The 54,741-nt window shown below is 73.2% G+C and carries 53 protein-coding genes, 1 pseudogene and 1 riboswitch (2 of these 55 cut by a window edge); of the genes and pseudogenes, 28 read left to right on the top strand and 26 right to left on the bottom strand.

Features of this window, described 5'->3' with window-relative positions:
- Window positions 1–1,479: the beginning of an amino acid adenylation domain-containing protein gene (locus ACFYXE_RS11005; RefSeq protein ID WP_389311149.1), read on the bottom strand. 22,149 nt of this gene lie to the left of the window's left edge; the window shows 1,479 of its 23,628 coding nt (coding positions 1–1,479); the start codon lies at window positions 1,477–1,479; its stop codon lies off the left edge, out of view.
- A 980-nt stretch (window positions 1,480–2,459) separates the two neighbouring features.
- Here ACFYXE_RS11005 and ACFYXE_RS11000 point away from each other — a divergent pair.
- From ACFYXE_RS11000 to ACFYXE_RS10975, 6 genes are all read left to right on the top strand, one after another.
- Complete coding sequence (locus ACFYXE_RS11000) at window positions 2,460–3,353, top strand: 3-hydroxyacyl-CoA dehydrogenase family protein (protein WP_389311147.1); 894 nt, start codon at window positions 2,460–2,462, stop codon at window positions 3,351–3,353.
- Entirely contained in the window at window positions 3,353–4,021 is a 669-nt protein-coding gene (locus tag ACFYXE_RS10995) for an O-methyltransferase (RefSeq protein WP_389311145.1), read from the top strand. Before ACFYXE_RS11000 ends, ACFYXE_RS10995 begins: the two co-directional genes overlap by 1 nt.
- Before the next feature lie 14 nt (window positions 4,022–4,035).
- The gene (locus ACFYXE_RS10990; protein ID WP_361165199.1) at window positions 4,036–4,317 is read left to right on the top strand and encodes an acyl carrier protein; all 282 of its coding nucleotides are present in this window, start codon (window positions 4,036–4,038) and stop codon (window positions 4,315–4,317) included.
- A complete protein-coding gene (locus ACFYXE_RS10985) occupies window positions 4,310–5,410 on the top strand; it encodes an acyl-CoA dehydrogenase family protein (protein ID WP_389311143.1) in 1,101 nt (366 codons plus the stop codon). Before ACFYXE_RS10990 ends, ACFYXE_RS10985 begins: the two co-directional genes overlap by 8 nt.
- On the top strand, window positions 5,407–6,384 hold the full coding sequence (locus tag ACFYXE_RS10980) for a 3-oxoacyl-[acyl-carrier-protein] synthase III C-terminal domain-containing protein (RefSeq protein WP_389311141.1): 978 nt from the start codon (window positions 5,407–5,409) through the stop codon (window positions 6,382–6,384). The genes ACFYXE_RS10985 and ACFYXE_RS10980 overlap by 4 nt, the downstream gene beginning before the upstream one ends.
- 68 nt (window positions 6,385–6,452) lie before the next feature.
- The gene (locus ACFYXE_RS10975) at window positions 6,453–7,553 is read left to right on the top strand and encodes an HAD-IIIC family phosphatase (RefSeq protein ID WP_389311139.1); all 1,101 of its coding nucleotides are present in this window, start codon (window positions 6,453–6,455) and stop codon (window positions 7,551–7,553) included.
- A gap of 49 nt (window positions 7,554–7,602) precedes the next feature.
- Here ACFYXE_RS10975 and ACFYXE_RS10970 read toward each other — a convergent pair whose 3' ends face one another.
- Window positions 7,603–9,054 carry an MFS transporter gene (locus ACFYXE_RS10970; protein ID WP_389311137.1) on the bottom strand — a complete coding sequence of 484 codons (1,452 nt, stop codon included), beginning with the start codon at window positions 9,052–9,054 and terminating at the stop codon, window positions 7,603–7,605.
- Window positions 9,051–9,998 carry a nucleoside hydrolase gene (locus tag ACFYXE_RS10965; protein WP_361165214.1) on the bottom strand — a complete coding sequence of 316 codons (948 nt, stop codon included), beginning with the start codon at window positions 9,996–9,998 and terminating at the stop codon, window positions 9,051–9,053. The genes ACFYXE_RS10970 and ACFYXE_RS10965 overlap by 4 nt, the downstream gene beginning before the upstream one ends.
- Window positions 9,999–10,264: 266 nt before the next feature.
- Here ACFYXE_RS10965 and ACFYXE_RS10960 point away from each other — a divergent pair, with 266 nt between their 5' ends.
- Window positions 10,265–11,320: a LacI family DNA-binding transcriptional regulator gene (locus tag ACFYXE_RS10960; RefSeq protein ID WP_389311135.1), complete on the top strand. Its 1,056-nt coding sequence runs from the start codon at window positions 10,265–10,267 to the stop codon at window positions 11,318–11,320.
- 379 nt (window positions 11,321–11,699) lie between these two features.
- Here the strand turns inward: ACFYXE_RS10960 and ACFYXE_RS10955 are convergent.
- A pseudogene (locus ACFYXE_RS10955) lies at window positions 11,700–12,689 on the bottom strand (M64 family metallopeptidase); the annotation flags it as partial.
- A 296-nt stretch (window positions 12,690–12,985) separates the two neighbouring features.
- Between ACFYXE_RS10955 and ACFYXE_RS10950 the strand changes: the two are divergent.
- Window positions 12,986–14,362, top strand: a complete 1,377-nt coding sequence (locus ACFYXE_RS10950; protein ID WP_389311442.1) for a helix-turn-helix domain-containing protein — start codon at window positions 12,986–12,988, stop codon at window positions 14,360–14,362.
- A 141-nt stretch (window positions 14,363–14,503) separates the two neighbouring features.
- Window positions 14,504–15,475, top strand: coding sequence for a type II CAAX prenyl endopeptidase Rce1 family protein (locus ACFYXE_RS10945; protein ID WP_389311133.1), 972 nt, complete (start codon window positions 14,504–14,506; stop codon window positions 15,473–15,475).
- Here the strand turns inward: ACFYXE_RS10945 and ACFYXE_RS10940 are convergent.
- Entirely contained in the window at window positions 15,447–16,481 is a 1,035-nt protein-coding gene (locus ACFYXE_RS10940) for a helix-turn-helix domain-containing protein (RefSeq protein ID WP_389311131.1), read from the bottom strand. The two genes, ACFYXE_RS10945 and ACFYXE_RS10940, sit on opposite strands and share 29 nt — an antisense overlap.
- Window positions 16,482–16,598: 117 nt before the next feature.
- On the opposite strand from ACFYXE_RS10940, the gene ACFYXE_RS10935 reads away from it, so the two are divergent.
- Together ACFYXE_RS10935 and ACFYXE_RS10930 are read left to right on the top strand one after the other, a co-directional pair.
- Entirely contained in the window at window positions 16,599–17,495 is an 897-nt protein-coding gene (locus ACFYXE_RS10935) for an alpha/beta hydrolase (RefSeq protein ID WP_389311129.1), read from the top strand.
- A 159-nt stretch (window positions 17,496–17,654) separates the two neighbouring features.
- On the top strand, window positions 17,655–19,040 hold the full coding sequence (locus ACFYXE_RS10930) for a 2-oxoadipate dioxygenase/decarboxylase family protein (protein WP_389311126.1): 1,386 nt from the start codon (window positions 17,655–17,657) through the stop codon (window positions 19,038–19,040).
- A gap of 34 nt (window positions 19,041–19,074) precedes the next feature.
- On the opposite strand, the gene ACFYXE_RS10925 is transcribed toward ACFYXE_RS10930, so the two are convergent.
- The 4 genes from ACFYXE_RS10925 to ACFYXE_RS10910 form a co-directional block, all read right to left on the bottom strand.
- The gene (locus tag ACFYXE_RS10925; protein WP_389311124.1) at window positions 19,075–20,799 is read right to left on the bottom strand and encodes an acyl-CoA dehydrogenase family protein; all 1,725 of its coding nucleotides are present in this window, start codon (window positions 20,797–20,799) and stop codon (window positions 19,075–19,077) included.
- Window positions 20,800–20,884: 85 nt separating this feature from the next.
- On the bottom strand, window positions 20,885–21,448 hold the full coding sequence (locus tag ACFYXE_RS10920) for a PadR family transcriptional regulator (protein ID WP_389311122.1): 564 nt from the start codon (window positions 21,446–21,448) through the stop codon (window positions 20,885–20,887).
- 74 nt (window positions 21,449–21,522) lie between these two features.
- Window positions 21,523–22,494, bottom strand: coding sequence for an SMP-30/gluconolactonase/LRE family protein (locus tag ACFYXE_RS10915; RefSeq protein WP_389311120.1), 972 nt, complete (start codon window positions 22,492–22,494; stop codon window positions 21,523–21,525).
- A gap of 111 nt (window positions 22,495–22,605) precedes the next feature.
- Window positions 22,606–23,076 (bottom strand): peroxiredoxin, encoded by a 471-nt coding sequence (locus ACFYXE_RS10910; RefSeq protein WP_389311118.1) that lies wholly within the window; start codon window positions 23,074–23,076, stop codon window positions 22,606–22,608.
- Window positions 23,077–23,282: 206 nt separating this feature from the next.
- On the opposite strand from ACFYXE_RS10910, the gene ACFYXE_RS10905 reads away from it, so the two are divergent.
- Complete coding sequence (locus ACFYXE_RS10905; protein ID WP_389311116.1) at window positions 23,283–25,559, top strand: FUSC family protein; 2,277 nt, start codon at window positions 23,283–23,285, stop codon at window positions 25,557–25,559.
- A gap of 56 nt (window positions 25,560–25,615) precedes the next feature.
- Here the strand turns inward: ACFYXE_RS10905 and ACFYXE_RS10900 are convergent, their stop codons facing one another.
- From ACFYXE_RS10900 to ACFYXE_RS10890, 3 genes are all read right to left on the bottom strand, one after another.
- A complete protein-coding gene (locus ACFYXE_RS10900; protein ID WP_389311114.1) occupies window positions 25,616–26,128 on the bottom strand; it encodes a hypothetical protein in 513 nt (170 codons plus the stop codon).
- An 86-nt stretch (window positions 26,129–26,214) separates the two neighbouring features.
- A complete protein-coding gene (locus tag ACFYXE_RS10895; protein WP_389311112.1) occupies window positions 26,215–27,225 on the bottom strand; it encodes a CU044_5270 family protein in 1,011 nt (336 codons plus the stop codon).
- Complete coding sequence (locus ACFYXE_RS10890; protein ID WP_389311110.1) at window positions 27,215–27,787, bottom strand: RNA polymerase sigma factor; 573 nt, start codon at window positions 27,785–27,787, stop codon at window positions 27,215–27,217. The genes ACFYXE_RS10895 and ACFYXE_RS10890 overlap by 11 nt, the downstream gene beginning before the upstream one ends.
- Before the next feature lie 124 nt (window positions 27,788–27,911).
- On the opposite strand from ACFYXE_RS10890, the gene ctaD reads away from it, so the two are divergent.
- Together ctaD and ACFYXE_RS10880 are read left to right on the top strand one after the other, a co-directional pair.
- Complete coding sequence (gene ctaD / locus ACFYXE_RS10885) at window positions 27,912–29,585, top strand: cytochrome c oxidase subunit I (RefSeq protein WP_389311440.1); 1,674 nt, start codon at window positions 27,912–27,914, stop codon at window positions 29,583–29,585.
- A 5-nt stretch (window positions 29,586–29,590) separates the two neighbouring features.
- Window positions 29,591–29,971 (top strand): hypothetical protein, encoded by a 381-nt coding sequence (locus tag ACFYXE_RS10880; RefSeq protein ID WP_389311108.1) that lies wholly within the window; start codon window positions 29,591–29,593, stop codon window positions 29,969–29,971.
- 4 nt (window positions 29,972–29,975) lie between these two features.
- Here the strand turns inward: ACFYXE_RS10880 and ACFYXE_RS10875 are convergent, their stop codons facing one another.
- Genes ACFYXE_RS10875 through ACFYXE_RS10865 form a run of 3 tightly spaced genes read right to left on the bottom strand, consistent with a single transcriptional unit; the run spans window position 29,976 to window position 31,766 of the window.
- Entirely contained in the window at window positions 29,976–30,398 is a 423-nt protein-coding gene (locus tag ACFYXE_RS10875; protein WP_389311106.1) for an NUDIX domain-containing protein, read from the bottom strand.
- Window positions 30,399–30,411: 13 nt separating this feature from the next.
- Window positions 30,412–31,329, bottom strand: coding sequence for an NAD(P)H-binding protein (locus tag ACFYXE_RS10870; RefSeq protein ID WP_389311104.1), 918 nt, complete (start codon window positions 31,327–31,329; stop codon window positions 30,412–30,414).
- Complete coding sequence (locus ACFYXE_RS10865) at window positions 31,326–31,766, bottom strand: nuclear transport factor 2 family protein (protein WP_389311102.1); 441 nt, start codon at window positions 31,764–31,766, stop codon at window positions 31,326–31,328. The genes ACFYXE_RS10870 and ACFYXE_RS10865 overlap by 4 nt, the downstream gene beginning before the upstream one ends.
- A 113-nt stretch (window positions 31,767–31,879) precedes the next feature.
- Here ACFYXE_RS10865 and ACFYXE_RS10860 point away from each other — a divergent pair, with 113 nt between their 5' ends.
- A complete protein-coding gene (locus ACFYXE_RS10860) occupies window positions 31,880–32,467 on the top strand; it encodes a TetR/AcrR family transcriptional regulator (protein ID WP_389311100.1) in 588 nt (195 codons plus the stop codon).
- A gap of 119 nt (window positions 32,468–32,586) precedes the next feature.
- On the top strand, window positions 32,587–33,618 hold the full coding sequence (locus ACFYXE_RS10855) for a medium chain dehydrogenase/reductase family protein (protein ID WP_389311098.1): 1,032 nt from the start codon (window positions 32,587–32,589) through the stop codon (window positions 33,616–33,618).
- 20 nt (window positions 33,619–33,638) lie between these two features.
- On the opposite strand, the gene ACFYXE_RS10850 is transcribed toward ACFYXE_RS10855, so the two are convergent.
- From ACFYXE_RS10850 to ACFYXE_RS10840, 3 genes are all read right to left on the bottom strand, one after another.
- Window positions 33,639–34,229: an anaerobic ribonucleoside-triphosphate reductase activating protein gene (locus tag ACFYXE_RS10850; RefSeq protein ID WP_389311096.1), complete on the bottom strand. Its 591-nt coding sequence runs from the start codon at window positions 34,227–34,229 to the stop codon at window positions 33,639–33,641.
- The gene (locus ACFYXE_RS10845) at window positions 34,226–36,016 is read right to left on the bottom strand and encodes a ribonucleoside triphosphate reductase (RefSeq protein ID WP_389311094.1); all 1,791 of its coding nucleotides are present in this window, start codon (window positions 36,014–36,016) and stop codon (window positions 34,226–34,228) included. Before ACFYXE_RS10845 ends, ACFYXE_RS10850 begins: the two co-directional genes overlap by 4 nt.
- Before the next feature lie 48 nt (window positions 36,017–36,064).
- A riboswitch (cobalamin riboswitch) is annotated at window positions 36,065–36,211 on the bottom strand.
- Between the two features lie 126 nt (window positions 36,212–36,337).
- Window positions 36,338–37,255, bottom strand: a complete 918-nt coding sequence (locus tag ACFYXE_RS10840) for a glutaminase (protein ID WP_361167515.1) — start codon at window positions 37,253–37,255, stop codon at window positions 36,338–36,340.
- A gap of 180 nt (window positions 37,256–37,435) precedes the next feature.
- Between ACFYXE_RS10840 and ACFYXE_RS10835 the strand changes: the two genes are divergently transcribed.
- Window positions 37,436–38,305, top strand: a complete 870-nt coding sequence (locus ACFYXE_RS10835; RefSeq protein ID WP_389311092.1) for an alpha/beta fold hydrolase — start codon at window positions 37,436–37,438, stop codon at window positions 38,303–38,305.
- A 55-nt stretch (window positions 38,306–38,360) separates the two neighbouring features.
- Here ACFYXE_RS10835 and ACFYXE_RS10830 read toward each other — a convergent pair whose 3' ends face one another.
- A complete protein-coding gene (locus ACFYXE_RS10830) occupies window positions 38,361–40,328 on the bottom strand; it encodes a M13-type metalloendopeptidase (RefSeq protein ID WP_361167521.1) in 1,968 nt (655 codons plus the stop codon).
- Window positions 40,329–40,528: 200 nt separating this feature from the next.
- Here ACFYXE_RS10830 and ACFYXE_RS10825 point away from each other — a divergent pair, with 200 nt between their 5' ends.
- The gene (locus tag ACFYXE_RS10825; RefSeq protein ID WP_389311090.1) at window positions 40,529–41,710 is read left to right on the top strand and encodes a hypothetical protein; all 1,182 of its coding nucleotides are present in this window, start codon (window positions 40,529–40,531) and stop codon (window positions 41,708–41,710) included.
- 192 nt (window positions 41,711–41,902) lie between these two features.
- Complete coding sequence (locus tag ACFYXE_RS10820) at window positions 41,903–42,928, top strand: tetratricopeptide repeat protein (protein WP_389311088.1); 1,026 nt, start codon at window positions 41,903–41,905, stop codon at window positions 42,926–42,928.
- Here the strand turns inward: ACFYXE_RS10820 and ACFYXE_RS10815 are convergent.
- On the bottom strand, window positions 42,918–43,304 hold the full coding sequence (locus ACFYXE_RS10815) for a PPOX class F420-dependent oxidoreductase (RefSeq protein ID WP_361167530.1): 387 nt from the start codon (window positions 43,302–43,304) through the stop codon (window positions 42,918–42,920). The genes ACFYXE_RS10820 and ACFYXE_RS10815 overlap by 11 nt on opposite strands.
- 134 nt (window positions 43,305–43,438) lie before the next feature.
- Between ACFYXE_RS10815 and ACFYXE_RS10810 the strand changes: the two genes are divergently transcribed.
- The 6 genes from ACFYXE_RS10810 (at window position 43,439) to ACFYXE_RS10785 (ending at window position 47,475) form a co-directional block, all read left to right on the top strand.
- Complete coding sequence (locus ACFYXE_RS10810; RefSeq protein WP_389311438.1) at window positions 43,439–44,011, top strand: CGNR zinc finger domain-containing protein; 573 nt, start codon at window positions 43,439–43,441, stop codon at window positions 44,009–44,011.
- Window positions 44,012–44,016: 5 nt separating this feature from the next.
- Entirely contained in the window at window positions 44,017–44,415 is a 399-nt protein-coding gene (locus ACFYXE_RS10805; protein WP_361167533.1) for an SRPBCC domain-containing protein, read from the top strand.
- Window positions 44,416–44,542: 127 nt separating this feature from the next.
- The gene (locus ACFYXE_RS10800; RefSeq protein WP_361167536.1) at window positions 44,543–44,953 is read left to right on the top strand and encodes a YciI family protein; all 411 of its coding nucleotides are present in this window, start codon (window positions 44,543–44,545) and stop codon (window positions 44,951–44,953) included.
- An 8-nt stretch (window positions 44,954–44,961) separates the two neighbouring features.
- Window positions 44,962–46,107: an RNA polymerase sigma factor gene (locus tag ACFYXE_RS10795; protein ID WP_389311436.1), complete on the top strand. Its 1,146-nt coding sequence runs from the start codon at window positions 44,962–44,964 to the stop codon at window positions 46,105–46,107.
- Window positions 46,108–46,210: 103 nt separating this feature from the next.
- Window positions 46,211–46,465: a Rho termination factor N-terminal domain-containing protein gene (locus tag ACFYXE_RS10790; RefSeq protein WP_389311085.1), complete on the top strand. Its 255-nt coding sequence runs from the start codon at window positions 46,211–46,213 to the stop codon at window positions 46,463–46,465.
- Window positions 46,466–46,647: 182 nt separating this feature from the next.
- Window positions 46,648–47,475: a MerR family transcriptional regulator gene (locus ACFYXE_RS10785; RefSeq protein ID WP_389311083.1), complete on the top strand. Its 828-nt coding sequence runs from the start codon at window positions 46,648–46,650 to the stop codon at window positions 47,473–47,475.
- Here the strand turns inward: ACFYXE_RS10785 and ACFYXE_RS10780 are convergent.
- Genes ACFYXE_RS10780 through ACFYXE_RS10770 form a run of 3 tightly spaced genes read right to left on the bottom strand, consistent with a single transcriptional unit; the run spans window position 47,397 to window position 49,359 of the window.
- Complete coding sequence (locus ACFYXE_RS10780; RefSeq protein ID WP_389311434.1) at window positions 47,397–48,080, bottom strand: M15 family metallopeptidase; 684 nt, start codon at window positions 48,078–48,080, stop codon at window positions 47,397–47,399. The genes ACFYXE_RS10785 and ACFYXE_RS10780 overlap by 79 nt on opposite strands.
- A gap of 44 nt (window positions 48,081–48,124) precedes the next feature.
- Complete coding sequence (locus ACFYXE_RS10775; protein ID WP_389311081.1) at window positions 48,125–48,454, bottom strand: DUF952 domain-containing protein; 330 nt, start codon at window positions 48,452–48,454, stop codon at window positions 48,125–48,127.
- Between the two features lie 41 nt (window positions 48,455–48,495).
- Window positions 48,496–49,359, bottom strand: coding sequence for an ABC transporter substrate-binding protein (locus ACFYXE_RS10770; protein ID WP_389311079.1), 864 nt, complete (start codon window positions 49,357–49,359; stop codon window positions 48,496–48,498).
- A gap of 301 nt (window positions 49,360–49,660) precedes the next feature.
- On the opposite strand from ACFYXE_RS10770, the gene ACFYXE_RS10765 reads away from it, so the two are divergent.
- Both ACFYXE_RS10765 and ACFYXE_RS10760 read left to right on the top strand, forming a co-directional pair.
- Window positions 49,661–50,290, top strand: coding sequence for an NADPH-dependent FMN reductase (locus ACFYXE_RS10765; RefSeq protein WP_389311078.1), 630 nt, complete (start codon window positions 49,661–49,663; stop codon window positions 50,288–50,290).
- A gap of 223 nt (window positions 50,291–50,513) precedes the next feature.
- The gene (locus ACFYXE_RS10760) at window positions 50,514–50,810 is read left to right on the top strand and encodes a DUF1330 domain-containing protein (protein ID WP_389311077.1); all 297 of its coding nucleotides are present in this window, start codon (window positions 50,514–50,516) and stop codon (window positions 50,808–50,810) included.
- A 58-nt stretch (window positions 50,811–50,868) separates the two neighbouring features.
- On the opposite strand, the gene ACFYXE_RS10755 is transcribed toward ACFYXE_RS10760, so the two are convergent.
- The 3 genes from ACFYXE_RS10755 to ACFYXE_RS10745 are packed head-to-tail and all read right to left on the bottom strand — an operon-like array spanning window position 50,869 to window position 53,949.
- Window positions 50,869–51,219 (bottom strand): hypothetical protein, encoded by a 351-nt coding sequence (locus ACFYXE_RS10755; RefSeq protein ID WP_389311075.1) that lies wholly within the window; start codon window positions 51,217–51,219, stop codon window positions 50,869–50,871.
- 46 nt (window positions 51,220–51,265) lie between these two features.
- Window positions 51,266–52,210, bottom strand: a complete 945-nt coding sequence (locus ACFYXE_RS10750) for a maleylpyruvate isomerase family mycothiol-dependent enzyme (protein ID WP_389311073.1) — start codon at window positions 52,208–52,210, stop codon at window positions 51,266–51,268.
- Window positions 52,207–53,949: an ABC transporter ATP-binding protein gene (locus tag ACFYXE_RS10745; protein ID WP_389311432.1), complete on the bottom strand. Its 1,743-nt coding sequence runs from the start codon at window positions 53,947–53,949 to the stop codon at window positions 52,207–52,209. The genes ACFYXE_RS10750 and ACFYXE_RS10745 overlap by 4 nt, the downstream gene beginning before the upstream one ends.
- Window positions 53,950–54,409: 460 nt before the next feature.
- Here ACFYXE_RS10745 and ACFYXE_RS10740 point away from each other — a divergent pair, with 460 nt between their 5' ends.
- On the top strand, window positions 54,410–54,741 hold the 5' portion of the coding sequence (locus ACFYXE_RS10740) for an ATP-binding protein (RefSeq protein WP_389311071.1). It continues 1,867 nt past the right edge of the window; the window shows 332 of its 2,199 coding nt (coding positions 1–332); its start codon is at window positions 54,410–54,412; its stop codon lies beyond the right edge, outside the window.

Genomic DNA, 54,741 nt, shown 5'->3' with positions numbered 1-54,741 from the left:
GGACAGCACGAACAACTCGGGGGCGCCCCCGGAGTCCGTGGGCGTGCGCTCGCCCCGGTACTCCTCGACGATCAGATGGGCGTTGGCCCCGCCGCCGCCGAAGGAACTGATGCCTGCCCGGCGCGGCACCTCCCGCTCGGTGCCGTCCTGGTCGCGCAGCACGGTGCGGACCCAGGGTTCGGCCGTCTGCTGGACGTGGAAGGGGGTTCCGGTCAGGTCGATGTCGGGGTTGAGGTCGGCGGAGTGCAGCGACGGCGCGAGCACGCCGTGCTTGAGCTGCATCAGCACCTTGGTGAGTCCCGCGATGCCGGCGGCGGACTCAAGGTGTCCGATGTTGGACTTGAGCGAGCCGATGGCGCACCGGTGGGGGTCCGCGTCGGGCCCGTCCGCCGTGCGGGGGTGGTGGGGGTGGTGGGAGCGAAAGGCCTCGCGCAGCCCGGCGATCTCGATCGGGTCGCCGAGCGGGGTGCCGGTGCCGTGCGCCTCCACGTAGCCGACGGTGCGGGGGTCGATGTCGGCCCTGCGCAGTGCCGCGGAGATCACCTCGGCCTGCGCGGTCGGGTTCGGCACGGTGTATCCGCTGGTCCGGCCGCCCGCGTTGATCGCGGAGCCCTTCAGGACGGCGTAGACGCGGTCGCCGTCGGCCTCGGCGGCGCGCAGCGGCTTCAGCAGGACGGTGCCCACCCCTTCGCCGTCCACGAATCCGTCGGCGCCCGCACCGAAGCTGCGGCAACGGTCGCCCCGCGAAATCATCTGACGGTCCGCCAGCATCCCCAGGTGCAGGGGGTGGAGGATGAGGTTGACCCCGCCGGCGACGGCCGCGGCGCACTCGCCGCGCCGCAGGCTCTCGCAGGCGAGGTGGATGGCGGTGAGGGAGGCCGAGCAGGCGCTGTCGACGGTCAGGCTCGGTCCGCGCAGATCGAGTACGTACGACACGCGGTTGGCGATCGACCAGTGGGCCGAGCGCGCGTGCACGTGCACGCCGGACGCGCTGCTCGCCCCCGCAAGCCACTCGTAGTCGTTGTTCATCACACCGGCGAAGACGCCGACGGCCTGGGTCTCGCCCAGGCCGCGGGGCCGGTACCCGGCATCCTCGACGGCCGCCCAGGCCGACTCCAGGAAGAGCCGCTCCTGCGGGTCCATCTCCTCGGCGTCGGAAGGCGAGATCTGGAAGAGCAGGGGGTCGAACTTGTCCACGTCGTCGAGCCAGCCGCCCCACTTGCTGTAGGCGCGGCCGTCCTTGCCGTCGGGGTGGTAGTGCTCGTCCACCGGCCAGCGCCCGTCGGGGACTTCACCGGTGCAGTTGCGGCCCTCGACGACGTTGCGCCACAGCTCGTCCGGGGTGCGCGCCGCGGGGAAGCGTCCCGCCAGCCCGATGACCGCGATGTCCTCGGCCGCGCGCGGGGGCGTGGTCGCGGGAGCAGCCTGCTGCTGCACGGATGCCAGCAGTTTCACGAGAAGAGCACGCTTGTCGTCCATTGACCTTCGTCTCATCCGGGTGCCTTGCGGCTCGAATTGCGGCCAGCCCACAGCACTGCACCACAAAGCGGCGCAGCGCCCGGTGAACAATTCATCAAATCCAGCTGAAGAGATATCAGCGCAGCATCATGATCCGCGACTTAGAGTCGGTCTACGCGGGTCTCTCTGAGACCGTCTGCCCAGTGCCGGGGAGAATAAAAATACGGGTCCCATTGACTCCGCTTGCGTCACTGTCCGTAAGCATGCTCGGCGTTCGACCCCCCGTCAGGTTCGCTCGTCAAACGGAACCTAACACTTGATATCAAGCAGCGGCAACCGCTTGATCTTTCACCGGTCGACCTTTCCCGGGCCCGCCATCCACGCCACTCCACACCCAATTCGACCACGTGACGCACGTCGCAGCACGTGCGCGTGTCACATGCGGAAAGCTAAATTCCGGTCAGCGCATTCCGGCCGCCCGGGTCTCCGGTGTCCGACCGGGCACCCCGCGAACCTACCCAACTGACCTCATGGCGGCGGTATCCACGCACGGCCAGTAGTGCCCGCTTGTGCCCGTTTCCGACAGCTTGGCCCGCTTTCTCGCAACCCGTGACGTTTCCGCGACTTTCCGGGAGTTCGGATCTCGCGCGTCATTCCCCGCCTCTCCCCATTCATTCCTGGCAGGAGAAAGAAAAGAACAACAGGACCACAAAAGCGCAGGCGGCCCGGCATTTAGCGCGCGGCGCCGGATTGACAGGTTAATGACATGCACACTGCGCCGGGAAAAGTCATGCTACGGTCGTTCGGCATCAGAACGAGGAAGAGTCCTGCGCCGCCGCATTGCGGGCCGTCGCGCTTCGCATTGGCCTGGGCCTGACGACTTCCGGAATGCAGCATTCCGTCGTGATCATGTTTATCGGACCCTTATCTCGGTACGCCGGGCGGAAGCCGGTCCCGGAACCGCTCCCACTATCCCGCTATCCCGAGCGCGCCATTCATTCATGTCCACCGCCAGGTTGGGGAGGTATGCGGTGACAGAGGAAGAACCCACCCCACGGCTGGCCGTTCTCGGCGCCGGCGTCATGGGGGTCAGCATCACGACGCTGGCTCTCGGACGGGGTGTCCCGGTGGTTCTGGTCGAGACCGACCCGGTCAGGCGCGCCGACGCCCCCGCCAGGATCGAACGCGAGCTGCGCACCGCCCAGTTGATGGGCGTCCGGAGCGACAGGCCCCGCGCGGAGCTCGTCACCGGCACGTCCGTGGCCGACTGCGCGGACGCGGACGTCGTCATCGAGGCCGTCACCGAAGACGCCGGACTGAAGGCCGCGGCGCTCACCGAGGTCTCGGGGATCGTCCGCCCGGACACCGCACTGGTCACCAACACCTCCTCCATCCCGGTGGACGAACTCGCCGCGAAACTCCCGCGCCCCGAAAGCCTCCTCGGGGTCCACTTCATGAACCCCACCTACCTGATCGGCACGGTCGAGGTCGTCCGCGGCGCGCGCACCGCGCAGCACGCGGTCGACTCCGTCGGCCGACTGCTGGCGGCGCTCGACCGCCGGGGGGTCTTCGTCGGCGACGGCCCGGGGTTCGTCACCAGCCGCGTCCTGCACCGCATGATCAACGACGCGGCCCGCGTCGTCGAGGAGGGCCGGGCCTCGGCGGAGGACGTCGACCTCCTGATGCAGGAGTGCCTCGGGCACCGCACCGGACCGCTGCGCACCGCCGACCTCATCGGCATCGACAACCTCGTGGACTCGCTGTGGGTGCTGCACCAGCGCACCGGCGACGAGGGCTGCCGCCCCTGCGACCTGCTGCTGCGCAAGGTGCGGGACGGCGAGCACGGGCGCAAGAGCGGACAGGGCTTCTACCCGTATCCGGGACTGGTGCCCTGATGGCAGGTCAGCTCACGGTCGACGACCAACTCCTGTCCTACGTACGCCAGATGTCGCTGCGCGACGACGACGTACTCAGCGACCTGCGCGCCGAGACCGCCGGCATGCCGATGCTGCAGGCCATGCTGGTCCTGCCCGAGGAGGCACAGCTCCTGGCCCTCCTGGTCCGCGTGACCGGCGCCGCAGACGTCCTGGAAGTCGGCACCTTCACCGGCTACAGCAGCCTGTGCATGGCCCGCGCCCTGCCGCCCGACGGCCGCGTCGTCACCTGCGACATCAACGAACGGTGGACCCGCATCGCCGAGCGCTACTGGCGGCGCGCCGGTGTCGCCGACCGGATCGCCCTGCGGACCGGCGACGCCGCCCGGATCCTGGACGAGCTCGCCGAGCAGCGCGGCCCCGGCAGCTTCGACCTGGCGTTCGTCGACGCGGACAAGGCCAACTACCCCCGCTACTACGAGCAGGCGCTGGCGCTGGTGCGGCCCGGCGGACTGCTGGTCCTGGACAACACCCTCTTCTTCGGCAAGGTCGTCGACCCGGCCGCCCAGGACCCGGACACCCTGGCCATCCGCCGGCTCAACGCACTGCTGCGGGACGACGACCGCGTGGACATCTCCATGCTCGCCGTCGCCGACGGCCTCACCCTCGTCCACAAGAAGAAACCCTGAGAGGAAGCGCGGAGATGAGCGACCCCACCACGACCCGTCGGACATCGGCGGAAGAGGTCAGCACCGAGCTGAAGCGGTTCCTGGAGGAGCGCACCAAGACCGAATGGGCCGCGGACACCGACCTGTTCGCCACGGGCGGGGTCTCCTCCCTGTTCGCCATGGAGCTGGTGGTGCACGTCGAGAACACCTTCGGCATCGCCGTCGAGGGCCCCGACCTCAGGATCGACAACTTCCGTACGGTGAACGCGATGACCGAGCTGGTCCTCCGGCTCGCCGGGGCCGGATCCGGTGAGTGACGACCTCCGGGACCTGATCGGCGCGGAGGTCGGCGACCGCGCCGCCGACTGGGACCTGACGGAGACCCTCCCCCCGGAGGTCCTCCGGGGCCTGGGCGCCAAGGGGGCGCTCTGCGCCGAGGTCCCCGCCGCCTACGGGGGCCGCGGCCTGACCGGCCGCCAGAACGGCGAACTCACCGCGTACACGGGAGCGTTGTGCAGCTCCCTGCGCAGCGTCATGACGTCGCAGGGCATGGCGGCGTGGACGATCCAGCGCTTCGGCACCCGGCGCCAGCGCGCCGAGGAGCTCACCCGGCTCACCGAGGGCGGTCTGGCCGCCGTGGCGTTCAGCGAACCGCAGGCGGGCAGCGACCTCTCGGCGATCGGCACCACGATCGTGGACGACGGCGACGACGTCGTCCTGACCGGTCACAAGGTGTGGTCCACCGCCGCCGCCTACGCCGACGTCGTGGTGGTCTTCGGCCGCTACCGGGACGACGCGGCGGCCGTCCTCGTCCCGACCGACGCCCCGGGCGTGACGGTCCGGCCCGTCCCCCGGCCACTGGGCTGCCGCGCGGCCGGACACGCCGACGTACTGCTCGACGGCGTCCGGCTGCCCGCCGGGCGGGTGCTCTCCGGGGCGAGCCAGTCCCTCGCCCTGCTCACCACGATCGCCCTGACCTACGGCCGCCTCTCCGTCGCCTGGGGCTGCGTCGGCATCATCCGCGGCTGCCTGCGGGCCGCCGCCTCCCATGCCCGTACCCGTGAGCAGTTCGGCAAGCCCCTGGCACAGCACCAGCTGATCGCCCGTCACCTCTCGGAGCTGGTGGTCGCCGAACAGACCGCGACCCGGGTCTGCGAGCACGCCGCCGACTGCTGGGACGGCCGCTCGGCCGACCTCTCGCACGCCTCGGTGCTCGCCAAGCACGTCGCCGCCGGACAGGCGGCACACGCCGCGTCGACCGCGGTGCAGGTTCTCGCCTCCGCGGGCTCGGTGGACGGCGAAATGGTGGCCCGTGCCTACCGGGACGCCAAGTTGATGCAGATCATCGAGGGCAGCGACGAGATCTGCCAGCTGATCCTCGCGGAACGCGCGCTGGAAGGTGTGGCATGACGACCGAGACCGCAGGTGTGGGCATAGGCGCGATCCACTGTCTGCTGCCCGACGAACGGATGCCCGTCGCCGACCTGCCGGAGCTGGCCCGGCTGACCGAGGACGAGCTGCGGTTCGCCGAGCAGGCGGGGATCAAGTCCGTCGGCGTCTTCCCGGACACCGAACCCACCGAGCTCGCCGCCCGGGCCTGCGCGGAGCTGCTCGCCGGGCAGAGCGACGTGCCCGACCTGCTCGTGCACATCGGCTCGCGCGCCCCGGACGTACTGATCGGCTCGGACTCCGGAAAGATCGCCCACCTGGCCGGGATCTCCGGCACCTTCCCCTTCACCGTCGACGGTCTGGGCTGCGCCGGGTCCTCGGCCGCCTGGGGGCTGGCCCGCGACCTGCTCCTGGGCGACCCGTCCCGCTCCGCCGTCCTGCTCACCTACGGCAGCCGGCCCACCGCCGCCGACCGGGTGCGCCGCCCCGTCACCGTGGTCGGCGACGGCGCCTTCGCGATGACGCTGGTCCGCGGCGGACGCCCGCTGCTCAAGGCGCACCGCATGGAGGCCGACAGCTCCTTCCACGACCTGTTCAAGGTGGACTACAAGCACCACCCCTGGTCCCAGTGGCGCGAGGAGTGTGCCGACAACGACCGCTACTCCTTCGAGCTCGCCATGCACAGCCGTACGCGGCTCGGCAAGCTCGTGGGCCAGGTCCTCGCGGACGCCGGTCTCGACAAGGCCGACGTGACCGCCACGCTGATGCAGAACGTCACCGCCAGCGCCTTCCACTTCTACCGGACGACGCTGGGGCTGGAGATCCACCCGGTCTGCGCGACGCATCTGGAGGAGCTCGGCCACCTCGGCCCGATGGACGTGGTCCTCAACCTGGACCGCCTGCTGGCCTCCGGGGAGCTGCGGCGCGGACAGCACGTCCTCGTGCTGAGCAACAGCCCCGTGGCGGCCTGGACCGTGACGCTGTGGGAGGTGTGAGCGACGTGCCGCGCCACCGGACCGACGTGCCGCACCCCCGGACCGAGGACCGAGGAAGGAATGAGCCGGTGACGGAAGCCCAGCCGATCGTCAAGTGCCTGGTGTGGGACCTGGACAACACGCTGTGGCGCGGCACGCTGGTGGAGGACGGCGAGGTCGTTCTCCACGAGGGTCTGCGCGAGGTGATCGTGGAACTCGACGCGCGGGGCATCCTGCAGACGGTCGCGAGCCGCAACGACCACGACCACGCCTGGGGGCGGCTGGAGAAGCTCGGCCTCGCCGAGTACTTCGTGCTCCCCCGGATCAACTGGGGCGTCAAGTCCGCGTCGATCCGGTCGATCGCCGACGAGCTGAACTTCGCGCTGACGACGATCGCCTTCATCGACGACCAGCCGGCCGAGCGGGCCGAGGTGGAGTTCCACCACCCCGAGGTCCGCTGCTATCCGGCGGAGGAGGCGCTCGGGCTCCCCGGGCGCGCCGAGTTCACCCCGCCCGTGGTCACCGGGGACGCGCGCCGCAGGCGCCAGATGTACCAGGCCGGCGTCCGCCGGGAGACCGAGCGCACCGGGCACACGGGCACCGACGAGGAGTTCCTGCGCTCCCTCGGTCTGGAGCTGCGCATCGAGCGGGCCGGTGACGAGGCGATCTCCCGGGTCGAGGAGCTGACGCTGCGCACGAGCCAGATGAACGCGACGGGGGTGCACTACTCCGACGCGGCGCTGCGCGGGCTGGTCGCCGACGAGCGGCACGAGGTGCTGGTGGCCTCCCTCACCGACCGGTTCGGGCCGCACGGCGCGATCGGTGTGATCCTCGTGGAGCGGCGCCCGGACACCTGGCACATCAAGCTCCTCGCCACCTCGTGCCGTGTGGTGTCCTTCGGCGTGGGGACGGCGCTGCTGCGGTGGCTCAGCGACGAGTCGGCGCGGGCCGGGGTGGCGCTGACGGCCGGGTTCCGACGCACCGACCGCAATCGCATGATGGAGGTCGCCTACCGGTTCGCGGGCTTCCACGAGCCGTCCGAGGGGGCGGCGCCCCAGGACGCCGACGGGGTGCGGACCCTGGTCCTCGATCCCGTCCCGCAGGAGCCGCCCGGCCATCTGCGGGTCCACGCGCCCCGCCTGTTCGGCCCGCCGGGCGAGCCGGTCCCGTGGGGGAACGCCGCGGGGTGATCCCCTGGTCCGTGCCGCGGCCGGGCCGTGGCACGGACCAGGAGCCGGGTCACTCCGCCGCTTCCGCCTCCACCGGCTTGGGGATGAGGAACGACGTCGCGAAGGCCGCCGCGAGAAGGGCGACGCCGGCGATCATGCCTGCCGTGTAGCCGGCGGGCGACGTCTTGTCGGCCGGTGCCGCCGCGGTCTGCACGGCGTACAGGACGGCGAAGCTGAGCCCGGCGCCGAGGTTGAACGCGCCCGCGTTCAGGCCGGGCAGGAAGCCCGGGTTCTCCTTGGGGGACAGCACGATGCCGAGGCCGTTGAGGACGATGTTGCCCACGCCCGCGTAGGTGACGCCGATGAGGATCGAGGCGGCCAGGAGCAGCAGCCGCGAGTCGGCGTGCAGGGTGAACAGCATCAGGGTCACCGTCACGGCCGAGCCGATGAGCCCCAGGCGCAGGATGCGGCCGTAGCCGTACGTGGCGGCCAGGCGCCCGGCGAGGGGGCCCATGGCCAGGCCCGCGAGGGCGTACGGCGTCAGGGTCCACCAGGCGGACTGCTCGGCGCCCATGCCGAAGCCTGCCTGGGCGTCCTGGGCGAAGGCGGGGATCATGCCGTTCATCACGGCGAACACGCCGGTCATGGTCAGCACGGTGGTGAGCAGCAGCGCCCAGGTGGAACGCTGGCGCAGGTGCCGGGTGGCGACCAGGGGGTGGCTGCTGCGGTCCTCGGTGCGCCAGAACAGGGCGAAGGCGACGGCGGTGACGACGAACAGGCCGCCGACCAGGGGCCAGTTGGCGTTGCCGAGCTTGCCCGCCTCGTTCAGGGCGATCAGGGCCGCGCCCACCGAGACGACCAGCAGGGTGACGCCGGGCCAGTCCATGCGGGTGTCGGTGGTGTCCGCGGCCTTCGACTCGGGGGTGAGGGTGGCGACGAGCAGCGCGGCGATGGCGGCCACGCCGGCCATCGCCCAGAACACCGACTGGAATCCGTAGTGGTCGGCGAGGAAGCCGCCGGCCAGGGAGTCGACGCCCGCGATGCCGCCGTTGACGGCGGTGATGACGCCGAGGAGCGTGCCGTACTTCTTCGGCTCGTGCACCTCGTTGCGGAGCATGATCAGGCAGAGCGGCACGGTGGGGCCCGAGATGCCCTGGATGACACGGCCCGCGAAGAGCATCGGCACGCTCTCGGCGAGCGCGGCCACCACGCAGCCGACGACCATGAGGGCGAGCATGCCCGCGAGCACCTTCCGCCGTCCGACGAGGTCGCCGAGGCGCGGCAGGAAGAGCGAGAACAGCGCGGCCGAGGTGAAGAACGCCGTCTGGGTGAGGCCGATCTCCGCCGAGGTCGCCCCGAGGGAGTCCTCGATGTTCTTCAGGGCGGGGCTGAGCATGCTGGCGTTCAGCTGGAAGGCGAAGCAGGCCGCGAGGAGCGCGGTGACCAGGACGCCGATGCGCACCGGGCGGGAGCCCTTGGCGCCGCCGGGGGCGGCGGCGGGCTCGGTGAAGGAGGCGTTCATGCGCGGACGTCACCGATCCGCTCGAGGGCGTCCACGACGAGGTCCCAGAAGCGCCGGTGGTCCAGGTCGACGGCGACCTGGGTGTGGCAGTCGTCCGGGGCGGGGGCGCGGAAGTCCGTGACGGTCATGCCGAGCGTGAGCGTGCCGGTCAGCTCGATGTCCACGGGGGCCTTGCGGACGGTCATGACGCTCGGGTCGATGACGTAGGCGACGGCGCACGGGTCGTGAACCGGCGGCGCGTCGAAGCCCTGCGCCTCCAGGTACATGGCGCCGAAGAAGTCGAGGAGCTCGTTCACGAAGACGGCGGGCCCGGTGCCGACCTTCGCGATGCGCTCGACGACCTCGGGGGTGGCGAGGGCCTGGTGGGTCAGGTCGAGGCCGACCATGGTGACCGGCCAGCTCTCGTTGAAGACGATATGCGCGGCCTCGGGGTCGATCTTGATGTTGAACTCGGCGACGGGGCTCCAGTTGCCCGTGTGGTAGCCGCCGCCCATCAGGACGACCTCACGGACCCGCTCGACGATGCGGGGCTCCTTGCGCGCGGCCAGGGCGATGTTCGTCAGGCCCGCGGTCGGGACGAGGGTGATCTCGCCGGGCTCGTGCGCCATGACGGTGTCGATGATGAGGTCGACGGCGTGGCGCTCGTCCAGGGCGAGGGTCGGCTCGGGCATCACGGGGCCGTCGATGCCGCTCTCGCCGTGGATGTCCGGGGCGGTCTCCACCTCGCGTACGAGGGGTCGGGGGCAGCCCGCGGCGAACGGGACGCCGGTGATGTTCGCGATGCGGGCCACCGACAGGGCGTTGCGGGTGACCTTCTCCAGCGTCTGGTTGCCCACCACGGTGGTGACGGCTACCAGCTCGACATCCGGGTTTCCGTGCGCCAGGAGCATGGCGATCGCGTCGTCATGTCCGGGGTCGCAGTCCAGGATGATCTTTCGGGGCATCGCGGAACCTCTTTGTTCGGCTGAGCTGACGCTGCGCGGCGACAGCTCGGGAAAACGTTCTCCCAAGACTGTGTGCACCGGCGCGAATTATGTCAATGGTCAACGACACACCACGGCAAACGCGCCCGGAACGGACACCGCTCCTCGGTGGAACAGAGCATGACAAAAAATCCTGTACAGGGAAAATAGCCCCTGAAAATGGAGTCTGGTGATGCCACTGGGCCGCTGATAACGTTTGCCGAAATCCTTCGAAGGGTGGGCGCGGCGTGGCCGACGTAACGCTGAGAGACGTGGCCCGGGCCTCCGGCTGCTCCGTCGCCACGGTCTCGCGGGTGCTGGCCGGCACCCGCCCGGTGGGCGCCGAGACCGCCCGCCGGGTCCGCGAGGCGGCCGACGCGCTCGGGTACCGCCCCAACCACGCGGCCCGGGCTCTGCGCAGCCGCTCCACGGGCACCGTCGGCCTGGTCCTGCCGCAGATCACGAACCCGTTCTACCCCGCGCTCGTACGGGAGTTGACGCACGCCCTGCACGCCGACGGGCGGGCCGTGCTGCTCGCCGACTGCGACGACGACCCGGCGGCCGAGGCCGAGTACATCGCGGACCTGCTCAGCCGGCAGGTCGACGCGCTCCTGGTCGTCCCGGCGCACGAGGTCCGCAGCAGGGAGGCGGTGGCCGCGGCGGCGGCGCGCGTGCCGCTCGTCCTGATGGACCGGGGCTGTGGCTCCGGCGTCGCGGACTCGGTGGCGGTCGACAACGGCGCGGGCATGTCCCTCGTCCTGGAGCACCTGGCCGCCACGGGCCGGCGCCGGATCTGCTTCCTCGGCGCGGCGGGCACGGTGTCGACCGCGGCGGAGCGCCGGGGGGCCTACGAGGCCGGGGCGAGGGCGCTCGATCCCGCGGCGCCGGGCCGGGTGGCCCTCGGCGACTTCTCCGTGGAGTGGGGGCGGGCCGCCGTCGACGAGGTCTGGCCCGCCCGTCCCGACGCCCTCGTCTGCGCCAACGACCTGATCGCCGTCGGCGCCCTGCAGCGCCTCCATCAGCTCGGCGCCGACGTGCCCGGCGAGGTCGCCGTGACCGGCTTCGACGACATCCCGATGGCGGCGCTCTCCGCGCCGGGCGTCACCACGGTCCGCCAGCCGGTGGCCGAGCTCGCGGCGGAGGCGGCCAGGCTGCTCGGGCGGCGCCTGTCCGGCGACGACGGCGGGCCGCGCCGTGCGATACGGCTCGCTCCCGACCTGGTCGTGCGCGAGTCCAGCGCACCGGGCGGCACCGCTGCCGTACCGGCGGGCGACGCGCGCAGCGGCGCGTCGCCCGCCGGGTGAGCCGGTCGGTGCGCGGGTCGGTCAGCGCCGGACCCGCCAGCTGAGCCGGTCGGTGAGCAGGGTGCGCAGCTGCGGGTCGCGGACGGCGTCCGTCGGGTCGGTGGCGCGGACGGTCAGGGTGTGCGTACGCCCGTCGGCCGGGACGCCGAGCGCGCGCGGCGACACGACGCTCTTCCCCCCTGGCCCGCCCGACCTCACGGCCGTCGACGCTCCAGCGCAACCGCACGCCGGCGGCCACCCGGACCCGCACCTCGGCGTCCCGCCGCACCGCGCGGTCCGTGGCCGTCCGAGCCGTCACCACCGACGCGTGCCGGTGGAAGCCCGCGATCATGGCCTCGCGGCCGGGCAGGTTGAACTCACGCCCCAGCGTGCGCATGATCGAATCGGCGGTCGGCCGGTAGAGGCCGCGCGGGTAGTAGCCGCCCCCCTCGTACGCGCCGACGGTGCCGCCGTCGGGCGAGGTCCGGCCGATCCACCGGTACCACTTCTTCTGCTGCGCGGTGAGCTGGTCGGCCGTGAGCTTGCTGGTGTTGCTCTCCCACGGTTCGGCGCCCGTGTAGGTGCCGTACTCGTCGTACCAGTACTCGTCGGCGAGCTTGCCGAGCGAGTGGCCCGTCTCGTGGACGGCGACCTGGTCGGACTGGGCGTTGTCCGAGGAGGCGGTGGCGATGCCGTCGTAGCCGGACGGCGAGGTGATGTCGTTGTAGCCCGCGCCGCCGTACTTGGTGGAGTTCGCGAGGACGATGACGAGGTCGGGGTCGGCGGCCTTCGAGGCGTACGACTCGACCTTGGTGGTGTCCACGCACAACAGGCGCTCGATGCCGTCGCAGAAGAAGGCCGAGCCGAGCGCGGTGTCCTTCGCGGTCCCCTCGGCGGGGTCGTTGGAGACGCCGGACTCCCGTGAGACGGCGTCGACCGCCCAGACGTTGAAGAGATCCTTGTACGAGGCGTACGGCTCGACGGCGGAGATCTTCGCCCACTTGGCGCGCACGTCGGCGTGGAAGTCCTCCTGCTGGGCGGCGGTGTAGCCGTCGCCGATGAAGACGACGTCGAGCTTCGAGCCGGTCGGGCCCGCCGTCACGATCGGGACGACGTCGCCGTCGCCCTTGATCCTGGCGCTCTCGCGGGCGGAGAGCGCCGGGGAGGCGGGGACCTCGGTGTGCCGGGGGTGGCTGCCGGGCCCGTTGAAGTACTCGACGCGCTGGGACGGCCCGGCGGCCGGCTCCGGTCCGGTGGCGCGGGTGGCGCCGGCCGGACCGGTGGCGGCGACCGCCGCCGTGAGGGCGAGTCCGGTGGCGAGGGCGATCCGCAGGGACGTACGTCTGGTACGAGCGTTCGCACGACCGGATATTCGATGCGTGGGGGGCATGGGCGTCCTCCGAAGTCCGCGATATAAATGGCGGGTTAAGCGAGGTTAAGGCGCGGATCAACGTAGGGGTTCCTGGGACTTCAGGCAATGGGTGCGTGCCAAGTTGCCTGTGGGGTGGGCGTGTTCGCGCCGGTATCGGTGCAACAGCCCCCTCGTCGCGGTGGCCTACGGGCCGTCCGCGGGCAGGCGACCCCCGAACGGGAGGGGCAGCGGTGACGCGGAACGGTTCCGAGGGTGTGCGGCACGACGGTGTGCGGCAGGACGGCCGACAGCACGAGACCGGGCGCCGTGCGGACGTGCCGCACGACGACCCGGCCGCGATCGGCCGACGGGTCCTGCGGCTGCGCGGCGAACGCGGACTCACCCAGCGGCAGGTGGCCGAGCCCGCCTACACCCCCGCGTACGTCTCCACGCTGGAGTCCGGCAGGGTCCGCCCCTCCGAGGCCGCGCTGCGGCACCTCGCCACCCGCCTCGGCGTCAGCTACGAGGAACTGGCCACGGGCCGCCCCGCCCACCTGGCCGCCGGGCTCCGCCTGCGGCTGACCGACGCCCGGCGCGCCCTGGCCACCGGCGCCCCCGAGGACGCGGCCGCCCTCTTCCAGGCGCTCCACGAGGAAGCCGCCGAGCACTCCCTCACGGAGGAACGGGCCGAGGCCCTGCTCGGACTCGGCGACTGCCTGCTGGAGTCCGGTGAACTCAGCGGCGCCCGGGACCGGTTCGCCGCCGCCGAGCGCCTGCTCGCCGACCGGCCGCTGCCCCGCCGCGTCCCCGCCATCCGGGGCCGCGCCACCGCCCATCTGCTGACCGGGGAACTGCGCTACGCCTGCTACCTCCTGGAGAGCACCCTCGACGAGCTCACCACCGCCGGCCTGCACGATCCCGAGGCGCTGCTGCTCCTCTACACGGCGTCCATCGCCCCCTACATGGACATGGGCGCGCACGCGCGGGCCGCGCACGCCGCCGAGCTGGCGCTCGCCCTCGCCCCGCGCGTCGAGGACCCGGCGCTGGTCGCGGGCATGCACCGCGGGGTGGCCCGCACGCTCATCGCCGAGGGCCGCATCGCCGAGGCCGACGCGTCACTGGCCAAGGCCCAGGAGCTCTACCGCCAGCTGCACATCCGCACGGAACTCGCGCACTGCCACTGGATGCGCGGCTATGTGCACGCCCAGGACGGCGACCTGGAGCACGCCGAGAGCGAACTGCGCACGGCCCGCGCCATCCTCGCCTCCAAACGGGCCGCGCTGTTCACCGGACAGGTCGAGGTCGAGCTCGCGGACGTGCTGCGCAGACGCGGCAAGGCCGAGGAGGCGGAGGCGCTGCTGCGGCCGCTGCTCACTCCCGACACCCCCGAGGACGAGGGCGCGGGCACCGGCACCCTCGGGGCCGGACGGGGCGCGGTGCACGCGGGCGGCGCGCACCGGCTGCTGGGGCTGATCGCCGAGGACCGGGGCGACACCGAACGCGCCGAGGAGCACTACTGCGCCGCGCTGTCGCTGCTCGAACGGTCCAGCGCCGTCGGCGACCTGGCCGACCTGTGCCGCCTCCTGGGTGATCTGCTGCGCCGTACGGGACGGGTGGAGGCCGCGATGGACGCGTACCGCACCGGGCTCGGCCACCGGGCGGCCCCCGGCACCACCACCCTGGGTCCCGCGCCCGCCACTCCCCCGATGTGAACCGGGCGCGCGCCCGCCGCACCGCTGCATCGAAAGATGTACCGCCATGTCATCCACCGCTACGACTCCCCTGGTCCGCGGGCCGTCGAGGATGGGACCACCCGCCGACGCGGCGGTGCGGACGGCAGCGAGGAGAGACACATGGCCGGCCCCGGGCCCGGGACGCCCGTTCCTTCGCTCACCGGCGCCCTGGCAAGGGCGTTGTGCGGCGGGCTCGTCATGGCGGTGGCGCTCGGCGCCGGTACGACGGCGGGCCCGGTGCTCGCCGATGCCGTGGGCCTGACCGGGTTCGCGGCCCGGCTCGTCCCGGCCGTGCTGGTCAGCGCGGTGGCGGTGCCGCTGGTCGTGCTCGCGCTGCGCCGCCGGGGCGGGACGCCCGGCGACATCGGCCTCGGCGGCTCCACGGGGCGGCTGCGGGCGCTGCTCGTCGGGGTCGCGGTGACGGTGGGCGCCGCGGGGCTCATGCTCGGCGCCGCGACGGCCGCCGGGCTGCTGCGCTGGTCGCGCCCCGACCTGCCCGCACTCACCGGATTCCTGCTGACGAACGGCGTGGTCGCACTCCTCCTGGAGGCGCTGCCCGAGGAGACGACGCTGCGCGGCTACGCATGGACGTCGCTCCGGAGCCGTCTCGGCGGCCCGGCCACCGCGCTGGGCACCACGGCCGTCTTCCTGGTCGTGCCCGGAGCCTCCACGGTCGTCGAGGCCGGGGTCGCGCCGCTCGTCGGTGCGCAGGCCGGACCGGTGGGACTCGCGCCGGGCGGCCGCGACCCGGTGGGCTATTTGATTCTGCTGCTGGTGTTCGGCCTGATGCTCACCGTGGCCCGCACCGCCGTGCGGCACGCGCCCCTGTGGACCGCGATCGGCGCGCACCTGGCGTTCCTCACGGTCAACCGGATCGTGTTCGAGGGGGACGAGCGCGGCGCGGGCTGGTCCGTCGCGCTGTCGTCCCCGGACGTGGAGCTGCTCGTGCCGGTCTATCTGCTGGTCGCCACGGCCGGGTTCGCCGTCTGGCGGCGGGTGGCGGGGCGGCGCGGGGACGGAGGTGCGGCCGTGGGACGGGTTTCCGGTGTTGCGCCCGTGCGGCTCACGCGTCGAGCAGCCGCCAGGCGGTGAGAGCGAGCCGTGCCCGGACCAGGCCGGTGGGCTCTGTCAGGTCGATGGCCAGGCTCCTGCCGAGCTGGTCGATCCTGCGGGCGACGCTGCTGTGGTGCAGGTGGAGCAGGTCGGCGGCCCGGCGCAGGGAGCCGGTGGCGCAGTACGCGTCCAGCGTCTCCAGGTCCGCGGGGTCGGCGGCCACCCGGGCCAGCGCCACCACGTCGGCGTTGCTCCACACGGCGTCCTCGGGGAGCTGCGCGAGCAGCGCCAGCGCCCCCAGGTCGTCGTGGGCGACGACGGGGCGGCGCGCGGTGGCGAAACGGAGAGCGGTACGGGCCTCGCGCCAGGACAGGTCCGGGCTTCCGGCGGCGCCGATGCCCGCCCGCACACCGGCGGGGAACCGCGTCCGGTCGACGGTGGTGGCCAGCAGCACGCCCACCTCGGCGAGCGGGGCGGCCTTCACCGGGCGGGCCGGGCAGATCAGGCCGCCCAGCTTGTCCAGCGGGAGCGCGGAGCGAACGGCGACGACGCGCACCGGCAGGTCCGCCGCGAACCCGAGCAGGCGCAACGCCCGTGCTCTGGCGGCCTCTTCGCTGTCGGAGCTGATGGCGAGTTCGACCAGTGCCGGGTCGGCCATGGTGGTGCGGGCCGGGCCGTAGCGCTCGACGGCCGCCGCGACGGCGAGGGCCCACCGGTCGAGGAGCACCTCGTCGAGCGGGTTGGGCGGGCCGGTGCGCTCCAGCCAGACCGTGCCGATCTCCTCCTCGTCGAGGGTGACCGGCGCCGTGCTCGACGCGGGTGACGGCGGCCCGGTCACGTCCTTGCCCTCGGGCGAGACGCGGATCGCCCGCCCGGTGCCGTGCAGCCGGATTCCGGCCACGCACTCGGCGAGCCCCGCCGAGGACCGGGCGAGCGCCGGCAGGTCCACCCGGCGGCGCATGAGGGTGTCGTAGAACGTGACGACGCGGATGGCGCCCTCGACGTGCGAATCGAGTCCGGACAGCCGTACGGCCAGTGCTTCCATGGCAGGAGGATAGGGCGCGGGGAGGCTCGACGCGCGCGACGGTCGGCGGTCAATGCCGGTGCACGGCGCGACAGTTGGCGGACGACGGACGGCCCGGCGTGGCGGAGGATGGCGGGCATGGATCCCGAACTGGAAGCCTTCCTCCCGCTGCTCCCGCGCCAGGACCTCGACGATCCCGTCGCCGCGCGCGAGCGGTACTCCGCGTACGCCGCGACCAAGCCGGCGCCGGACATCACCGGCATCGAGGTCGAGGACCGCACGGTCCCCGGCGATCCGGCCGTGCCGGTGCGCGTCTACCGTCCGTTGCAGGCACGGGGCGCCGTGGTCTGGCTGCACGGCGGCGGGCACGTCATGGGCGACCTGGACACGGAACACCCGTGGGCCGGCCGGGTCGCGGCCGCCTCCGGCGCGGTGGTGGTGTCGGTGGGGTACCGGCTCGCCCCCGAACACCCCTTTCCGGCCGCTCTGGAGGACGCCTGCGCCACGCTGCGGTGGACGGCCGGGCACGCGGACGAGCTCGGCGTCGATCCGGCGCGGATCGCGGTCGGCGGGCACAGCGCGGGCGGGAATCTCGCGGCGGCCGTCGCCCTGTGGTCCCGTGATCACCAAGGGCCCCCGATCTGCTTCCAGTTGCTCAACGAGGCGGGGCTCGACGACCGGATGGAGACCTGGTCGGCGCGCCACTTCACCGACACGCCCTGGTCGACCCGCGCCACCGTGGCCACGGCGTGGCGGCACTATCTCGGCGACCGGACGGCCACGCCGTACGCGGCCCCCGCCCGCGCCGCCGACCTGTCCGGCTTGCCGCCCGCCTACATCGCCACCGCCGAGTTCGACCCGAACCGCGACGAGGACATCGCCTACGCCCAGCGCTTGTTGCAGTCGGGCGTCTCGGTCGAGCTGCACCAGTGGCCCGGCACCTTCCACGGCTCGCAGTCCATCCTGTCCGCCGAGGTGTCCCAGCGGCAGATCGCCAAGGTCGGCGACGCCTTGCGGCGCGCGCTGGCCGGGTGAACGGATCGCGCCGTCCCCGGCCGGGGCGCGCCCCTCGCATGGACTCCCCCGGCGGGCGTGCCCCACCATGGCGGGCAGACCGCCGCACGGTACGCCCGTCGTGGTCGCCGACGGCGGGGCGGGCGTGCGGGACATCGTCGTGGAGGTGACGTTCCCCCGATGGAACAGTGGCAGTTGCGCGCGGCGTTCGCCGGGCGGCTCTCGCGGATGTACGGGCGTGAGGTCCCCGCGTACACGACGCTGGTGGACGTCTCCCGCGAGGTCAACGAGGACGTGCTCGGCGCGCGGGGCGCCGCCGCGGAGCGGCTCGGCTCGATCGGCCGCGTCACCGCCGAGCGGCACGGCGCGATCCGGGTCGGCACCCCCGGCGAACTGCGGCAGGTGGGCCGGATCTTCGGTGCGCTCGGCATGCGCCCGGTCGGCTTCTACGACCTGCGCGACACGGCGACCTCCGCCCTGCCGGTCGTGTCGACCGCGTTCCGGCCGGTCGACGAGGACGAGCTCGCCCGCAACCCCTTCCGGGTCTTCACCTCCCTGCTCACCGTCTCCGACCCCCGCTTCTTCGACGCGGACCTGCGCGCCCGCCTGACCGCGTTCCTGGCCGGACGTGAGCTGTTCGGGCCGGAGCTGCTCGCGCTGGCCGACCGGGCCGAGGCGGAGCGGGAGCTGCCCGACGCGGAGGCCGAGCGGTTCCTCGGCCTCGCCGTGGCGGCCTTCGAGTTGTCCGCCGAGCCGATCGACAGGGACTGGTACGCGGCCCTGGAGCGGGTCTCCGCCGTCGCCGCCGACATCGGCGGCGTCCGCAGCACCCACCTCAACCACCTCACCCCGCGCGTCCTGGACATCGACGAGCTCTACCGGCGCATGACCGCACGCGGCGTCGAGATGATCGACACCATCCAGGGGCCGCCGCGCTGGACGGGCCCGGACGTCCTGCTGCGCCAGACGTCCTTCCGGGCGCTCGCCGAGCCGCGCGCCCTGCGCGCGCCGGACGGCAGCGTGACCCGCGGCGCCCTGCGGGTGCGCTTCGGCGAGGTCGAGGCCCGCGGGATCGCGCTGACCCGCGAGGGCCGCGCGCTCCACGACCGGCTCCTCGCCCTCGTCGACGAGCGGTCAGCCGGCCGGCCCGCGGACGTGCGCGGCGACGTCGCCCGCGCGGTGTGGAGCGAGCACCTGCCCCCGACCGAGCACGAACTGGCGGCGCGCGGCCTCGGGTTCTTCACCTACCACGCCGTGGCCGACCGTCCCGCCGACGGCAGCCGGCCGCCCGCGGACCTCGACGACCTCCTCGCGGCGGGCTGGCTGCGGGCCGAGCCGATCGTCTACGAGGACTTCCTGCCCCGGTCGGCCGCCGGAATCTTCCAGTCCAACCTCAGCGACACGGGCTCACGGCACGGCGACCGGGAGGGCAGCGCGTACGACGCCGACCGGCTGTCCGCGGTCATGGACCGGGAGGTCGCCGACCCCTTCACCCTGTACGAGCGGCAGCGGGACCGCTCCCTGGACCGCATCCCCCGCGCACTGCGCCCCGAGGGAGTCTCATGACCGGCATTACCCTGCGGGCGGCGATCGGCGCCGCCTAGGGGGCCATCTCGTACGACCCGGCCAGCGCCTCGACGCGCTCCCAGACACGCGCCGAGCGGGCCTCGTCGACGACCGGGCGCCGGACCGCGCCCAGCGCCCAGGTCTGCTGGTCGGCGGTAGCGGAGTCCTTGCCGTGCAGCTCCACGGCGTGCGCGGAGAAGTCCCGTACGAGGACGGCGAAGAGCTCGTCCAGCACGTCCTGCTCCAGGCCGGTCAGGCGGGCCTGCTCCAGGATCAGCTGGCCGTGCACGACCAGCGCGAAGAGCTGGCCGACGGCGAGGAGCAGGTCCAGGTCGCGGCTCTGCTTCTCGTCGGGGGCGGCGGTGGTCACGAACGTGCAGAGGGCGTCGGCCTGTTCGCGGAAGCGGGCGACGTTCGGCACGTCGGCGTAGCCGTCGAAGGCGGTGCGCCAGTCGTGGAAGCGGATGGCGCCCAGGCCCCGCGCCGGGCCCTGCCGGAAGAGGAAGTCGTCGTCGGCCGCGTCGAGCCGGGTCGGCACGGGCGCGTACTCGGCCGGGTTCAGCAGGTGGTTGCCCATGAACTTGAGGATCAGCGCGAGGTTCACGTGGACCGTGCCCTCCAGCTTCGGCAGGCCGCGGATCTCGACGGCCGCCTGCGCGAAGTAGTTGTCCTTCTCGAAGCCCTTGGCGGCGATCACGTCCCACATGAGGTCGATGACCTTCTCGCCCTCGGTGGTCACCTTCATCTTCGTCATGGGGTTGAAGAGGAGGTAGCGGCGGTCGTTGGGGCCCGCGGAGCGGAAGTAGTCGACGGCGCGGTCGCTGAACAGCTTCATGCCGACGAGGCGCACATAGGCGTCGGTCAGCTCGCGGCGCACGTGCGGGAAGGCGGTGACGGGGCGGCCGTAGAGGATGCGGCCCGTGGCGTGGGTGACGGCCTCGTACATCGCGTGCTCGCAGATGCCGATCGAGGCGGTGCAGAGGTTGAACTTGCCGACGTTCACGGTGTTGAGGGCGGCGTCGAAGGCGGCCCGGCCGGTGTGCAGGACGTCGTCGGGGCCCACCGGGTAGTTCTCCAGGCGGAACTCGCTGACGTACTTGGAGGAGTCGACGACGTTCTTGACCAGGTGGTACGCCGCGTGGCGGCTGTCGGCGGCGAAGAAGACGTAGCCGTCGGGGCCCTCGACATCGGTGCGGCGGCCGAAGACGGAGACCAGTCCGGCGGCGTTGCCGTTGCCGATGTAGTACTTGGAGCCGGTGGCGCGGAAGCCGCCGTCGCCGTCCGGCTCCAGGAGCATGTCGGTGGAGTAGATGTCGGCGCCGTGGCTCTTCTCGGACAGGCCGAACGCGAACACCTCGCCCTGGGAGAGGAGTTCGGCGGCGCGCTCGCGGGCGGCGGCGTTGTCGCTCTGCCAGACCGGGCCGAGGCCGAGGATGGTGACCTGCCACGCGTACCAGTAGTCGAGACCGTAGAAGCCGAAGATCTCGTTGAGTGCGGCGATCCGGGCGGTGTCCCAGCGCTTGTCCTCCTCGCCCTCCCCGGCGGCGGAGGCCGGGGTGAGGAAGGTGGCGAACAGGCCCTCCTCGGCGGAGAACGCGAGGAAGTCCGCGAGCCAGGCGCGGGTGCGGTAGTCCTCGATCAGCCGGCGCTTGCCGCGCGCCTCGAACCAGTCGACGGTGGCGCGCAGCAGCCTGCGCGTCTCGGGGTCGAAGTGCGCGGGGTCGTAGGTGTGGGGGTTGAACAGCAGCGGGTCGGCCATGGTCGGTCGCCTTTCCGGCTCGGGAGGTCGAGGGTGGGGTGGTGCGGAGGGGGTTTCGGGCGGCGGGGCGGTGCGGGCCGCCGGGTCAGCTTTCGGCGCGCAGCCGGTGCAGGGTGGCGAGCACGTCGTCGAGCCAGTCGATGGTCATGCGCTCGTACGCGATGCCGCCGCGCAGCACGACGTGCTGGAGTTCGCGGCCGGGATCCGGCGGTCCGGCTGCCGGGGCGGCAGGTCCGGTGAAGTCGCGCCGCTCCCCCGCGAGGTAGTGCGCGAGCCGGTCCGCGTGGGCCGTGCGGTGCCGTTCCACCTCGTCGATCAGCGCGGCCGGGTCGTCGAAGGCCGCGCCGCGGATCTTCACGGCCAGTTCGTGCCGCACGCTCTCGGGCTGGATCGGCTCCTGCAGCCACCGGGTGAGGGCGTCCCTGCCCGGGGCCGTGACGGAGTACTCCCTCTTGTCCGGCCGGTCCTGCTGGGCCACCTCGCGGGCGCCGATCCAGCCGTCGCCCTCCATGCGCTTGAGGACCCGGTAGATCTGCTGGTGGGTGGCGGCCCAGAAGTAGCCGATGGACCGGTCGAACCGCCGGGCCAGCTCGTATCCGGAGCCCGGCTTCTCCAGCAGGGACACGAGGATCGCGTGCTCAAGCGCCATGCGCGAATCCTTCTATGCAACGAGTTGCATAGACAAGCGGGACCGGGCAGGTGAGACACGGCTCACCTGCGGCGTCAGTCCCGCGCCGCGCCCTCGGCCCCTGCAGGCACCTCCTGTATGCGTCCGTCGACGCCCGCCCGGTAGAGCCGGCCCGCCGCGAATCCGCGGTCGCCCCGTCCGTAGGTGACCTGGGTGGAGAGGGGCATCCCCGACGTGACGGCGCACAGCCGCCCGTCCTCCACCCGCCAGATCTGCCCGGCCGCGTGGGTGGCGACCAGCGGCCGCCCCGCCGCGTCGAGGGTGAGGCCGTCGGGCAGGGCGAGGGCGTCCGCCGCGGAGGGTGAGATCCAGCGCACCGGGTGGGCCGGGTCGTCCACCGGGATGCGGTACAGGCCGGGGGCGACGGTCGTCTGGATGACGTAGACCTGCTGGCCGTCCGGGGAGACGGCGACTCCGTTGGGCTGCGCCACCCGGGCCCAGGCGGGGTCGACGTGGCCGCGCGGTGTGACGCGGCCTATGGTCCGGCCACCCAGGGTCGTGGTGTACACCGTTCCGTCGGGGGCGAGGGCGACGCCGTCGATCCCGCCGAGCCCGTCGGCGTAGGTGGTGACCCCGCCGGACTCGGGGTCCACCAGGAGGAGCTTCGACGTCGGGAACAGGTCACCGGTGAGCGAGTGCGCGAGATCGTTGCCGGTGCCGACGAGAAGCCGCCCGTCGGGGCGGACGACGATCCCGCCGTTGGCCCCCACGTCACCGGTGAGGGCGACCGGGGTGCGGCCCGGCGCGTCGATGCGGTAGACGCGGCCGGTGAAGTACGCGGTGGCGAACATCCGGCCCCGCCCGTCGACGGCGATCGACTCGACCCAGTCGGGCAGGTGCGCCACCGTGGACGGCGGCGCCGCGTCGGTGGCCGGGCAGGCCGGGGCCGCGTGCGCCGGAGCCGGGGCGAGCACGCCCGCGGCGGCGGCGAGGACCGCCCCGCAGGCGAGGGCGCGGCCCCTCCCGTGCAGTCCCGCGCGGCCCCTTCGACTCGCCTTCCACCGCATCGGCTCCCCCTCCGTCGCACCGGCCGCCGGCCCCTCGCGGGCCGGGCCGTCGCGCGCAGTATCGGCCCCGGGGGCCCCACACGCCACCCCGCCTCCGCGGGTCCCGGCGGTTCAGCCCTGCGTGAGGCGGCGCACGGCCGCCAGGGCGCGGTCGGCGTGCGCGCTCATGCGCAGCTCGCTGCGGACCACGTCGGCCACGGTGCGGTCCGTACCGATGACGAACGTGACGCGCTTGGTGGGCGCCAGCGTGAAGCCCCGGGTCACCCCGAACCGGCCGCGCACCTCTCCCTCGGGGTCCGAGAGCAGCGGAAAGCCCAGCGTGTGCCGTTCGGTGAACTCCCGCTGCCGCTCGACCTCGTCGCCGCTGATCCCCACCGGCCGCCCGCCCGCCGCGGCGAACTCGGCGGCCAGGTCGCGGAAGTGGCAGGCCTCGGCCGTGCAGCCCGGCGTGAGCGCGGCGGGATAGAAGAACAGCACCACGGGGCCGTCCTGGAGCAGCTCGGAGAGCCGCCGCCCGGTCCCCGTCTCGTCCGGCAGCGTGAAGTCCTCGACGGTGTCACCGACCGCCACGCGCGCCGTCATGCCCGGCTCCTGGGCGACTTGCGGTCCATCGGCGACACGGTGCCTCCTCAAGTGGCGGGGAGCGGGACCCTCCTCGCGGGAGCGAAACCCTACTCGATCTCCGCCTGCCGTCCCCGCTACCGTCCTTGACCTCGCGAAACACCGTCGTGCAATGCTGGGGCCACGCCGGGAGGCACCGAGAGAGCGACGGAGAGATCGGCATCACGATGGCATCGGCACGACGGACAGCGAAGGGCGTCTGGGACCGCTACTCGGCATCCGACCCCGGTCTTCTGCGGCTCATGGCGGGGCTGCGCACGGTCGGGGCGATCCTGCTCGCGCTCGCCGTGCTCGCCCTGGTCGGCACCTCGGTGACCCATCTCGTCGCGGGCGCGATGACCGCGATGGTCGCCACGTTCGCGATCCAGGAGAAGGAGGTCCGCGGACAGGCGATCACGCTCGCGCTCGGTCTGCCGGTGGCCCTGGCCGCGATCTCGCTGGGGGCGCTCCTCAACTCCCGCGTGGTGGCCGGGGACCTCTTCTTCATCCTGCTGATCTTCGGGGCGGTGTACTGCCGCCGGTTCGGCGACCGGGGCACCGCGCTCGGCCTGATCGGCTTCCAGGTCTACTTCGTCTCCCTCTTCGTCAGCGCCTCCGTCTCGTCGTTGCCCACGCTCTTCCTGACGCTGACCGTCGCCTTCGCGTGCAGCGCGGTCGTACGGTTCGCCGTCGTGCCGGAGACACCGGAACGCACGCTGGCGCGACTGCGGGAGGCGTTCCGGGCCCGGCTCGCGCAGTTGATCGCCCACCAGATCGAACTCCTCGACGCGGACACCCCGTCCGGCGAGGGACCGGCGAAGAACCTGGACGACCTGCGGCGCAGCACCGCCCGGCTGCACGAGGCCGCGCTGATGATCCAGGGCCGGCTCGAGGAGGGCACCCGCGACGCGGCCGCGGCGGCGCTGCTGCAGCGCAGGGTCGCCGACGCCGAGATCGCCGCGGAGCGCCTGGGCGTCCTGCTCCTGAACGCCCGCAGCGCGGAGCGTGTCGAGACGCTCACCCTGCACCTGCCGAACGCCCCCACCGCCCTGCCGCGCCGCGCCAGGATCGCGCAGGACACGGGCACGGCACTGCGCCGCGACCTGCGCGCGCTGCATCTGCTCGTGGTGCGCCTGGTGCCCGACGACCGGGGCACGGCCCTCCCGTACGTGCGCAACAGGCTGCTCGGCTATCGCGAGGAGCAGGGGCTTCCGCAGGGTTCGCAGGCGGTCCAGGACTGCTTCCGCGCGATCGGCGAGGCCGCCCGCGCCATCCTCGGACTGCGGCTCGCGACCGACGGGTCGCAGGACGAGGAGTACGACAGCCCGGAAGTGGCGCGTTCCCGCGAGGAGTTCGAGGCGGAGGAGATCTCGATCTCCGGTGAGGTGGCGCAGGCCGAGGAGGACGAGCAGACGGGGCTGCGGCGCCCCACCACCAGGGCGGCCGTGCAGGTCTCGGTGGGTTCGGCGCTGGCCATCGTCGGCGGTGAATTCCTGTCCACGCAGCGGTGGTACTGGGCGGTGCTGACCTGCTGGGTGGTGTTCCTCAACACGGCGTCCACCGGCGAGATCATGGTCAAGGGCTACCGGCGGCTGCTCGGCACGGTGCTCGGCGTCGTGGCGGGGGTGGCGCTGGCCGGCGCCGTCGGGAACCACACGTGGGCGGCGTTCGCCCTCGTCCTGCTCTGCGTGTTCGGGATGTTCTTCACCGCTCCCCTGTCGTACGCGCTGATGTCGTTCTTCGTCACCGCGATGCTGGGGCTGCTCTACACCCTCCTGAACACCTACAGCCTCGACGTCCTCGTGCTGCGGATCGAGGAGACGGCGCTCGGCGCGGCCTGCGGGATCATCGCGGCCCTGGTGGTCCTGCCGGTGCGCACCTCGCACCGGACCGACGAGGAGCTGGGCAACGTCCTCGCCCGGCTGCGGGACGTCGTCTCGGCCGCGGTGGCGCAGTTGTCCGGCGGTCCTGCGGTCGACCTCGTGGACCTGGCGCGCGACCTGGACACCGCCCTGGACGACCTGCGCAGCTCCACCAAGCCGCTGACGCATCCGATCGCGCCGCTGCGGGCCCGGCGGCAGACGGCCCGCTACATCGTGGCGCTCCTGGAGACGTGTGCCTATCACGCCCGTTCGCTGGCGGCGACGGCCGAACTGGTGCCGTCCAGCAAGAGCGTCGCGGCCGACGCGCGGCTCGCGCTCGCCGGGCGGCGGATCACGCACAACATCGATCTGATCGCGGCGCGGGTGCGTGCCGAGGAGCCGGACGGCGTCATCGAGTCCGGGGCGAGCATCGCGGCGATGCTGGACAGCGGCCGCCACGAGGTGCTGCGCACCGGCTCGGTGGCGTTCCGCGTGCTGCGGCATCTGCAGCGGCTCGACGAGGGCATCGTGGGTCTGGCCCGGCCGCTCGGCGTCCCGCTCGCGGTGCCCGAGGAGGGCGGCGCGGAGACGCGCAAGGTCTGAGGCGGGGCCGGGCCCGCGCCGGGCCGCGGGCCCACGGGGCCGTCGCGGTCCCGGCGTCAGCCGGGCGGAGTCCCGGGCTCCCCGCGCAGCTCCCCGACGGCCTCGCGCAGCACCGGCGCGGGAATGTCCGGCAGCATCATCGCGACCGCGAGGACGAGTTTGCCCAGCAGGAACGTGGTGTCCGGTGTGCCGCGCACCAGCTCCTGGACGGCCCGCACGTCCTCGGCCGCGACCGCCTCCAGGAGCCGTGCCGCATCGGGCCCCGCCCCGTCCTCGGTGAGCACGGACCGGTCGCCGAAGTCGGCGCGGCGCACCAGGTGCCGCAGCACCCGGTCCCCCGCCTCGGGCAGATACGCCTTGCGCACGGCCTCGTTGGCGACCCAGCACAGCGCGGAGACGAGGTCGGTGGTCGGCTCGTCGGCGTCGAACTCGGCGACCAGGGCGTCGTACGCGAGTTGGTTCCCGTGCCGGAACGCCAGCAACAGCCGTGCCGCCCGCGCCTTCGCCTCGGCCACCTGTCCCTCGGACTCCTCGGCCCGATCGCCCGATTCCTGCTTGTTTACGCCCATCTGGACCATGTTAACGATCACTGCGCCGTGACCTTCAGGGACCCACGTCCCCCCCGGTGCGGGACGCATGTCCCACGGCGTCGGGGTCACCGCAGCCAGGCGCTGTACGACAGGACGTCCCCGGCCTTCAGCCCGTACGTGCGATCGCTCGTGGTGACCATGTCCTCCAGGCCGATGACGGCTCCGCTCGCGGGGTCGAGGATCAGCATCCGGCGCAGCCCGGTGGTCTCGTACACGTACGCCTGGCCGGTCCGCCCCAGCCGGTCGGTGACCGCGCCCGCGGGGTGCAGGCCGTCGGCGTCGGCGAGGATCCGGGCCAGCGCGGCGCTCTCGCGGGCGCCCGGGGTCCAGTGGCGCTGCAACATCGCGACGGCGTCGAGCAGTTCCCCGGTGCCGGTGAGCGGGGTGCGGTCGCCCGGGTGGCCGAGTTCGGCCAGGTAGGCGCGCAGCGCTCCGGGGGTGTGCGGGGGCCGGGACCGGGGCGGGGCGGTGCCCCAGCTGGGCGGGTAGCTGCGGTCGCTGAGCACCTTGCCGTCGGCGACGGTGCGGGGGCCGTCCGGGCCGTCGGCGATGACCGGTCGGCCGGGGTGGCGCGGGTCGGTGGCCACGACGAGTTCCGTACTGCTGCCGTCCGCGCGCCAGCGCGTGACGCGCTCCTCGGGCAGGGTGACGGGTGGGCTCGCGCCCGGGCCGGACGCCATGGCGAGGCTCCATGTCCGCACATGGGTTCCCTGCCGCAGCCGCGGCGCGCCCCCGGCCGCCGCCGCGGCCGCCGCCCGGTCGGCGATCCGGTCGAGCGGCTGCGGGGTGGAACCCGCCCGCAGGACGAGGGGGCGCGGGGCGGCGGCCGCGGGTGTGCTGGACCCGGCGAGGACGAGCGCGAGCGCGGCCGCCACGGCGAGGGAGACCATCTCGATGCCCCAGACCAGGCGGCGCACTTGGCGCACCGGCCGGCGGCGGGCGGCGGGCGCGTCGGCGAGGAGCAGGTTCAACTGCCGTTCCGCGTGCGCGGGCAGGGCCCGGCCGTGGAACCGGGCGCCGTCACGGGGCACCGGGTCGGCGGCGCGCAGGAGCGCGATGTCGTCGTCATGAGCCATGGCCGTGGTCCTCCAGAACGGTGGCGCGGATCGCTTCAGGGGCGGGCCGTGCGGCCGGGGCGGGCCGCATGCGGTCGATCTCGGCCCTGAGCCTGCGGCGGGCGCGGTGCAGCCGCATCGCCGCCGCCCGGGTGCCGCAGCCGAGCGCGGTCGCCAGCCCCTCGGTGTCCAGTTCCTCCCAGGCCGTCAGGCGCAGCACCTCCTGGTCGGCGGCGGAGAGCCGGCCCAGGGCCTCGTGCACCCAGTCGCCCGGCCGTTCGGCCTCGGGCCCGGACACGACGTCCCTGCGGTGGCGGGTCTCGTCGTTGCCGATCCGTTCGACCAGGCGCCTGCGGCGCCCGTAGCCGCGGACGGCGTTGGCCAGGCAGCGCCGCGCTATCCCGTACAGCCACGGCAGCGGGGTCTCCGGCAGGTCGGCGCGGCGCCGCCAGGCGACGGCGAACACGTCGGCCACCACCTCCTCGGTGTCGTTCGTCGGGCCGCCGAGCCGCCGAGCCACGTAGCGGCTGACCGCCCAGTAGTTCTCGCGATAGGCAGCGGCGAAGGTTTCGTCGTCGCTCACGGTTACGAAGTGTCCGGCACCGCCGCGAACGTCACGGTCGCGGGGTGTGATCCATGTCGCTCCGTCCGCCTGTCACAGGTGCGGCCGGTCCGGACACAGGCGGGACATGGACAGCAACACCGTGATGCCGCCCCCCGTGCGTGCCGCCGACACCGCCCCCGTGCGGTCCGTTCCGCGGCCGCCCCGCCCTGGAAACGCCGTCGTGAAGTGGCTGACCAGCACCGACCACAAGACGATCGGCACGCTGTATCTGGTCACGTCGTTCGCGTTCTTCTGCATCGGCGGCGTCATGGCGCTCCTGATGCGCGCCGAACTCGCCCGGCCCGGCACGCAGATCATGTCGAACGAGCAGTTCAACCAGGCGTTCACGATGCACGGCACGATCATGCTGCTGATGTTCGCGACGCCGCTGTTCGCCGGTTTCGCGAACTGGATCATGCCGCTGCAGATCGGCGCCCCCGATGTCGCCTTCCCGCGACTGAACATGTTCGCCTACTGGCTGTACCTGTTCGGCTCGCTGATCGCGGTGGGCGGCTTCCTCACCCCGCAGGGTGCGGCCGACTTCGGCTGGTTCGCCTACAGCCCGCTGTCCGACGCGGTACGCAGCCCCGGTGCGGGCGCCGACCTGTGGATCATGGGTCTGGCGCTCTCCGGCTTCGGCACGATCCTCGGCTCGGTCAATTTCATCACCACGATCGTCTGCATGCGCGCTCCGGGCATGACGATGTTCCGCATGCCGATCTTCGTCTGGAACGTCCTGCTCACCGGTGTGCTGGTGCTGCTGGCCTTCCCGGTGCTGGCCGCCGCGCTGTTCGCCCTGGAGGCGGACCGGCAGTTCGGCGCGCAGATCTTCGACGCGGGCAACGGCGGCGCGCTGTTGTGGCAGCACCTCTTCTGGTTCTTCGGCCATCCGGAGGTGTACATCATCGCGTTGCCGTTCTTCGGCATCATCTCCGAGGTCATCCCGGTCTTCTCCCGCAAGCCGATGTTCGGCTACATGGGTCTGGTGGGCGCGACCATCGCCATCGCCGGCCTCTCCGTCACCGTCTGGGCCCACCACATGTACGTCACGGGCGGCGTGCTCCTGCCGTTCTTCTCGTTCATGACGTTCCTCATCGCCGTGCCGACGGGCGTGAAGTTCTTCAACTGGATCGGCACGATGTGGCGCGGCTCCCTCAGCTTCGAGACCCCGATGCTGTGGGCGGTCGGCTTCCTGATCACCTTCACCTTCGGTGGTCTGACGGGCGTCATCCTGGCCTCGCCGCCGATGGACTTCCACGTCTCCGACACGTACTTCGTGGTCGCGCACTTCCACTACGTCATCTTCGGCACCGTGGTCTTCGCGATGTTCGCCGGATTCCACTTCTGGTGGCCGAAGTTCACCGGCACGATGCTGGACGAACGCCTCGGCAAGATCACCTTCTGGACGCTGTTCATCGGCTTCCACGGCACCTTCCTCGTCCAGCACTGGCTGGGCACGAACGGCATGCTCCGCCGCGTGCCGGACTATCTGGCCGTGGAGGGCTTCACGACCCTCAACACCGTCTCGACGATCTTCTCCTTCCTGCTCGGCCTGTCGCTGCTGCCGTTCTTCTACAACGTCTGGAAGACCGCCAAATACGGCAAGAAGGTCGAGACCGACGACCCGTGGGGCTACGGCCGCTCGCTGGAGTGGGCGACGTCCTGCCCGCCGCCGCGGCACAACTTCCACGCCCTGCCGCGCATCCGCTCCGAGTCCCCGGCGTTCGACCTGCACCACCCCGAGGTCGCGGCGGCCGAGCGGCGGGCCCTGCGGTGACGGCGATGGACGACCGCACCCTGCGCACGGCCCGGCGCACGGGAGCCCTGGGCACCGGGAGCGCCGTCGACGGCGCCTTCATCAACGACATCGAGGGGCACCTCCTCGTCGAGGCGGCCCGCGCCGAAGGCCGCACCGCGGCACGGCACTTCGCCCACCGGATGCCCTGGCTCACCGACACCCAGCGCGCGGAGGTGGAGCGGCTCTACGCCGAGGAGCACCTGTCCCTGACCCGGCACAGCTGGCAGCACATCGCCCGGCGAAGCCGCGAGCTGCGCGGCGAGTACGAGGAGACCTACCGCGCCCTGCGCCGACGCCTCCTGAGCACCGCGCTGTGCGGCATCGCCCTGGCGGTGGTGGTCGTGGCGACGGGCTGGGCGCCGTAGGGCGCTACCCGAGCGCTCCGCTCCGGCGCAGCATCGGGATCAGGTGGTCCCGTACGGCGGGGGCGAGGCGCAGGCCGGGTTCGTCGCCGGACGTCCAGCGCAGGTCGGCGAGTTCGGCCGCGGGTTCGGGGCGGCCCGCGATACGGGCCTCGAAGACCGTCAACCGCATGGGGATGCGCTCGATGGCCGCCTCGGCCTCGATCTCCGCCAGGAAGCGCGGTTCGAGGGGTTCTACGCCGAGCTCCTCGTCCAGCTCCCTGACCAGCGCCTCCAGCAGCGACTCGCCCGCGTCGGGTTTGCCGCCGGGGACGTAGAACACATCGGGGGCCGCCTTCTTGCTGACGACCAGGAGGCGGCCCGCCCGGACGATCGCGGCGGCCACCACGACGAGGGGCGTCGAGGACTCCGGCACACTCACTGACTGCATGCACACGATTCTGTCAGCCGTCCGTGGCGTCGCGATCAGCCGCCCCGTCAGCCCCGGGGCGGCGATCCCCCGCGTGCGCGGCGACGAACTCGGCGAACGAGCGCGGCGCCCGGCCCGTCACCCGCTCCACCGCCGGACTCGTCCGGTCCTCCGCACCCGCCGCGATCGCCTCGTCCATCCCGGCGAGCATCTCGGCGTACTCCACCGGCATCCCGGTGGCCGTCAGCCGGTCCCGCAGCACCGTCCGGGAGACGGCCCGGTGCCTGACCGGGCGGCCCGTGGCGCCGGAGAGCAGCGCGGCGGCGTCCGCGTAGCTCAACGCCTGTGGCCCGGTGACGAGATGGGCCGCGTTGTGGGCCCGCCCGTCCGTCAGGGCCCGCACGCCGACCTCCGCGATGTCGTCGGCGTCGACGAAGGCGATCCTGCCGTCGCCCGTGGCGGACACGATCTCGCCGCTCGCACGGATGCTCTCGGCGTGCGGATGGCGGCCGGTGAAGTTCTGCATGAACCAGGACGGCCGCAGCACCGCCCAGGCAGGGAACCGTTCGCGCAGCGCCCGGTACGCCTCCCCCAGCCCGCCGTCCGCCTCCGTGACGGCCGACGCGCCGAGCAGCACCACGCGTTCAACGCCGGCGCGGCGCGCCCGGTCCAGGAAGGGCAGCACGTGCGCCGCGGGGTCGGGGTCGGCGACGGCCGGGACGAGATAGACACCGCTGACGCCGTCGAGGGCCGGGGCGTGGGTCGCGGTGTCGGCCCAGTCGAAGCGCACCGCCGCCCCGTGCGGCGCGTCACCGCCCGGTCGCCGGCTCGCGACCCGGACCCGGTGGCCCCGTGCGGCCAGCCGGGCCGCGACCCGTCGGCCGGTGGTGCCGGTGCCCCCGGTCACCAGGATCGTGCCGTCCCCGGCCGGGCGCGCCTCGCCGCCGCTCATCGCGGGCTCCCCGCGAACGGCGCGTCGGTGCCGCCCGCGATCTCCAGGGCGGTCAGCGGGTTCCAGTAGTCGCGGTAGTGGGTGATCAGACCGTTCTTGACGGTGACGACCACGACGTACGTCATCTCGAAGGGCCTGCCGGTGCTCACGGACCGCCCCTCGGAGCGCATTTCGACGATGACGACATCGGGGTCGCGGGTGTGGTGGATCTCGACGTGGGGGATGTCCTCCAGGTCCATGTGGTCGGGGAACGCGGTCATGTAGGCGCGCACCGCCTCCTTGCCGTCGAGGCGGCGCGGGGCGCCGGGCGGGGCGAAGGGGAACTCGAAGACGCCGTCCTCGGCGACCAGCTCGACCCAGCCGTCGAAGTCCTTCGCCAGGAGGAGTTCGATGCCGTGCCGGAAGACGTCCTCGGGTCCGGTTCCCCGCGTGGTCACGTGCGTCATGGTGATGCCTTCTCACAGGTCGGCGTGCGGTCCGCGGTACGATGCGGACCAGCGGTCCGGATCGACTATACGGACCGACGGTCCGTTTTTCTAGTGGAGGCACCGTGACACCACCCCCGCGCAAGGAGCGGGCCGACGCCCAGCGCAATCGCGAGGCCGTGCTGGCCGCCGCGGACCGGCTGTTCGCCGAGCGCGGCGCCCCCGACCGGGTCTCCATGGACGACATCGCGACCGCCGCCGGGGTGGGCAAGGGCACCCTCTTCCGGCGCTTCGGCGACCGCGTCGGACTCGTCAAGGCGCTCGTCGAGCAGCGCACGGAGCGCCTGCGGGCCGACGTCGTCGCGGGCCCGCCGCCCCTGGGCCCCGGGGCCCCCGCCGAGGAGCGCGCCCTCGCCCTGCTGGACGCCCTGCTCCGCCTCAAGCTGGACACCCGCCCGCTCATGCTCGCCCTGGAGAGCGCGGGCAGCGGCAGCCCGTACCAGAACGACACCTACACGCTCTGGCACACGGAGCTCACCGCCCTGCTCGTCGAGGCCCGCGGCGAGAGGGACGCCGATTTCCTCGCCCACGCCCTGCTGGCCGCCATCCGCAGCGACCTGATCGAGCACCTGAGCGCACTCGACACCCCGCCGCGGCTCATCCACGACGGAGTGGCGGCCCTGGCGAGGGCGACGCTCGCCCGCCCGGCCTGACCCGGAGCCGCCGACGTTAGACCCTCTTACGAAACTTATTGACGCTCGCACGCCCTGGTGTTAGAACTTATAACGAACACGAAAGCCACTCACCAGCGCGCAGCGCGATGGAGGTCATCATGAACGCCGAAGCACTCGTCGAGGTCGTCCTGCCGGGCACCGTGGAGCCCGAGGGCCTGCAGATCCGGCACGGAGCCGTGCCCGCCCCGGGGCCGGGCCAGGTGCTGGTCCGGATGGAGGCGACCGGGGTGTCCTTCGCCGAGCAGCAGATGCGGCGCGGCCGGTACTACGACCAGCCGCCCTTCCCCTTCGTGCCGGGCTACGACCTCGTCGGCACGGTGCTCGCGACCGGTGACGGCGTCGGGCGGGACCTCGCGGGCGCCCGGGTGGCCGCCCTGCTCAAGGTGGGCGGCTGGGCCAGCCACGTCCTGGTCGACGCGGCCGACGTGGTGGAGGTCCCGCCCGGCATCGGGGCCGCCGAGGCGGAGACGCTCGTCGTCAACGGCATCACCGCCTGGCAGATGCTGCACCGCAAGGCGCGGGTCCGGGCAGGTCAGACCGTCGTGGTGCACGGCGCCAACGGCGGGGTCGGCTCGGTCCTCGTCCAGCTCGCCCACGCCGCCGGCGTGCGGGTGATCGGCACGGCCTCGGCGCGTCACCACGACGCGCTGCGCGAGCGAGGCGTCACGCCGGTCGACTACCGGGGCGACGACGTCGCGGCGCGCATCCGCGCACTCGCCCCCGCCGGGGTCGCCGCCGTCTTCGACCACATCGGCGGCCGGGGCATCGTCGACTCCTGGCGGCTCCTCGCGCCGGGCGGCACGCTCGTCTCGTACGGCAGCGCATCGACCCGCGACGACGAGGGCTCCAAGCAGTGGCCGGTGCTCAAGCTGCTCGGCCGCGTCTGGCTGTGGAACGCGCTGCCCAACCGCCGCCGCGCCTACTTCTTCAACGTCTGGGCGGGCCGGGCCCTGGCCAAGGACCGCTTCCGGGCCCGGCTGCGCGCCGACCTCACCGAGGTCTTCGCCGCCGCCCGCCGCGGTGACGTGACCGCGCAGATCGCCGCCCGGCTGCCGCTGGACCGGGCCGCCGAGGCCCTGCGCCTCGCCGAGTCCGGCACGGTCGTCGGCAAGGTCGTCCTGACCCCGTGACCCGGCACGGCCGCGCGCCGTCAGACGGGACGGGCCTCCTGCCAGACGTGCCCGCCCGCCCCCTGCTCCGCGAGCCACTCCCCCAACTCCGCGACGGCGCGGGCGTCGAGGAGCGCGGGATCGACCGTCGTCCGCAACTGGTGCGCCACTCCGGAGTCCCGCAGCAGGCGCAGACTGCGCAGCGCGGGAGCGGCGCTGCCCCGCGTTCCGGTGACACGGTCGTACGCGGCCGGCGCCGCCTTCACGTCGAAGCCCACCCAGTCGACGAGGCCCTCGTCCAGCAGCCCGGCGAAGCGGCGGGGAAAGGCGCCTCCCGTGTGCAGGGCGACACCGAACCCCAGGTCGCGCACCTCACGCATGGCCGGCGCGAGGCCCGCCTGCAGCAGCGGTTCGCCGCCCGAGAAGACCACGCCGTCCAACAGGCCCCGGCGCCGGACGAGATGGCCGGTCACCTCCGCCCAGTCGACGGTCGCGGGACCGCGCGGGTCCAGCAGCCCGGGATTGTGGCAGTAGCCGCAGCGCCAGGGACAGCCCTGGCAGAAGACCGTGGTGACCAGGCGGCCCGGCCAGTCGCAGGTCGACAGCCGGGCCCAGCCGCCGACGCGGATCACACCGCGGCTTCCTGGAAGTGGACGCGCTCGGCGTGCTCGCCCTTCTTGCCGATGTTGAAGGAGGAGACCGGCCGGTGGTAGCCCATCACCCGCGTCCAGACCTCGCACTCACCGCCGCACGTCGGGCAGGCGGGGTGTTCACCCGCCAGGTAGCCGTGCTCCGGGCAGATCGAGAAGGTCGGGGTCACCGTCAGATAGGGCAGCGAGAAGCGCTCCAGCGCGCGCCGCACGAGGGCACGGCAGGCCTGGGCGTCCGAGATCCGCTCGGACATGTACAGGTGCAGGACCGTGCCGCCGGTGTACATCGTCTGCAGGTCGTCCTGCATCTCCAGTGCCTCGAACGGGTCGTCGGTCCATCCGACCGGCAGTTGCGAGGAGTTGGTGTAGTACGGGTTGCCGTCCGTACCGGCCTGGAGGATGTCGGGGAAGCGGCGCCGGTCCTCCTTGGCGAACCGGTAGGTGGTCCCTTCGGCCGGGGTGGCCTCCAGGTTGTAGAGGTGGCCCGTCTGCTCCTGGAACTCCACCATCCGCGCCCGGACGTGGCCGAGCAGCCGGACCGCCAGCGCGTGCCCCTCGGCGCCGGTGATGTCGTGGGCGTCGTGCGTGAAGTTGCGGATCATCTCGTTGACGCCGTTCACGCCGATCGTGGAGAAGTGGTTGCGCAGCGTCCCGAGATAGCGCTTCGTGTACGGGTACAGGCCGCCGTCGATCAGGTCCTGGACGGTGACCCGCTTGATCTCCAGGCTGTCCCTGGCGAGCCCGAGCAGCCGGTCGAGCGCGTCGAGGAGCCCGGCCTCGTCGCCCGCGTGCAGATGGCCGAGCCGGGCGCAGTTGAGGGTGACCACACCGAGCGAACCGGTCTGCTCCGCGCTGCCGAACAGGCCGTTGCCGCGCTTGAGGAGCTCGGTCAGGTCCAGCTGGAGGCGACAGCACATCGAGCGGATCTGGTTCGGCGCGAGGTCGGAGTTGATGAAGTTCTGGAAGTAGGGCAGCCCGTACTTGGCGGTCATCGCGAACAACCGCTCGGCGTTCTCGCTCTCCCAGGGGAAGTCCGCGGTGATGTTGTACGTCGGGATGGGGAAGGTGAAGACCCGCCCGGTCGCGTCACCGGCCGTCATCACCTCGATGTACGCGCGGTTGATCAGGTCCATCTCGGCCTGGAGCTCCCCGTAGGTGAAGTCCATCTCCCGGCCGCCGACGACGGGTATGTCCTCGCGCAGGTCGGGCGGGCAGGTCCAGTCGAAGGTGAGGTTGGTGAACGGCGTCTGGGTGCCCCAGCGGGACGGCACGTTGAGGTTGTGCACCAGTTCCTGCACGCCTTGGCGGACTTCGTCGTAGGACATGGCGTCCTTGCGCACGAAGGGGGCCATGTAGGTGTCGAAGGAGCTGAACGCCTGGGCGCCCGCCCACTCGTTCTGCAGGGTGCCGAGGAAGTTGACGATCTGGCCGACGGCGGAGGAGAAGTGCCGGGGCGGGGCGGAGTCGATCTGGCCGGGGACCCCGTTGAACCCTTCGGTGAGCAGGGTGCGCAGCGACCAGCCGGCGCAGTAGCCGGCCAGCATGTCCAGGTCGTGGATGTGCAGGTCCCCCTCGCGGTGGGCGCGGCCGACCGCCTCGGGGTACACCTGGTCCAGCCAGTAGTTGGCGACGATCTTCCCGGCGGCGTTGAGGATGAGGCCGCCCAGCGAGTAGCCCTGGTTCGCGTTGGCGTTCACCCGCCAGTCGCTGCGGTCCAGGTATTCGGTCACCGAGTCCACGGCGTTGATGTGCGTCACGGTCTGCGTCACGACAGCCCTCCCACGAGGCGGTACGGAGATGGGTCCTCACCGCGCGAAGCTGCGCGGGAGGCGGTCGGCAGGGGTCGGGCTCGGACCGCCGTGCGGCCGCTCACCGTTGCGGGGCAGCCCCGGATTCGCACCGGGTTCCCTGATGTCCCGGCAGGCGCTGTGGGCGCCCGCCGAACCGACAGCCGAAACACTACATCTGGTACCAACAGCGACATGCCGGGCACAACATATTGAGTGACGAAGGGCCTTGAGGGAGGGACTTAGGGCCCGGCGGGATGCCGCCGGGCGGGTCGCCGCGGGATGCCGCCGGGCGGGTCGCCGTCAGAAGATGGACAGGCCCGTGAGCGTCGTGAAGCGGTCCAGCGCCGCCACGCCCGCGACCGAGTTGCCGCGCCGGTCGAGGCCGGGGCTCCACACGCACACGGCGCACCGGCCGGGCACCACCGCGATGATGCCGCCGCCCACCCCGCTCTTGCCGGGCAGCCCCACCCGGTGGGCGAAGTCGCCGGCCGCGTCGTAGGTGCCGCACGTCAGCATCACCGCGTTGACCTGCTTGGCGCGGCTGCGGGTGAGCAGCGTGGACCCGTCGGCCCGTATCCCGTGCCGGGCCAGGAACCCGGCGGCCAGCGCGAGGTCGCCGCAGGAGGCCGCGACGGCGCACTGGCGGATGTACTGGTCGAGGAGTTCGGGCACCGGGTTGGTGATGTTGCCGTACGACGCCATGAAGTGGGCCAGGGCCGCGTTCCGGTCGCCGTGGGCGGCCTCCGACGCGGCCACCTCCTCGTCGAAGCCGAGCGCGTCGTTGCCCGACTCGGCCCGCAGGAACGCGCGCAGGGCGCCGGAGGCGTCGCCGGTCAGGGTGTGCAGGCGGTCGGTGACGACGAGGGCGCCCGCGTTGATAAAGGGGTTGCGGGGGATGCCGTTCTCGTACTCCAGCTGCACCAGCGAGTTGAAGGGGTTGCCGGACGGCTCGCGCCCCACGTGCTCCCAGAGGGCGTCCTCCTCCAGGGACAGCGCCATGGCGAGCGTGAAGACCTTGGTGATGGACTGGGTGGAGAAGGGGTGCTGCCAGTCCCCCACGCCGTACACCGTCCCGTCGAGGTCCGCGACGGCCATGCCGAAGCGGTCCGGGTCCGCGGTGGCGAGCGCGGGGATGTAGTCGGCGGGGCGCCCGCGTCCCGGGGTGGCGGCGATCTCGGTCGCGATGCGGTCCAGGACCGGCTGGAAGGAGGCGGGCACACTGACTCACTTTGACTTCGTACGGTGATGCTTGCGCCACACCTTAACGTCACCGGAGCCCGCGGCGGGGAACGACGTCACCGACGGCGCGCACCGGCCCCCACCCCCCTGCTGACCTGGCCGGACGCCGCCCCAACAACTCGGTTGCCCGGCGCCGGGGACGGTGACAGGGTCTCGGCCATGCCTACCTTCCCCGCGCCCGACGGAACCGAGCTCGCCTATCACGTGTCCGGGGACGGAGGAGCAACCGGCGACGGCGGCTTCGGAGCCGCTCCCGTGATCTGTCTCCCCGGAGGGCCGATGCAGGCCTCCGCGTACTTCGGTGACCTCGGCGGACTCGCCGCGCACCGCCCGCTGGTCATGCTGGACCTGCGCGGCACCGGAGACTCGGCGGAGCCGGACGACCCCGCCTCGTACCGCTGCGACCGCCTCGTGGACGACGTCGAGGCCCTGCGGGAACATCTGGGCCTGGCCACGGTGGACCTGCTCGCGCACTCGGGCGGCACGAATCTCGCGGTCCTCTACGCGGCGCGGCACCCCGAGCGGGTCGGCCGACTGGCGCTGATCACGCCGAGCGTCATGGCGGTCGACGTGCCGGTGACCGGCGCCGTGCGGCGCGAGACGGCGCTCCTGCGCCGGGACGAGCCGTGGTTCCCGGCCGCCTTCGCCGCCCTGGAAGCCGTCCTGGGCGGCCGGGCCACCCCGGAGGCGTTCGCGGCGCTCGCCCCCTTCGCCTACGGGCGCTGGGACGCGGCGGCGCGGACGCACAAGGCCGCCGAGGCCGGCCAGCGCAACGACGCGGCCGCGGCCGTCTACGGCTCCGAGGGCGCCTACGACCCGGCCGCCACGCGGGCCGCGCTCGCCCGGTTCGGCTCCCCGGTGCTCGTGCTCGCCGGGGAGTGCGACCTGAACTCGCCGCCGCCCGCCCTGGCCGAGCTCGCCGGACTCTTCCCGTACGCCGAGCTCGTCGTCCAGCCCGGCGCCGCGCACTTCCCGTGGCTGGACGACCCGGCACGCTTCGTGACCGCCACCGCCGCCTTCCTGGGCTGACCGGCCCGCGCCGGTGCGGGCGCCGCGGGCCGGGGAGCCCGCGGCGCCCCGCGGATCACCAGATCCGCACGCGCTCCGCCCGGTCGAGCCACAGCCCGTCGCCCGCCACCGTGCCGAACGCCTCGTGGAACTCGTCGAGGTTGCGGACGATGTTGGCGCGGAACTCCGGCGGCGAGTGCGGGTCGATCGTGAGGTACTGCTGCTCCTGCTCCTTGCGGCGCTTGGTGCGCCAGCAGTACGCCCAGTTCATGAAGAGCCGCTGCGAGCCGGTCGTGCCGTCGCTCTCGGGCATCGGCGCACCGTCCAGGGCGATCAGGTACGCGGTGTGCCCGATGGTCAGACCGCCCAGGTCGCCGATGTTCTCGCCGACGGTGAGCGAGCCGTTGACGAACTCGCCGGGGAGGTTGCGCGGCGAGAAGGCGTCGTACTGCTTCACGAGCGCCTTCGACTTGGCCTCGAAGGCGGTCTTGTCGGCCGCCGTCCACCAGTCGTTGAGGTTGCCCGCGCCGTCGTACTGCGCGCCCTGGTCATCGAAGCCGTGGCCAATCTCGTGGCCGATGACCGCGCCGATGCCGCCGTAGTTCTCCGCCGGGTCGGCGTCGGGCGAGAAGAACGGCTTCTGCAGGATGCCCGCGGGGAAGCAGATCTCGTTGGTGCCCGGGTTGTAGTAGGCGTTGACGGTCTGCGGGAGCATGAACCACTCGTCGCGGTCGACCGGCGAGCCGATCTTGGCGAGCTCGCGGTCGGACTCGAACGCGGCCGCCGCCTGCGCGTTGCCCAGCAGGTCGTCCGGCGTCACCCGGAGCGCGGAGTAGTCGCGGAACGTGTCGGGGTAGCCGATCTTGGGCCGGAAGGTGGCGAGCTTCTCGTAGGCCCGCTCCTTCGTCTCGTCGGTCATCCAGTCCAGGCGCTCGATGGACTGGCGGTAGGCCTCCAGGAGGTTGGCGACGAGGTCGTCCATCATCGCCTTGGAGGACGGCGGGAAGTGCCGCGCGACGTACTGCTTGCCGACCGCCTCGCCCACGGAGCCCTCGACGAAGGCGACGGCGCGCTTCCAGCGGGCGCGCAGCTCCGGGGTGCCGTTGAGGGTGCGGCCGTAGAACTCGAAGTTGTTCCGCACGAAGGCGTCCGACAGGTACGGCGCGCAGGCACGCAGCACGCGCACCAGCGTCCAGTCCCGCCACTGCTCGATCGGCACCTCGGCCAGGACCCCGGAGAGGTGCGTCAGGTAGGACGGCTGGCGGACGCAGGTCTCGGCGATGGTGGCGTCCGAGCCGCCCAGCGCGGCGGCATAGCCCCGCCAGTCGAACTCCGGCGCCAGCGCGACCAGTTCGTCCAGGGTCGTGAGGTTGTACGTCTTGAGGACGTCGCGGGTCTCGGCGCGCTCCCAGTGCCCGGCGGCCAGCCGCGTCTCCAGGTCGAGGACGGTCCGCGCGGCGGCGGCGGGGTCCGCGTGGTTGCCGAGGGCGAGCAGCTCGGTGAGGTGGCCGAGGTACTTCTCGCGGATCTCGGCGAACTTCTCCTCCCGGTAGTACGACTCGTCGGGCAGGCCGAGGCCGCCCTGGAGGACGTTGAAGAGGTAGCGGTCGGAGTTCCGGTCGTCCGAGTCGATGTAGGAGCCGAAGAGGCCGGAGCCGCCGATCCGCTCGAAGCGGCCGAGGAAGGCGGCCAGCTCGCGGGTGTCCCGCAGCGCGAGGACCTCGTCGATCAGCGGCTGCGCGGGGGCCAGGCCCCGCGCGGCGATGGTCTCCTCGTCCATGAAGGAGGCGTACAGCGCGGCGATCTTCCGCGCGTCCTCGGAGGCCGCGGCCGGATCGGCCGACGCCTCCGCCGCCAGTTCCTGGATGATCGTCTTGACCTGCTGCTCCGCGGTGTCGGCCAGCTGCACGAAGGGACCCCAGCTGGAGCGGTCCTCGGGGATCTTCTCGGTGTCCAGCCAGCTGCCGTTGACGTGTCCGAAGAGGTCGTCCTGCGGCCGGATCTCGGGGTTCATGCCCGGTCGGGCGTCATCCAGAATGCTCATCCGGGCAGCCTATGCGAGTGACGCCGTCCGGCACGAAGGACCGCGGCCCCGGACCCGCGGTCACCGGGCAGGGGGCGGCCCCGGGACCGCACGTGCGTTCCCCGGGGCGCGGCACACCAACTCGCGCACAAAACATCCCAATAGGAGCGATAAAGTATCGCGTCAACCTTCGTACGCCTGTGACACCCAGGAGAACATCTGTGACTGTCGCCATCGTCCCGTCCGAGGATGCCACGGAGTCCGCCGAAGCCGTCGCCGCGGAGACGGTCCCCGCCCCGGCGGTCGCCGTCGATGCCGGGGATCCCGCGGCCGCCGAGGCCGTCGCCCGGGACGCCCGGGACTTCGGGGCCTACGCCCGCACCGGCGGCTGGGCCTTCGGTCTCAAGGTCGCCCGCAGCGTGCGGCCCGGCGGGCAGGGCGCGGGCGAGACGCCGAAGATCTCGGCCAAGGAGTTCGCCGAGCTCGCGGGCTGCTCGGCCGACCGCGTCATGCGCTACTACAAGGCCTGGGACAAGGCCGCCGACGACGGGATGGTCCCGCACTTCGAGGCGCTCTCCCCCGGCATGGACGTGGAACTGCCCGACGCCGACGTCTGGTTGACGTACTACGCCTCCCGCTCCAGCGCGCTCAGCCAGCGGGGCGAGGCCATCACCGAGGCGGCCGAGGCCGAGGGCATCCGCCCCACCAAGGCCCTGGAGGTCGCCGAGAACCCCACCGCGCTGCGGGCCGCGATCCTCGCCGACCCCGGCACGGCCGAGGCGGCCCGCAAGGCGCTGATGGACCGCATCGACGAGGACCCGGCGCTGCGCACCGAGCTGGTCCGCGACATCGTCCGCGCCGACGACCTCAAGAAGGCCGTGGCGGCCGAGGCCAAGGCGGGCGACCGGGTCGACTACGTCCGCCAGATCGTGGAGAAGGGCCAGGTCAAGACCCCCGCGGGCCAGATGATCGACGCCCCCGCCGAGCTGCGCGAGGAGGCCGAGCGCCACCTGTCCCTCATCGACGAGCTGGACGACGGCGAGGAGTCCGGCGAGTGGGCGCGCGAGGCGTACGACACGGTCCGTGACCTGGTCGCGCAGACCGTGCAGAGCAACCCGGAGCTGCGGGTGCAGGAGCGGCGTGCGAAGTTCTACAGCAGCCTGCAGAAGGCCACCAAGGTCTTCGAGGAGCTGACGTTCGACGACGTGGACGACATCGACGACATCTACGAGGACGACATGGTGCGCCGCCTGGAGGACCTCCAGCAGGCCATCGGCGCGTGCATCACGGCGCTCCAGACGGCGACCGCCCCCACCCAGGCCCCCGCCGGTGCCACCGGCGGGGAGGAGCCCCCGGCGCGGCCGGAGAGCCCGGCCAACGCCAACGAGTGGATCGCGTCCTGATCCCGCGCCCCGGCGCACCGAGCGGGTCCGCGCCCCGGAGCCGTCCCGTACATCCCTCGGCTGATCACGGCCCGCCGCCGTAGCACTCGAGTCGTACGCGAGGACCCGCAGCGGGAGGGATTCGCCGCCGGAGCCCGGCTCATAGCTTCTTGATCACGTCACATCGCTGATCGATCGAGAGGCCTCGGATCCATGTACGTCAAGGCAGTCGCCCCCGAGTACCAGGGCGAGCTGGGCGCGCAGCTGACCGTCAACTCCTCCTACGAGGACGTGCGCGCGACCGCGGGCCGCGCCCTCTCCCGGGCGGGCGGTGCGGCCGAGCGGGCGCGCGCCGCCCTCGCCCTGGCCGAGGCGAGCCGGCGGCTCGGCCGGGTCGGCGAGGCGGGCGAGGCATGGCGGCAGAGCTACCGCAGCGCCCGCGCCGCCGGGGACGGCGGAGCGATGGCCTGGGCGCTGTGGAGCGGCGGCACCCTGGCCAGACAGTGCGGCGCGCTGCGCCTCGCCCGGCGGCTCCTGGCGCACTCGGTCGAGCTGGCCGCGGGCAGCGGCGACCGGCTGGCCCGCGGCTACGCGCTCGCGGGCCTCGCCGAGACGGGCCGCATCCAGGGCGACTACGCGGCCGTCGCCGCGCTCCACGAAGAGCTGCTCGCCCAGGGGCGTGCGCACGGCGAGGCGCGGCACATGGTGTGGGCGATGACCGGGATGGCGCAGATGCACCGCAACTCCGGCGAGCACGCCAAGGCCCTGGAGCTGTTCGAGGAGTCGGTCAGGATCGCCGCCGCCGCGGACGACGCCCGGGGGCGTGCCTGGTCGCTGCGGGGCGTGGCCGACGTGCTCTCGCTGCGGGGCGAGCCGGACCGGGCGCTGGCACTCCTGTCGGAGGCGGAGGCCGTGTGCCGGGCGATGGACCTGGCGAGTGCCCTCGCCTACAACCACAAGATGCGCGGCAACGTCCTGTACCGCGCCGGGCGGTACGCGGCGGCGCGCGAGACGTACGCCGTCGCGCTCGACGAGTTCACGGCCATGCGGGAGCCGCGCGGCACCGCCCTGTCCCGGCTCGGCCTGGCCAAGTGCCGTGCGCGGCTCGGCGCGCAGCCCCGGGAGACCCTCGCCGAACTGGCCGTGCTGGAGGCCGACTTCGACCGGATGGGGCTGCGGCACGCCCGCGAGGCGGTCGCCGCCTTCCGGGCCGAGGTCACGCCCGGCGTCAGGGCGTGAGGGTGATGCGGATGCCGACCGTGCCCTTGAGGCCGCGGCGCATCCGGCTGCCGAAGAGCGTGAGGAAGCCGACCACGCCGTACTTGTGCAGGATGAGCGTGCGGTAGCGGGCGGTGACGTCCGGCTCGCAGATCTCTGCGGTGGCGGGCACCTGCTCGCCCGTCGGGTTGCCCCGCCGGTCGCAGGGCCCGACCAGCACGTCGGCGCGCCTGCGGATCCGCTTCACCTTCCAGGAGACGCCGGGCGTCCAGATGCCGAGCGCGTCGCCGTCCGGGACGACCCAGACGGGGGTCGGCACGGCGGTGCCGTCCTTCCGGTAGCTGCTGACGAGGAGGTACTTTCCGGCGCTGAGCTGCGTCAGCAGGGTGTCGGGCATGCCGAGAGTCTAGGACTCCCCCGACGGCCCCGCGGGTAACCGCTTATGGTGGTTACATGGAACAGTCCGTGGTGCCCGATGCCGTGGTGTCCGATGCCGTGGTGTCCGGCGCCTCCCCGTCCCCCGGCATCCTGATGCGCTCCTTCAGCGGGTCGACCTACCGCTTCGACCCGGGCGCGCTCTGCCTGGAGCTGCTCACCACCGGCGGTCCCGGCGAGTTCCGGCGGTTCGAGACACTGCACGCGCCGGGCGACCTGGCCGCCTGGGCCGAGCGGTCGCGGCTGGCCCCGACGCCCGTCCTGGCCGTGTCCGACGCGGAGGTCACGGACGCCCGCGCGCTGCGCGACGCACTGTTCCGCGCGGCCACCGCCCGCGCGCTGGGCGACCCGGCCGACCCCGCGGACATCGCCACCGTCAACGCCGCGGCGGCCCACGCCCCGCTGGCCCCCGCCATCGGCCCCGGCGGCACGCGGTCCTGGTCCGGCACGGCCGACGGGACCGCGCTGCTCGCCACGGTCGCGCGCGACGCCGTGGACCTGCTGACCGGACCGTTCGCCCGCCGCGTGCGGGTGTGCTCCGCGGGCGACTGCGCACTCGTGTACGTGGACACCTCACGTCCGGGCCGACGCCGCTGGTGCTCGATGGAGCACTGCGGCAACCGCAACAAGGTGAGGACGCTGCGCGCGCGGCGTTCCGAGGAAAGGTGATCACCATGCCCACCGGACTCACCAAGGACGCCGGCTGGCAGATCGGCGTGACCCGCACCCTGCCCCACCCGCCGTCCGCCGTCTGGGACTTCGTCAGCGGACCCGACGGCATCGCGCTGTGGCTGGGTCCCGGCGCCGAGCTCACGCCCGAGCCGGGCACGCCGTACCGGACGGACGCGGGCGTCACCGGCGAGGTGCGCGGCTACCGCCCGGGCGAGCGCATCCGGGTCACCCACGGCACGACGACCGTCCAGGTCACGACCACGCCGGCGGGCGACGGCGACAAGACCGTCCTCGGCTTCCACCAGGAGCGGATGGCCGACGCGGAGGAGCGCGAGCACCGGCGGGCGCACTGGCAGTGGGTGATGGACGCGGTGGCCGCGGCCCTCGACGCCGGGGAGTGACGGGACGCCCGCCGGGCCGTCGCGCCGACGACGGCCGACCGGTGATGTCGAGAATCGGCTTCGGGCTCCGTCCCCGGGGCACGAGCGGCCACAATGGGCCGCCCGAGGACCGAGGAGAACGCACATCATGGCCAAGTACCTGCTGCTCAAGCACTACCGGGGCGCCCCGGCCGCGGTCAACGACGCACCCATGGACCAGTGGACGCCCGAAGAGATCTCCGCGCACGTCCAGTACATGAACGACTTCGCCGCCCGCCTGGAGAAGAGCGGCGAGTTCGTCGACAGCCAGGCGCTGGCCCCCGAGGGAACGTTCGTGCGGTACGACGGCGAGGGGCGCCCGCCGGTCACCGACGGTCCGTTCGCCGAGACCAAGGACGTGATCGCGGGCTGGATGGTGATCGACGTCGACAGCTACGAACGCGCCGTCGAGCTGGCCGGGGAGCTGTCGGCCGCGCCCGGCGCGGGCGGCAGGCCGATCCACGAGTGGCTGGAACTGCGCCCGTTCCTGACCGCCGAGCACACCACCATCACGGAGTGACCTCCCCGATGGACGAGGCCCTGCTGAGAAGCCTCACGCCGGGCGTGCTCGGCATCCTCGTCCGCCGCGGGGCCGACTTCGCGGCGGCCGAGGACGCGGTGCAGGACGCGCTGGTCGAGGCGCTCCGCGTGTGGCCCGCCGACCCGCCCCGGGACGCGAAGGGCTGGCTGGTCACCGCGGCGTGGCGGAAGTTCCTCGACGCGACCCGGGCGGACACCGCCCGCCGCCGGCGCGAGAGCGTGCTCGACGACGAGCCGGCGGCCGGCCCCGTGCCCGCCGTGGACGACACGCTGCAGCTCTACTTCCTGTGCGCCCACCCGTCGCTGACGCCGTCGTCCGCCGTGGCCCTCACGCTGCGGGCCGTCGGCGGGCTCACCACCCGCCAGATCGCGCGCGCCTATCTGGTGCCCGAGGCGACGATGGCGCAGCGCATCAGCCGGGCCAAACGGACCGTGTCCGACGTGCGGTTCGACCGGCCCGGCGACGTCGCGACCGTGCTGCGCGTCCTGTACCTCGTATTCAACGAGGGCTACTCCGGCGACGTCGACCTCGCCGCCGAGGCCATCCGGCTGACCCGGCGGCTCGCGGCCGCGATCGACCACCCCGAAGTGGCCGGGCTGCTCGCCCTGATGCTGCTCCACCACGCGCGGCGGGCCGGCCGGACCGCGGCGGACGGTGCGCTGGTGCCGCTCGCCGAGCAGGACCGGGGCCGCTGGGACACGCGGATGATCGCCGAGGGCGTCACGATCCTCCAGGCGGCCCTCGCCCGCGACCGGCTCGGCGAGTTCCAGGCCCAGGCCGCCGTCGCGGCCCTGCACGCCGACGCGCGCACCGCCGAGGAGACCGACTGGGTGCAGATCGTCGAGTGGTACGACGAGCTCGCGCGCCTGACCGACAGCCCGGTCGTGCGCCTCAACCGCGCGGTCGCCCTCGGCGAGGCCGACGGTCCGCGCGCCGGGCTCGCCGCGCTCGCGTCCCTGGACGGCTCGCTGCCCCGGCACACCGCGGCGACCGCGTACCTCCTCGAGCGCGACGGCGACCTGCCGACGGCCGCGCGCCTGTACGCCGAGGCCGCGCGCAAGGCGCCCACCCTCCCCGAACGCGACTACCTGACCCGCCAGGCGGCCCGGCTGAACACCCTCCTGGGCGGGTGACTCCGCGCGCGGCCGCCCGGCACCGATTCGGATGGCAGAAGTCCGCACGGCGGGGTACGCATGAAGGACAAGGTGCACCTCCGACCGGAAACGGGTGATCGTCGTGCCCAGGGCACAGATCAAGGACGAGAAGACCTACCAGGCGCTGCGCCGTGAGGGCGCCAGCAAGGAGAAGGCGGCCCGCATCGCCAACGACTCCGGCGGTTCGCGCTCCGCCACCGGCCGCAAGGGCGGCAAGGCCGGGACGTACGAGGACCGTTCCAAGGAAGACCTCTACCGCGAGGCGAAGAAGGTCGGCATCGACGGCCGGTCCAGGATGACCAAGTCCGAGCTGATCGACGCGCTGCGCCACCACTGACCCCGCCCGCCTTCCGCCGTCGCCCGCCCCTCGGCCCGGAGGGGCGGGCGACGGCGTGCGCCCAGGTGTGCGCGGGCCGTGGGAGGGCCTTATAGGCTTCGACGCGATGCGGAACAGCCCTCTCCGGCCCCTGCCGTCGGCTCGCACGACGGCGCCGGACCCCTGCCCCCGGAAGGCCCCCGATGAGCCGACAGGACGCGGGGGCGGGCAGCCCCGTGCGGGCGTGCGAGGCTTCCGCGCTGCGCCCGGTCGACCTCGCGCGCGCGGCCGGCGTCTCCCCGCAGCAGATCCGCAACTACGCCGACGCGGGCATCCTGCCGCCCGCCCCGCGCTCGCCCGCCGGGTACCGCAGGTTCGACGCCCGGCACCGGCAGGCGCTGCTCGCCTACCGGGCGCTGGTGCGCGGCCACGGCTCGGGCACCGCCCAGGCGGTGATGCGGGCCGTGCACCGCGGGGACGTGCCGGGGGCGCTCGCCCTCGTCGACGCGGGGCACGCGGCGCTGCACGAGCAGCGCAACGCGCTGCGGACGACCGGCGAGGCACTGGAGGCGGTCGCGGCGAACGGCCCCGCCGCCCCCGCCCTGCCCCGCTCCCGGCTGCGCGTCGGCGAGGTCGCCGCCCACCTGGGGGTGCGGACCTCGGCCCTGCGGGTCTGGGAGGCCGCCGGACTCCTGACGCCGGCCCGCGACCCGGTCACGCACTACCGCTCCTACCTGCCGGCCGACGTCCGCGACGCCCGCGTCGTCCACCTGCTGCGGCAGAGCCACTATCTGCTCCCGCAGATCCGCCCGGTCCTCGACGACCTGCGCCGCAGCGGCGGCATCGGTGCGCTCCGCTCGGCCCTCGCGGCACGCGGAAGCACGCTGGACGCGCGGGCGCGGGCGATGCTGGAGGGCGCGGCCCACCTGCACGACTACCTCACGGACGCGGCTCAGGACCCGGCAGCGGCGGACGGCTGCTCCCACGGCCCGTACCGCGCGGACGACGCCCCCGAGGAGAGCGCCCAGTAGCGGTCGCCGTACGACCAGTGCCACCATTCCGTCGGGTAGTTGACCAGGCCCGCCTGCGTGAGGGCGGTGCCGAGGATCGTGCGGTGGGCGCGCGCCTCGGCGCCGATGGTGTCCGCGCCGGTGTAGCAGGCGCCCCTGCTCTCCTCCGGGTCCGCGTTCATCCGGGTCCCGAGGTCGAGCTCGCGCCCGTCGGCGTCGGCGAGCGTCAGGTCGACGGCGGCCCCGGCGCTGTGCGGGGCGATGTCGGGCGGGGAGACGTAGCGGCTGGCGGCGACATGGATCTCGGCGTCCTGCCGGTCGGGGTGGAGGGCGCGCAGCTGCTCCGCGTACTCCTCGAAGTAGCGGCGCTGCAGCCACGGCGGGCGGTAGCCCTCCACGAACAGCAGCCGCAGCCCGTCCGGCAGGAGCGCCTCGGCCCGCAGCAGGCGGTGCAGGACGCCCTCGCGCACCAGCGTGAACCGGGCGTCGGACCCCTCCTGCTTCCGGGCGTCGACCAGCAGGCCCCGGCCGCCCCGTCCGGCCGCCGCGCCGCCCGGCCGCCGTACGTCGACGAGCCGTTCCCCGCACTCGCGGACCGGGATCGCCGCCACGCGCGGGTCCGCCATCAGCACGACATCGTCGGGGAGCCGTGCGACGGCGGGTCGGCCGGTCACGCGGTCGGCCACGGGGTCACCTCGATCACCGCGTCCACCGGCAGCGGGCCGTAGAGGTGCGGGAACTCGACGCCGCCGGGCGGCACGGCCTCGAAGCGCACCGGCGCGGTCAGGCGCGCGCTGTCGATGCCGAGGACCACCAGCTCGTCCGGGCCCGCGTAGTCCCCGTAGAGGAACTCGGCCACGCCGCGCAGCTGTTCGGGCAGGGAGAGGTGGATGAAGCCCACCTCGCCCAGCGTCTTGCCACGCGTCGAGAACTCGTACGTGCCCTTCTCGCGGGCCGCGTCCCACAGGGCGCGCTCGGTGATGTGCTCCAGTCGGGTCATGCGCCAACGGTACGCGGCCGGTGATCCACCCCGTCCCGCGGTCAGAGCTGGACGGCCTCGAGGAATGCGGCGACGGCCGTGTGGAAGCGGGTGTGTTCCTGTGCGCTGGGCGGCAGTTCGGGGTTCCAGGGCAGGGTGGGCACGCCGGGGCCCAGGGCGTCACCCAGGGGGCCGGCGTTGCTGCGGACGTCGACGAGGGCGAGGTCCGGTTCGAGACCGGCCGCCTCCGCCCAGGTCGTCGTGGCCCAGTTGGCACCCTGCCCGGGCGCCGGGTCCACCAGGCCGACGCCGAACGCGGAGAGCGCGGCGAGGTCGGGCCAGGCGAAGGGGCGCGCCAGGTGGACGGAGTCGGGCCCGGCCGGGGAGAGCGCCAGCACGCGCGGTCGTACGGGTCCGGCGGCCGCCTCGGTCAACCGGCGCTCCGATGCGGCCAGTTCGGCCTCGGCCTCGGGCTGCTCGGCCGCGCCCAGGCTGCGCGCGAGGGCGGTGAGGCGGTCCCTGATCCCGGCGATGCTGCGACCGCCGCCGACGTCGAGGACGATCAGCGGGACCTGTTCCTCCAGATGCTTGGCGGCCTCCGGGTCGATGCCGTAGACCTGTCCGCCGCCGTAGCTGAGGGCGACCACCAGGTCGGGTTCCGCGGCCAGGAGCGCGTCCAGGTCGAGGGCGGGACCCGCGCCGAAGTACGGGAGGTCCGCGAGGGGCAGGCCGCCCGCCTTGGCGGGGTCCGGCATCGCCGGGTCGTCGTGCGCGGAGCCGAAGACCCCGGCCGGGCGTATGCCGTGGTCGTGCAGGGCCGCGCCGGTGGGCAGGTAGGCGACCGGCCGGGACGGCCTGCGTGCGGTCCTCACCAGGTGGTCCCGGTCGTCGGTGAACTCCCAGTCCCGGGCCGTGTCCTGTCCCATGATGTCCGACTCCTCCTGCCGTGGCGTGCCCTGCCGGGGCCCTCCCGGAGCTACCTGCCCGGGCGCACGCCGGAGTACACGGAACCGGTGACCCGCACCTGACGCTCCGCGTCCGTCCCGCGCCCGACCGTACGGGGACCGGTCCCCTCGCGCCTCTGCCGGACGGCGGGTGCGAACTCCGCCGGTCGGCCTAGTCCTTGCGCCGGTACCGATCCCGGTCGTGCGACAGATGTGGTGGCGGAGGCCGGCTCCGTAGCGTCGTCGGTGTCGAAGGACGCGGCACCGAGACCAGGAGGCAGACATGAGTGACACCCGGCGGACGACGACCGGCGAGCGGTTCGGCACGGGACGCGGCGAGGGCGGCGAGGAGCGGCTCAAGGTGGCCGTCGTCGTGGCGAGCACCCGGGAGGGGCGGTTCGCGCCGACCATCGCCGACTGGTTCACCGGACTCGCCGCCCAGCGCCCGGACGTGGACGTCGACGTGGTCGACCTCGCCGAGGCCCGCCTGCCGGACGCGCTGTCGCGGCAACCGGGCCCGGAGGTCGGCGCGCTGTCACCGCGCCTGGAGGCCGCCGACGCGTTCGTGGTCATCACCCCCGAGTACAACCACAGTTTCCCCGCCTCGTTGAAGACCGCGATCGACTGGCACTACACGCAGTGGCGGGCCAAGCCGGTGGGGTTCGTCAGCTACGGCGGTCTCTCGGGCGGGCTGCGGGCCGTCGAGCACCTGCGGCAGGTCTTCGCGGAGCTGCACGCGGTGACGGTCCGCGACACCGTCAGCTTCCACGGGGTGTGGGACTGCTTCGACGCGTCCGGCGAGCCGACCGACCCGACGGGCCCGGAGACCGCCGCCAAGACGATGCTCGACCAGCTCGACTGGTGGGGCCGCACGCTGCGGGACGGCAAGACGGCACGCCCGTACGCGACCTGAGGCGGCGCCGTCCGCCCACGGGCCGCCCGATGCCCTCGCGGCGACGGAACAGGCGACGGACCACGGCCGTCGGCGGGGCAGGGCGCCTTGACCGGATTCCCACCGTCCCTCGACGTCGGCTCCACGCCGGTCCATGAGCATGCGGCGTGTCCTCTTCCTTCACCGCACGACGCCACGTCGGCCCCGGCCCCACGTCGACTGCGGCAACCCGAACGGAGACCGCATGCCCGCTTACGTGATCGTCGACGCCGAGGTGCTGGACATGGAGCGCGCCGGCGCGTACCGGACGCTGGCGGAGCCGTCGGTGCGCCGGTACGGCGGGCGCTATCTGATCGAGGGCGCCGTGCCGGAGGCCGCGGAGGGGTCGTGGCCCGCGTCCCGGATCGTGGCCGTCGTGGAGTTCCCCGACATGGCGCGGCTCAAGGAGTGGTACACCTCGCCCGAGTACACGAAGGCGAAGGCCGTGCGCGAGTCGGCGATCGACATGCGGCTGCTGTTCGTGGAGGGACAGCCCGCATAGCCCACCGGCTCCTCGCGCCGGGGCCGCCCGGGCGCGGCCCGCCGGGTGCCGTCTCGGCTCAGAGCCAGCGTTCCGCCGCCGCGACGCTGTCGTCGACGCCGCTGTTGAACGCGACGGCCGCCTGCGGCGCATGACGGCGGATCAGGTTCACGATCCGCTCGAACAGCGGGAGCAGCTGCTCCGTCTTGCGGATGCCACCGCCGACGACCACGACGTCCCAGGGGTGCTCGGCAAGCGCCGTGACCAGGGTCGCCTCCGCCCCCGGCGCGCACGACACGAGGGCGACCGCGGCCTCGATGCCTCGCTCCCCGAACCGGACCAACTCCTTGTCCAGGGAGGCGAGGACGGCCTCGGCGTCGGCGCCGGAGAGGGCTGCGGGGTCGTGGCCCACCACGAGTACGGATGACATGCGGTCACCGTAACAACGGGCGCCCGGCGCCGGACGCCATCCCGCCTCACCGGCGCAGCCAGGCCCCCGCGCTCCACGCCCAGTCGGTGAACAGCCGCTCGTCGCCGAGGACTTCGATGCCGTCGGCCGGGGTCGCGGTACGGCGCCGGTACAGGAGGAGCAGCAGGTCCGCGAGCGGGCCGCGCACCGCCGCGGTCGCCTTGCGGTGGCCGTGCGTCCACGTCATCGGCGCCCCGGTGAGGTCGATCAGCCACTCCCCCGTCCCCTCGGGGTCGTCGGTCGCGTGGAGGTGGAGCGTGCGGTCGGGGCCGAGCAGCGCGCGGTGGGCGTCCGCCGACTCGTAGGCCTGGGGCAGGGTGCTGAGCTCGATCCATTCGTCGAGGCCGTCGCGGGCGACGTCCGCGTCGAGCGTGTAGGTCCCGCCGACGGCGGCCGTCGCGTCGAAGCGGTGGACGACCGTCTCGTACGTCATGCGGCGGGCCCAGAACAGCGGGGTGCCGCCCGGGGCGACGGTCCAGACCGCGACGTCCGGACCCGCCTCCTTCAGCGTGGCCGCGAACCGGGCCGCGCCCTCGGCGAGCCAGGCCGACAGCGCGGGGATGTCGTCGTCGGCCGCGGGCGTGACGAGGTTGACCTCGTCGTCCGGCACCGGTCCGGTGGCGCGGGTGCGCACCACGGTCTCGGCCCAGCGGTGCGTGCCGCCGACGTGCCGCAGCAGGTGGGCGAGGGTCCAGCCGGGGCAGCCGGGGACGGGTGTGGAGGCGTCGGCGCCGACGACGGTCGAGGTCAACCGGGCCGTCTGGTCGATGATTCGGTCGGCGAAGCGGTCGTGGACCGCGCGGAGGCTCGGGCGCGTCATGTCGTCACCGTAGACCACGTCCTGCAGCGTGCTCGGCACGAACCAGAGGCTGCCGATGGCGGGCGGCGCCGTGCGGCGGGCGGCGGCCTCCCGGGACGGGGCGGGCCGTGGGGGCGGCGGGCCGCCGCTCATGCGGACGTCGCGAGGAACTGGGTGGCGGCCAGCTCGCCGTACAGCGGGTCCGCCGCGACGAGCTCGGCGTGCGTGCCGACGGCGCGTACCCGCCCCGCGTCCATGACCACGATCCGGTCGGCCAGCGTCACCGTCGACAGGCGGTGCGCGACGACCAGGACGGTGACCTCGCGGGCCACTTCGGCCACCACGTCCCGCAGGGCGAGTTCGTTGACCGCGTCGAGCTGCGAGGTCGCCTCGTCGAGCAGCAGCAGGCGGGGCTTCCTGAGCAGGGCGCGGGCGATGGCCACCCGCTGGCGTTCGCCGCCGGAGAGCTTGGAGCCCCGGTGGCCGACCACGGTGTCGAGACCGTCGGGCAGCCGCTCCACGACGGTGTCGAGCCGGGCCCGGGCCAGGACTTCGCGCATCTCGGCGTCGGTGGCGTCGGGCGTGGCGAACAGGAGGTTCTCGCGCAGGGTGCCCGCGAGGACGGGGGCGTCCTGTTCCACGTACCCGATGGCCGCGCGCAGTTCGGCCAGCGGCCACTCCCGTACGTCCCTGCCGTCGACCAGGACCCGGCCGCCCGTCACCTCGTAGAACCGCTCGATCAGCGCGAAGACCGTGGTCTTGCCCGCCCCCGAAGGACCGACGAACGCGGTCGTGCCGGGACCCGGCACGTCGAAGGTCACGCCGTGGTGCACGTGTGCGAGGTCGTCGCGGTAGCGGAAGGTCACGTCGTCGAAGGCGACGGAGGCCGCGCCTTCCGCCGGACGGGACCGGCCGGGCCCGCCCGCAGGGTCCGTCCCTTCCGTCTCCAGTCGTTCGGCCTGCACGATCCGGGCGATCGCCGCCGAGCCCACCTGGTACTGCGAGGCGGACTCGACCAGGCGCGAGACCGGGTCGATCAGGTAGAAGAGGAAGAGCAGGTACGCCACCAGGGTGGACACCGAGATCGCGCCCGACGCGACCCGCGCGCCGCCGATGCCGAGCACCGCGAGGAACGACACCTGCACCGCGAGGCCGACCGAACTCCACGCCACGGACTGCCACTTCGCCGACCGCACGCCGTGCCGCCAGGCCTCCTCGGCGGCGGCCTCCACCGCGGCCGCCTCGCGCTGTTCGGCGCCGGATGCCTTCAGCGTGCGGAAGGCGCCGAACGCCCGCTCCAGGGCGGTGGAGATCGTGCCGACCGCCTCCTGCGCGCGCTGCGTCGCCTGCGCGATCTTCGGCATCACCAGGGCCACCGCGCCGCCGATCACCACGATCACGCCCAGCGTGACGCCGAGCAGCACCGGGTCCATCAGCCCCATCATCACGATCGTCGCGAGGAAGGTGAGCCCGCCGGAGGCCGCCGAGACCACGGACTGCGTCGTCACCGCCCGCAGCAGCGTGGTGTCCGAGGTGACGCGGGACATCAGGTCGCCCGGCTGGGTGCGCTCGACCTCGGCGAGGCGCAGCCGCAGCAGCCGTCCGATGAGGGTGCGCCGGGCGGCGAGCACCACGGACTCCGCGGTGCGCTCGAGGACGTACGCGCCGACCGACTCGATCGCGGTGCCGAGCACCACGAGCGCGGTCAGCAGCACCAGGATTCCGGTGATGGACTCGTCGCCGCCGAGGCGGTCCACCAGCGACTTGGCGGCGAGCGGCTGCGCGAGCCCGGTCGCCGAGCCGATCAGCGTCAGGAAGGCGCCGAGGGCGACGACACCGCGGTGCGGCCGGAAGTGCCGGTAGAGGGCGCGCCAGGTCTCCTTCGCGGGCAGCCGCTCGGGCTTGTCGGCCGTCTTCGCCGTGCTGTGGTCGTCCTGGGTGGCTTCTTTCGCCGGGGGTCCGGCGCCGGGGCCGGTCCCGTCGGGCGCGGGTCGTGGGGTGGAGGCTGCGTCGGTCACGTCTGGCAGGACGCGCCGGGGCGTGATCCGCCTGACCGGTCTTCCGCCTGAAGGTTCTTCCGCCCGACCGGTCTTCCGCGCGGCGCGGGCGAGCGGCGGGTCCGGTTCTCCGCCGCACCGCCTGCGAGGGCGGGTCCGCGCAGGTCGGCGCGAGTCCGTACAGGAATGCGACGCGTAGCTGTCCCGCATGATTCGGCCCGGCGCTTCACTACCCCGGGCGCGGCCGCGGAGTTAGCGGATCAGCCGTGTGCGGTGCAGTGACGATTCTGCAGCGGCACGGTGGCACGGGGCGGGCGGCGAGGCTCGCGGTGGTCACGTACGCGAGCGGGAGTGGATGGGTGTGCGAGTTCGGGGCCGGGGCGCCGGCGGCCTGATCGGGCGGAGCGAGGAGCTGGGAGCGGTCCGCAGGATGCTGGCCCAGGGCAGGCTGGTGACGGTGCTGGGGGCAGCGGGGCTCGGCAAGAGCCTGCTGGCCGAGCACGCGGCCGCCGCGGTGGGCGGTTCGATGCCGGACGGGGTGGTGCGCGTGCGGTGGTGGGACGGCGCGCCCGCCCGGCGCCGGTCGGTCGTGGAGGCGGTGGCCGAGGCGATGGACGGCGAGGAGGCGGGCGGTGCGTCGGCCGTGGCGGGCGGCGGGGCCCCGGACAGGACGTCGGCCGGGATCGC

Source organism: Streptomyces sp. NPDC002564 (assembly GCF_042889645.1).
Lineage (GTDB): Bacteria > Actinomycetota > Actinomycetes > Streptomycetales > Streptomycetaceae > Streptomyces.
Note: the sequence above shows the minus strand (reverse complement) of the source record. Positions and strands in the feature narration are given on the sequence as shown.

Coding starts and splice junctions, on each gene's coding strand:
- ACFYXE_RS10835 (WP_389311092.1), top strand. CDS start 37,436: ATGCCTACCTTCCCCGCGCCCGACGGAACCGAGCTCGCCTATCACGTG.
- ACFYXE_RS10995 (WP_389311145.1), top strand. CDS start 3,353: ATGGCAGGTCAGCTCACGGTCGACGACCAACTCCTGTCCTACGTACGC.
- ACFYXE_RS10935 (WP_389311129.1), top strand. CDS start 16,599: ATGGATCCCGAACTGGAAGCCTTCCTCCCGCTGCTCCCGCGCCAGGAC.
- ACFYXE_RS10855 (WP_389311098.1), top strand. CDS start 32,587: ATGAACGCCGAAGCACTCGTCGAGGTCGTCCTGCCGGGCACCGTGGAG.
- ACFYXE_RS10990 (WP_361165199.1), top strand. CDS start 4,036: ATGAGCGACCCCACCACGACCCGTCGGACATCGGCGGAAGAGGTCAGC.
- ACFYXE_RS10815 (WP_361167530.1), bottom strand. CDS start 43,304: ATGCCCGACACCCTGCTGACGCAGCTCAGCGCCGGAAAGTACCTCCTC.
- ACFYXE_RS10875 (WP_389311106.1), bottom strand. CDS start 30,398: ATGCAGTCAGTGAGTGTGCCGGAGTCCTCGACGCCCCTCGTCGTGGTG.
- ACFYXE_RS10965 (WP_361165214.1), bottom strand. CDS start 9,998: ATGCCCCGAAAGATCATCCTGGACTGCGACCCCGGACATGACGACGCG.
- ACFYXE_RS10780 (WP_389311434.1), bottom strand. CDS start 48,080: ATGGCGGACCCGCGCGTGGCGGCGATCCCGGTCCGCGAGTGCGGGGAA.
- ACFYXE_RS10785 (WP_389311083.1), top strand. CDS start 46,648: ATGAGCCGACAGGACGCGGGGGCGGGCAGCCCCGTGCGGGCGTGCGAG.
- ACFYXE_RS10880 (WP_389311108.1), top strand. CDS start 29,591: ATGGACGACCGCACCCTGCGCACGGCCCGGCGCACGGGAGCCCTGGGC.
- ACFYXE_RS10905 (WP_389311116.1), top strand. CDS start 23,283: ATGGCATCGGCACGACGGACAGCGAAGGGCGTCTGGGACCGCTACTCG.
- ACFYXE_RS10795 (WP_389311436.1), top strand. CDS start 44,962: ATGGACGAGGCCCTGCTGAGAAGCCTCACGCCGGGCGTGCTCGGCATC.
- ACFYXE_RS10765 (WP_389311078.1), top strand. CDS start 49,661: ATGAGTGACACCCGGCGGACGACGACCGGCGAGCGGTTCGGCACGGGA.
- ACFYXE_RS10805 (WP_361167533.1), top strand. CDS start 44,017: ATGCCCACCGGACTCACCAAGGACGCCGGCTGGCAGATCGGCGTGACC.
- ACFYXE_RS10810 (WP_389311438.1), top strand. CDS start 43,439: ATGCGCTCCTTCAGCGGGTCGACCTACCGCTTCGACCCGGGCGCGCTC.
- ACFYXE_RS10895 (WP_389311112.1), bottom strand. CDS start 27,225: ATGGCTCATGACGACGACATCGCGCTCCTGCGCGCCGCCGACCCGGTG.
- ACFYXE_RS11000 (WP_389311147.1), top strand. CDS start 2,460: ATGTCCACCGCCAGGTTGGGGAGGTATGCGGTGACAGAGGAAGAACCC.
- ACFYXE_RS10940 (WP_389311131.1), bottom strand. CDS start 16,481: ATGGAAGCACTGGCCGTACGGCTGTCCGGACTCGATTCGCACGTCGAG.
- ACFYXE_RS10750 (WP_389311073.1), bottom strand. CDS start 52,210: ATGAGCGGCGGCCCGCCGCCCCCACGGCCCGCCCCGTCCCGGGAGGCC.
- ctaD (WP_389311440.1), top strand. CDS start 27,912: ATGCCGCCCCCCGTGCGTGCCGCCGACACCGCCCCCGTGCGGTCCGTT.
- ACFYXE_RS10760 (WP_389311077.1), top strand. CDS start 50,514: ATGCCCGCTTACGTGATCGTCGACGCCGAGGTGCTGGACATGGAGCGC.
- ACFYXE_RS10980 (WP_389311141.1), top strand. CDS start 5,407: ATGACGACCGAGACCGCAGGTGTGGGCATAGGCGCGATCCACTGTCTG.
- ACFYXE_RS10910 (WP_389311118.1), bottom strand. CDS start 23,076: ATGACGGCGCGCGTGGCGGTCGGTGACACCGTCGAGGACTTCACGCTG.
- ACFYXE_RS10830 (WP_361167521.1), bottom strand. CDS start 40,328: ATGAGCATTCTGGATGACGCCCGACCGGGCATGAACCCCGAGATCCGG.
- ACFYXE_RS10900 (WP_389311114.1), bottom strand. CDS start 26,128: ATGGGCGTAAACAAGCAGGAATCGGGCGATCGGGCCGAGGAGTCCGAG.
- ACFYXE_RS10770 (WP_389311079.1), bottom strand. CDS start 49,359: ATGGGACAGGACACGGCCCGGGACTGGGAGTTCACCGACGACCGGGAC.
- ACFYXE_RS10915 (WP_389311120.1), bottom strand. CDS start 22,494: ATGCGGTGGAAGGCGAGTCGAAGGGGCCGCGCGGGACTGCACGGGAGG.
- ACFYXE_RS10755 (WP_389311075.1), bottom strand. CDS start 51,219: ATGTCATCCGTACTCGTGGTGGGCCACGACCCCGCAGCCCTCTCCGGC.
- ACFYXE_RS10775 (WP_389311081.1), bottom strand. CDS start 48,454: ATGACCCGACTGGAGCACATCACCGAGCGCGCCCTGTGGGACGCGGCC.
- ACFYXE_RS10925 (WP_389311124.1), bottom strand. CDS start 20,799: ATGGCCGACCCGCTGCTGTTCAACCCCCACACCTACGACCCCGCGCAC.
- ACFYXE_RS10820 (WP_389311088.1), top strand. CDS start 41,903: ATGTACGTCAAGGCAGTCGCCCCCGAGTACCAGGGCGAGCTGGGCGCG.
- ACFYXE_RS10945 (WP_389311133.1), top strand. CDS start 14,504: ATGGCCGGCCCCGGGCCCGGGACGCCCGTTCCTTCGCTCACCGGCGCC.
- ACFYXE_RS10920 (WP_389311122.1), bottom strand. CDS start 21,448: ATGGCGCTTGAGCACGCGATCCTCGTGTCCCTGCTGGAGAAGCCGGGC.
- ACFYXE_RS10930 (WP_389311126.1), top strand. CDS start 17,655: ATGGAACAGTGGCAGTTGCGCGCGGCGTTCGCCGGGCGGCTCTCGCGG.
- ACFYXE_RS10800 (WP_361167536.1), top strand. CDS start 44,543: ATGGCCAAGTACCTGCTGCTCAAGCACTACCGGGGCGCCCCGGCCGCG.
- ACFYXE_RS10970 (WP_389311137.1), bottom strand. CDS start 9,054: ATGAACGCCTCCTTCACCGAGCCCGCCGCCGCCCCCGGCGGCGCCAAG.
- ACFYXE_RS10870 (WP_389311104.1), bottom strand. CDS start 31,329: ATGAGCGGCGGCGAGGCGCGCCCGGCCGGGGACGGCACGATCCTGGTG.